Source organism: Bacillus massiliglaciei, assembly GCF_900098925.1.
Classification (GTDB): Bacteria; Bacillota; Bacilli; order Bacillales; family DSM-1321; genus Peribacillus; species Peribacillus massiliglaciei.
This window is the reverse complement of sequence record NZ_LT622359.1, coordinates 217,414-275,084: the sequence shown is the minus strand read 5'-3', so window position 1 is coordinate 275,084 and position 57,671 is coordinate 217,414. Positions and strand designations below refer to the sequence as shown.

General features: G+C 41.8%; 56 protein-coding genes and 3 pseudogenes (1 of these 59 running past the window's edge). 11 read left to right on the top strand and 48 right to left on the bottom strand.

The window, feature by feature from the left end; genetic code table 11:
• From BQ4305_RS13285 to BQ4305_RS13245, 10 genes are all read right to left on the bottom strand, one after another.
• Positions 1-779 carry the 5' portion of an STAS domain-containing protein gene (locus BQ4305_RS13285; protein WP_110928232.1) on the bottom strand. It extends 70 nt beyond the left edge of the window, so 779 of the gene's 849 nt are visible here — the first part of the coding sequence; the start codon lies at positions 777-779; its stop codon lies off the left edge, out of view.
• A gap of 30 nt (positions 780-809) precedes the next feature.
• On the bottom strand, positions 810-1,769 hold the full coding sequence (msrB, locus tag BQ4305_RS13280) for a peptide-methionine (R)-S-oxide reductase MsrB (RefSeq protein ID WP_110928231.1): 960 nt from the start codon (positions 1,767-1,769) through the stop codon (positions 810-812).
• A gap of 87 nt (positions 1,770-1,856) precedes the next feature.
• Positions 1,857-2,033, bottom strand: a complete 177-nt coding sequence (locus tag BQ4305_RS21530; RefSeq protein ID WP_199880685.1) for a hypothetical protein — start codon at positions 2,031-2,033, stop codon at positions 1,857-1,859.
• A 234-nt stretch (positions 2,034-2,267) separates the two neighbouring features.
• The gene (locus BQ4305_RS13275) at positions 2,268-3,452 is read right to left on the bottom strand and encodes a NupC/NupG family nucleoside CNT transporter (protein ID WP_110928230.1); all 1,185 of its coding nucleotides are present in this window, start codon (positions 3,450-3,452) and stop codon (positions 2,268-2,270) included.
• A 381-nt stretch (positions 3,453-3,833) separates the two neighbouring features.
• Positions 3,834-4,247, bottom strand: a complete 414-nt coding sequence (locus BQ4305_RS13270) for a hypothetical protein (protein ID WP_110928229.1) — start codon at positions 4,245-4,247, stop codon at positions 3,834-3,836.
• A gap of 122 nt (positions 4,248-4,369) precedes the next feature.
• Entirely contained in the window at positions 4,370-5,593 is a 1,224-nt protein-coding gene (locus BQ4305_RS13265) for a sensor histidine kinase (RefSeq protein WP_110928228.1), read from the bottom strand.
• Positions 5,594-5,603: 10 nt separating this feature from the next.
• The gene (locus BQ4305_RS13260; protein ID WP_110928227.1) at positions 5,604-6,275 is read right to left on the bottom strand and encodes a response regulator transcription factor; all 672 of its coding nucleotides are present in this window, start codon (positions 6,273-6,275) and stop codon (positions 5,604-5,606) included.
• Between the two features lie 125 nt (positions 6,276-6,400).
• Positions 6,401-7,570, bottom strand: coding sequence for an ABC transporter permease (locus tag BQ4305_RS13255; RefSeq protein ID WP_234396959.1), 1,170 nt, complete (start codon positions 7,568-7,570; stop codon positions 6,401-6,403).
• The gene (locus BQ4305_RS13250; protein ID WP_110928226.1) at positions 7,557-8,258 is read right to left on the bottom strand and encodes an ABC transporter ATP-binding protein; all 702 of its coding nucleotides are present in this window, start codon (positions 8,256-8,258) and stop codon (positions 7,557-7,559) included. Before BQ4305_RS13250 ends, BQ4305_RS13255 begins: the two co-directional genes overlap by 14 nt.
• 1 nt (position 8,259) lies before the next feature.
• Positions 8,260-9,231, bottom strand: a complete 972-nt coding sequence (locus BQ4305_RS13245) for an efflux RND transporter periplasmic adaptor subunit (protein WP_110928225.1) — start codon at positions 9,229-9,231, stop codon at positions 8,260-8,262.
• A 212-nt stretch (positions 9,232-9,443) separates the two neighbouring features.
• Here BQ4305_RS13245 and BQ4305_RS13240 point away from each other — a divergent pair.
• Positions 9,444-10,606, top strand: a protein-coding gene (locus tag BQ4305_RS13240; RefSeq protein ID WP_110926156.1) for an IS3 family transposase whose coding sequence is annotated in 2 segments (ribosomal slippage) — positions 9,444-9,720 and positions 9,720-10,606 — 1,164 coding nt in all. Because the reading frame shifts where the segments join, the coding sequence is not laid out codon by codon here.
• 127 nt (positions 10,607-10,733) lie between these two features.
• Here BQ4305_RS13240 and BQ4305_RS13235 read toward each other — a convergent pair.
• On the bottom strand, positions 10,734-11,477 hold the full coding sequence (locus tag BQ4305_RS13235; protein ID WP_110928224.1) for an SDR family oxidoreductase: 744 nt from the start codon (positions 11,475-11,477) through the stop codon (positions 10,734-10,736).
• A gap of 198 nt (positions 11,478-11,675) precedes the next feature.
• On the opposite strand from BQ4305_RS13235, the gene BQ4305_RS13230 reads away from it, so the two are divergent.
• The 3 genes from BQ4305_RS13230 (at position 11,676) to BQ4305_RS13220 (ending at position 14,146) form a co-directional block, all read left to right on the top strand.
• Complete coding sequence (locus BQ4305_RS13230) at positions 11,676-11,963, top strand: HesB/IscA family protein (protein ID WP_199880684.1); 288 nt, start codon at positions 11,676-11,678, stop codon at positions 11,961-11,963.
• Positions 11,964-12,258: 295 nt separating this feature from the next.
• On the top strand, positions 12,259-12,600 hold the full coding sequence (locus BQ4305_RS13225) for a DUF485 domain-containing protein (RefSeq protein WP_110928222.1): 342 nt from the start codon (positions 12,259-12,261) through the stop codon (positions 12,598-12,600).
• 10 nt (positions 12,601-12,610) lie between these two features.
• Positions 12,611-14,146, top strand: coding sequence for a solute symporter family protein (locus BQ4305_RS13220; RefSeq protein ID WP_110928221.1), 1,536 nt, complete (start codon positions 12,611-12,613; stop codon positions 14,144-14,146).
• 46 nt (positions 14,147-14,192) lie between these two features.
• Here the strand turns inward: BQ4305_RS13220 and BQ4305_RS13215 are convergent, their stop codons facing one another.
• The 5 genes from BQ4305_RS13215 to BQ4305_RS13195 all read right to left on the bottom strand — a co-directional run bounded on the left by BQ4305_RS13215 (position 14,193) and on the right by BQ4305_RS13195 (position 18,360).
• Entirely contained in the window at positions 14,193-14,654 is a 462-nt protein-coding gene (locus BQ4305_RS13215; RefSeq protein ID WP_199880683.1) for a threonine/serine exporter family protein, read from the bottom strand.
• Positions 14,655-14,668: 14 nt separating this feature from the next.
• Positions 14,669-15,424 (bottom strand): threonine/serine exporter family protein, encoded by a 756-nt coding sequence (locus BQ4305_RS13210; RefSeq protein ID WP_110928220.1) that lies wholly within the window; start codon positions 15,422-15,424, stop codon positions 14,669-14,671.
• Positions 15,425-15,565: 141 nt separating this feature from the next.
• A complete protein-coding gene (locus BQ4305_RS13205) occupies positions 15,566-16,762 on the bottom strand; it encodes a class I SAM-dependent rRNA methyltransferase (RefSeq protein ID WP_110928219.1) in 1,197 nt (398 codons plus the stop codon).
• A 138-nt stretch (positions 16,763-16,900) separates the two neighbouring features.
• A complete protein-coding gene (locus BQ4305_RS13200; RefSeq protein ID WP_110928218.1) occupies positions 16,901-17,923 on the bottom strand; it encodes a PTS sugar transporter subunit IIC in 1,023 nt (340 codons plus the stop codon).
• 230 nt (positions 17,924-18,153) lie between these two features.
• Positions 18,154-18,360, bottom strand: coding sequence for a hypothetical protein (locus BQ4305_RS13195; RefSeq protein ID WP_110928217.1), 207 nt, complete (start codon positions 18,358-18,360; stop codon positions 18,154-18,156).
• A gap of 980 nt (positions 18,361-19,340) precedes the next feature.
• On the opposite strand from BQ4305_RS13195, the gene BQ4305_RS13190 reads away from it, so the two are divergent.
• On the top strand, positions 19,341-20,804 hold the full coding sequence (locus BQ4305_RS13190; RefSeq protein ID WP_110928216.1) for an alpha-amylase: 1,464 nt from the start codon (positions 19,341-19,343) through the stop codon (positions 20,802-20,804).
• Positions 20,805-20,895: 91 nt separating this feature from the next.
• Here the strand turns inward: BQ4305_RS13190 and ltrA (BQ4305_RS13185) are convergent, their stop codons facing one another.
• The 4 genes from ltrA (BQ4305_RS13185) to BQ4305_RS13170 form a co-directional block, all read right to left on the bottom strand.
• Positions 20,896-22,155, bottom strand: coding sequence for a group II intron reverse transcriptase/maturase (ltrA, locus tag BQ4305_RS13185; protein WP_110926047.1), 1,260 nt, complete (start codon positions 22,153-22,155; stop codon positions 20,896-20,898).
• 158 nt (positions 22,156-22,313) lie between these two features.
• Positions 22,314-22,484, bottom strand: coding sequence for a hypothetical protein (locus BQ4305_RS21525; protein WP_199880500.1), 171 nt, complete (start codon positions 22,482-22,484; stop codon positions 22,314-22,316).
• 265 nt (positions 22,485-22,749) lie between these two features.
• A complete protein-coding gene (locus tag BQ4305_RS13175; RefSeq protein ID WP_110928215.1) occupies positions 22,750-24,969 on the bottom strand; it encodes a sensor histidine kinase in 2,220 nt (739 codons plus the stop codon).
• Positions 24,947-25,639 carry a response regulator transcription factor gene (locus tag BQ4305_RS13170; RefSeq protein WP_110928799.1) on the bottom strand — a complete coding sequence of 231 codons (693 nt, stop codon included), beginning with the start codon at positions 25,637-25,639 and terminating at the stop codon, positions 24,947-24,949. Before BQ4305_RS13170 ends, BQ4305_RS13175 begins: the two co-directional genes overlap by 23 nt.
• Positions 25,640-25,794: 155 nt before the next feature.
• Here BQ4305_RS13170 and pepT point away from each other — a divergent pair, with 155 nt between their 5' ends.
• Entirely contained in the window at positions 25,795-27,027 is a 1,233-nt protein-coding gene (pepT, locus tag BQ4305_RS13165; protein WP_110928214.1) for a peptidase T, read from the top strand.
• Between the two features lie 48 nt (positions 27,028-27,075).
• On the opposite strand, the pseudogene BQ4305_RS13160 reads toward pepT, so the two are convergent.
• The 14 genes and pseudogenes from BQ4305_RS13160 to BQ4305_RS13095 all read right to left on the bottom strand — a co-directional run.
• Positions 27,076-28,341: pseudogene (locus BQ4305_RS13160) on the bottom strand (catalase); the annotation flags it as partial.
• Positions 28,342-28,388: 47 nt separating this feature from the next.
• Positions 28,389-29,141: an IS21-like element helper ATPase IstB gene (gene istB, locus BQ4305_RS13155; protein ID WP_110928097.1), complete on the bottom strand. Its 753-nt coding sequence runs from the start codon at positions 29,139-29,141 to the stop codon at positions 28,389-28,391.
• Complete coding sequence (gene istA / locus BQ4305_RS13150; RefSeq protein ID WP_199880677.1) at positions 29,141-30,685, bottom strand: IS21 family transposase; 1,545 nt, start codon at positions 30,683-30,685, stop codon at positions 29,141-29,143. Before istA ends, istB begins: the two co-directional genes overlap by 1 nt.
• Positions 30,686-30,795: 110 nt before the next feature.
• A pseudogene (locus tag BQ4305_RS13145) lies at positions 30,796-31,587 on the bottom strand (catalase); the annotation flags it as partial.
• A 266-nt stretch (positions 31,588-31,853) separates the two neighbouring features.
• Complete coding sequence (gene tnpA, locus BQ4305_RS13140; protein WP_110926080.1) at positions 31,854-32,336, bottom strand: IS200/IS605 family transposase; 483 nt, start codon at positions 32,334-32,336, stop codon at positions 31,854-31,856.
• Positions 32,337-32,560: 224 nt separating this feature from the next.
• The gene (locus tag BQ4305_RS13130) at positions 32,561-32,788 is read right to left on the bottom strand and encodes a group-specific protein (RefSeq protein WP_110928211.1); all 228 of its coding nucleotides are present in this window, start codon (positions 32,786-32,788) and stop codon (positions 32,561-32,563) included.
• A 12-nt stretch (positions 32,789-32,800) separates the two neighbouring features.
• Positions 32,801-32,980 (bottom strand): annotated as a pseudogene (locus BQ4305_RS13125) (DUF6688 family protein); the annotation flags it as partial.
• A gap of 162 nt (positions 32,981-33,142) precedes the next feature.
• Positions 33,143-33,349, bottom strand: a complete 207-nt coding sequence (locus tag BQ4305_RS21520) for a hypothetical protein (protein ID WP_199880731.1) — start codon at positions 33,347-33,349, stop codon at positions 33,143-33,145.
• A gap of 118 nt (positions 33,350-33,467) precedes the next feature.
• The gene (locus tag BQ4305_RS13120) at positions 33,468-34,091 is read right to left on the bottom strand and encodes a hypothetical protein (RefSeq protein ID WP_110928209.1); all 624 of its coding nucleotides are present in this window, start codon (positions 34,089-34,091) and stop codon (positions 33,468-33,470) included.
• Positions 34,084-34,713 (bottom strand): ABC transporter ATP-binding protein, encoded by a 630-nt coding sequence (locus BQ4305_RS13115; RefSeq protein WP_110928208.1) that lies wholly within the window; start codon positions 34,711-34,713, stop codon positions 34,084-34,086. The genes BQ4305_RS13120 and BQ4305_RS13115 overlap by 8 nt, the downstream gene beginning before the upstream one ends.
• A gap of 12 nt (positions 34,714-34,725) precedes the next feature.
• Entirely contained in the window at positions 34,726-35,436 is a 711-nt protein-coding gene (locus BQ4305_RS13110; RefSeq protein ID WP_267888120.1) for a DUF2705 family protein, read from the bottom strand.
• A gap of 13 nt (positions 35,437-35,449) precedes the next feature.
• Positions 35,450-36,166, bottom strand: coding sequence for a WxPxxD family membrane protein (locus BQ4305_RS22285; protein ID WP_110928206.1), 717 nt, complete (start codon positions 36,164-36,166; stop codon positions 35,450-35,452).
• On the bottom strand, positions 36,156-36,923 hold the full coding sequence (locus tag BQ4305_RS13100) for a hypothetical protein (RefSeq protein ID WP_110928205.1): 768 nt from the start codon (positions 36,921-36,923) through the stop codon (positions 36,156-36,158). The genes BQ4305_RS22285 and BQ4305_RS13100 overlap by 11 nt, the downstream gene beginning before the upstream one ends.
• Positions 36,924-37,034: 111 nt before the next feature.
• Positions 37,035-37,484 carry a DUF2712 domain-containing protein gene (locus BQ4305_RS13095; RefSeq protein WP_110928798.1) on the bottom strand — a complete coding sequence of 150 codons (450 nt, stop codon included), beginning with the start codon at positions 37,482-37,484 and terminating at the stop codon, positions 37,035-37,037.
• A 521-nt stretch (positions 37,485-38,005) separates the two neighbouring features.
• Between BQ4305_RS13095 and BQ4305_RS21515 the strand changes: the two genes are divergently transcribed.
• A complete protein-coding gene (locus BQ4305_RS21515; RefSeq protein ID WP_199880681.1) occupies positions 38,006-38,164 on the top strand; it encodes a hypothetical protein in 159 nt (52 codons plus the stop codon).
• 46 nt (positions 38,165-38,210) lie between these two features.
• On the opposite strand, the gene BQ4305_RS22280 is transcribed toward BQ4305_RS21515, so the two are convergent.
• Positions 38,211-38,345 (bottom strand): DUF6688 domain-containing protein, encoded by a 135-nt coding sequence (locus tag BQ4305_RS22280; RefSeq protein ID WP_407640163.1) that lies wholly within the window; start codon positions 38,343-38,345, stop codon positions 38,211-38,213.
• A gap of 17 nt (positions 38,346-38,362) precedes the next feature.
• Positions 38,363-39,031, bottom strand: a complete 669-nt coding sequence (locus tag BQ4305_RS13090) for a DUF6688 domain-containing protein (protein ID WP_110928204.1) — start codon at positions 39,029-39,031, stop codon at positions 38,363-38,365.
• Between the two features lie 122 nt (positions 39,032-39,153).
• Between BQ4305_RS13090 and BQ4305_RS13085 the strand changes: the two genes are divergently transcribed.
• Complete coding sequence (locus tag BQ4305_RS13085; protein ID WP_110928203.1) at positions 39,154-39,486, top strand: heme oxygenase; 333 nt, start codon at positions 39,154-39,156, stop codon at positions 39,484-39,486.
• 39 nt (positions 39,487-39,525) lie between these two features.
• On the opposite strand, the gene BQ4305_RS13080 is transcribed toward BQ4305_RS13085, so the two are convergent.
• The 6 genes from BQ4305_RS13080 to BQ4305_RS13055 form a co-directional block, all read right to left on the bottom strand.
• Positions 39,526-40,332, bottom strand: a complete 807-nt coding sequence (locus BQ4305_RS13080; protein ID WP_407640162.1) for an alpha/beta hydrolase — start codon at positions 40,330-40,332, stop codon at positions 39,526-39,528.
• 32 nt (positions 40,333-40,364) lie between these two features.
• Positions 40,365-41,183: an ABC transporter ATP-binding protein gene (locus BQ4305_RS13075; protein WP_110928201.1), complete on the bottom strand. Its 819-nt coding sequence runs from the start codon at positions 41,181-41,183 to the stop codon at positions 40,365-40,367.
• 12 nt (positions 41,184-41,195) lie between these two features.
• The gene (locus tag BQ4305_RS13070) at positions 41,196-42,218 is read right to left on the bottom strand and encodes a FecCD family ABC transporter permease (protein WP_110928200.1); all 1,023 of its coding nucleotides are present in this window, start codon (positions 42,216-42,218) and stop codon (positions 41,196-41,198) included.
• Positions 42,211-43,191 (bottom strand): FecCD family ABC transporter permease, encoded by a 981-nt coding sequence (locus BQ4305_RS13065; RefSeq protein ID WP_407640161.1) that lies wholly within the window; start codon positions 43,189-43,191, stop codon positions 42,211-42,213. The genes BQ4305_RS13070 and BQ4305_RS13065 overlap by 8 nt, the downstream gene beginning before the upstream one ends.
• Before the next feature lie 45 nt (positions 43,192-43,236).
• A complete protein-coding gene (locus BQ4305_RS13060) occupies positions 43,237-44,208 on the bottom strand; it encodes an iron-hydroxamate ABC transporter substrate-binding protein (RefSeq protein WP_110928198.1) in 972 nt (323 codons plus the stop codon).
• 202 nt (positions 44,209-44,410) lie between these two features.
• Positions 44,411-44,782 carry a winged helix-turn-helix transcriptional regulator gene (locus BQ4305_RS13055; RefSeq protein ID WP_110928197.1) on the bottom strand — a complete coding sequence of 124 codons (372 nt, stop codon included), beginning with the start codon at positions 44,780-44,782 and terminating at the stop codon, positions 44,411-44,413.
• 164 nt (positions 44,783-44,946) lie between these two features.
• Between BQ4305_RS13055 and BQ4305_RS13050 the strand changes: the two genes are divergently transcribed.
• Together BQ4305_RS13050 and BQ4305_RS13045 are read left to right on the top strand one after the other, a co-directional pair.
• Complete coding sequence (locus BQ4305_RS13050; protein ID WP_110928196.1) at positions 44,947-46,149, top strand: MFS transporter; 1,203 nt, start codon at positions 44,947-44,949, stop codon at positions 46,147-46,149.
• A gap of 60 nt (positions 46,150-46,209) precedes the next feature.
• Complete coding sequence (locus BQ4305_RS13045; protein WP_110928195.1) at positions 46,210-47,052, top strand: aldo/keto reductase; 843 nt, start codon at positions 46,210-46,212, stop codon at positions 47,050-47,052.
• Between the two features lie 53 nt (positions 47,053-47,105).
• Here BQ4305_RS13045 and nirD read toward each other — a convergent pair whose 3' ends face one another.
• From nirD to nirB (BQ4305_RS13025), 4 genes are all read right to left on the bottom strand, one after another.
• Complete coding sequence (gene nirD / locus BQ4305_RS13040; RefSeq protein ID WP_110928797.1) at positions 47,106-47,423, bottom strand: nitrite reductase small subunit NirD; 318 nt, start codon at positions 47,421-47,423, stop codon at positions 47,106-47,108.
• 89 nt (positions 47,424-47,512) lie between these two features.
• Positions 47,513-49,918, bottom strand: a complete 2,406-nt coding sequence (gene nirB / locus BQ4305_RS13035; RefSeq protein ID WP_110928194.1) for a nitrite reductase large subunit NirB — start codon at positions 49,916-49,918, stop codon at positions 47,513-47,515.
• A gap of 167 nt (positions 49,919-50,085) precedes the next feature.
• A complete protein-coding gene (gene nasC / locus BQ4305_RS13030) occupies positions 50,086-52,191 on the bottom strand; it encodes an assimilatory nitrate reductase catalytic subunit NasC (protein WP_234396957.1) in 2,106 nt (701 codons plus the stop codon).
• A gap of 3 nt (positions 52,192-52,194) precedes the next feature.
• Positions 52,195-54,240 (bottom strand): nitrite reductase large subunit NirB, encoded by a 2,046-nt coding sequence (gene nirB, locus BQ4305_RS13025; RefSeq protein WP_110928193.1) that lies wholly within the window; start codon positions 54,238-54,240, stop codon positions 52,195-52,197.
• A gap of 322 nt (positions 54,241-54,562) precedes the next feature.
• On the opposite strand from nirB (BQ4305_RS13025), the gene BQ4305_RS13020 reads away from it, so the two are divergent.
• On the top strand, positions 54,563-55,765 hold the full coding sequence (locus BQ4305_RS13020; protein WP_110928192.1) for a nitrate/nitrite transporter: 1,203 nt from the start codon (positions 54,563-54,565) through the stop codon (positions 55,763-55,765).
• A gap of 91 nt (positions 55,766-55,856) precedes the next feature.
• Here BQ4305_RS13020 and ltrA (BQ4305_RS13015) read toward each other — a convergent pair whose 3' ends face one another.
• Both ltrA (BQ4305_RS13015) and BQ4305_RS21510 read right to left on the bottom strand, forming a co-directional pair.
• On the bottom strand, positions 55,857-57,116 hold the full coding sequence (gene ltrA, locus BQ4305_RS13015; RefSeq protein WP_110926047.1) for a group II intron reverse transcriptase/maturase: 1,260 nt from the start codon (positions 57,114-57,116) through the stop codon (positions 55,857-55,859).
• 158 nt (positions 57,117-57,274) lie between these two features.
• Positions 57,275-57,445 (bottom strand): hypothetical protein, encoded by a 171-nt coding sequence (locus BQ4305_RS21510; protein WP_199880500.1) that lies wholly within the window; start codon positions 57,443-57,445, stop codon positions 57,275-57,277.
• Positions 57,446-57,671: the final 226 nt, after the last annotated feature.

Genomic DNA, 57,671 nt, shown 5'->3' with positions numbered 1-57,671 from the left:
CTGAAGTCCAGCCCCAGCTGTACAGAAGTTTGGGCTACTTCGGGCCGTATTCCTGAGATGGTTGTTTTCACACCCAACAGACGAAGCGCACTGGTAAGATGGAAAATTTGATGGGCCACCATAGTATCCAAAAAAGAGACACCGGAAAGATCAATAAATAAATGAGTGATTTTTAATGAAACACATTTAGCCGGTGTATTTTCCAAAATATGATTTGCCCGATGTGTATCTATTTCCCCGATAATCGGTAAAACACCAATCCCCTCAATGATGGGAATGACAGGTATGCTCAGTTCGCTGATCAGCTCCTGCTGTGACATCAAGCATTGATTCGTCAAGACATAATACTGCTGAGCAAATTCACGGTTCAATTCGTCAAAGGCCTCATGAATCAGTCCGCTCCAGACAACCACGTCTTCCTTTCTGACTTTCTCTGTTTCTGCAAACTCAGCAACAAAAGCCCAGTACGCCTTCCGTGCTTTACTTAAGGCGTCCAGCACTTCATAAACCGGTGTATTCGATTCTACCCGGCTTTTAGCGACAATCTGGACCCATTCCTCTTTGTTCTTCCTAAAAGTCTCCCTATCTTCCAGTAATGCGCTGGAAACGGTCTTGTTGGTTAAAGTATTTTGTTCCTTCAAGAGTGCCTCCAGTTCTTTATCCGCATTTTTAGCATATAGGGTCCCATCTTTCTTCTCCCGGAACTCCAGCCATTTTTCCGTTACGTCTCCAGAATGGTCTAACATATACTGATTTAGCCGTTCATTCATATTAGTCATAGAAGCCTCACCTTTTTATTCAAAGAATTGTTAAAAGGAGAAAAGGAGCAGCAAATCTCCATATCCTTCCTTCTCCATCTCTTCCTTCGGGATAAATCTCAGAGCAGCTGAATTTATGCAATATCTGTTTCCGGAAGGGCCCGGTCCGTCAGGGAAGATATGTCCTAAATGCGAATCCGCATTCTTGCTGCGCACTTCGGTACGGGTCATACGGTGGCTTAGGTCGATTTTCTCCTTCACGTAAGCGGATAATATCGGCTTACTGAAGCTCGGCCATCCGCATCCGCTGCCATATTTATCTTTGGAACTGAACAAAGGCTCTCCTGATACAATATCCACATAAATCCCTTCACCATAGAAGTCCCAGTATTCATTGTCAAAAGGAGGTTCCGTCCCATTTTCCTGGGTAACACGAAACTGCAGATCAGAAAGACTGTCCCTCAAATGGCTGTTATCCGGAGGCCAATGTTCCTTTAAAAAGGCCGCTCTGCCCGACCCCTGATGATATAAAGCGTAGCGAAACGGATTCTTTTTGTAAAAATCCTGATGGTATTCTTCTGCCGGGTAAAAATTTTCCAGAGGACGGATCGGCGTCACTACAGGCTTACAGAAACGGCCGCTACTGTCCAGCTGATCTCTGGATTCCTCTGCCTCTCTCTTTTGCCGCTCATTCCCGTAAAAAACAGCTGAAGCATATTGCCCGCCCCGATCTGAAAACTGGCCATCCGGATCTGTCGGATCAATCAGCATCCAAAAAATGTCCAAGAGCTCCTTATAAGAAATGAAACTTAAGTCATAGACAATCTTTACAGCCTCCATATGACCCGTCAGCCCGGATTGAACCTCTTTATACCATGGATATTGACCTGAACCCCCTGTATAGCCTGAAATTACTTCTATGATGCCTTTCTTTTTATCAAAAGGTTCCACCAAACACCAAAAACATCCGCCTGCAAACACAGCTGATTCAACACTTGGCTCTTTCATCATTCATTCCCTTCTGTTATCTAAAAATCTTATTTTTATTATATCTCTAACTAAACAGAACTGGAAAGTCTCAGCCATCCGCCCGCAATCTTATGCATCAGATATTTCACAAAAAAAGGCTGCTGACAAAGTCAGCAGCCTTAGTGGATAGATGAAAGAAAAATCAATCGCTGATTCAAGCTTTCTGACCAGATGATCCCGTGATACAAGTTGCTCTATTGTAACCATTTCCATTTGATCACGTTCACTTATTTGTTTTTTCGACATCCTATCCATTCACCTCAGACATTTATTTAGAAAAGAGTTGATTGTAGTGCAGGCGGCGACTCCTGCGGGAAAAGCGTGAAGGCCGATACCCCGCAGGAGCAAGCGACGAGGAGGATTGGGCCACGGCCGCTGAAACGAAAATCAACTAACACTATTTTAAAAACTATTACTATTATTTAAATGAAAAAAGACTGTAGGCAACTCGAAATTTCGAGTTTGTCTACAGTCTGAAGCTTAAAGAATGACACTTACAATAATTGCTGACAGCACAGAGACTAAAGTTGCCCCATACAGCAGCTTCAAGCCGAAACGCGCTACCGTATTTCCCTGCTTTTCATTCAGGCCTTTTACCGCCCCGGCAATGATCCCGATAGAAGAGAAGTTAGCAAAAGATACAAGGAAGACGGAAACGATTCCTACAGTACGGTCACTGAGGGTTGATTTCATATCAACCAGACTGAGCATGGCAACGAACTCATTCGTCACCATTTTAACGGCCATGATGCCTCCTGCTGCCACTGTTTCTGAAAGCGGCACACCCATTAGGAAAGCAAATGGGGCAAACACATACCCCAGGATATCCTGGAAGCTGATTCCGAAAATCATATCAAACAAGCTGTTAATCATCGCCATTAAAGCTACAAAACCAAGGAGCATTGCAGCCACCGTAATGGCCACTTTAAACCCATCCATGATGTACTCGCCAAGCATTTCAAAGAAAGATTGTTTCTCTTCCTGCAATTCTGGCTCGATGAAATCTTCTCCTTCTTTGAGTTCATATGGATTGATGATGGAAGCAATGATAAATCCGCCAAAAAGGTTAATGACAATTGCCGTTACAACATATCTTGGTTCTATCATCGTCATATACGCGCCTACAATGGACATCGAAACCGTCGACATAGCAGAAGCGCATAATGTATACATTCTTTGAGACGAAATATTGCTAAGCTGCTTCTTAAGCGTGATAAATACTTCTGATTGACCGACAATCAGGGAAGCAACCGCATTATAGGATTCCAGTTTCCCCATCCCGTTAATTTTACTGATCGCATAGCCAATCCATTTCATGATGAACGGAAGAACACCAATGTACTGAAGAATACCAATTAATGCGGAAATAAAAACGATTGGAAGCAAAACGCCTAAGAAGAACGGCGATTCACCCTCATTTGCAATTCCTGCAAAGACAAACGAGATTCCCTCTCCTGACCACTCCAGAAGCTTGCCAAATCCATCCGCAATTGCATTGATAATGGTGAGTCCAAATTTAGTATTCAATAAGATATAAGCTAGAATAAGCTGAACAATCACCATGACAGCAATCGGTCTGTACTTAATATTTTTTTTGTTATTACTGAACAGGAATGCTAAGCCAAAAACGACCAAAAGTCCTAATATGGCGATTAGATATTTCATTTTAGTAAGCCTCCGAAGGGATGAATTGATAAAAACACAAGGCAGCTGACATTGAAAAGAACATTTGTGCAAACGTTTTCTTTGGGCTGCAAAAAAATTCGTTTACTGTTCGTACCTCTTTTTTTCTAAAATAGATATTATACTATTCTACTAATAATCGCAACAACTCATTTAATATTCTTCATTACAAAGCCTCATTCAATATAGAAACCCCTTGGGAATAAGGGTATTCCCAAAATGTCTCACACAATTTTCTTCTTTTCTAAATTATCAGAGAATAACTTTAAAAAAGCTGTGAGTTTGAAATAGCTGTTTTGTAAAAAAAAATCCTAAAAAAGGTTGTTACTACCTCTTTTAGGATTTTTCCCTTTTTCCCATCAGTTATTCTTGTATCAAGCTGGAATTTTCTTTTCTTTTCCAAATAAAGATTCCTCCGGCGATAGCCAGGATTGCCGATACGAGATGAACGATAAGCCCTGGAACAGTATGACTGAATTGAGAGAGTTTCATTCCGAAATTCCCTTTCTCATTATCTGCAAAATCCGCCTGAACTCCCTGAGGCCCTCTCGCAAAACCGGTTTGCCCCTGTTCATTCCCGCTGCCGTCATCTTGTCCTTCAGCGGCAGAAGAATCCATCGGGTTCTCATTCATTTGCGGTATTTCCCCCCTGTTCATTCTGCCCTGCCCCTGATTGCCGCCATCTGCGTATGCAGCAATCCCTGCAGCTGAATATACGAGCAGAAACAGCATGGCAAGTATTCCTGCCCACCTCAAGATTTTGTCTCCTTTTTTCACTTTGTCTCTCTCCTTTTTCTTAACATACCGTCATTATCACAAGTCAGCCTTAACTTTTCCTTAAGGGAATAAAAAACCAGCTGTACATGCAGCTGGTCTCTGGCTGTATACCACAGGATCTTTTATTTATTTTTCTGGTTTTTAGGAAAAAGGAGTTCAAAACGTGTGCGCTCATATGGGTTGCTTGTGACTTTAATCGTTCCTTGATGCTGTTCACAGATCCATTTGGCAATGGAAAGGCCCAGGCCGGTGCCTTCATGAGTTTCTCTTGACTTCTCTACTTGATAGAAACGATCAAAAATTTTCGGTATTTCTTCCTGGGGGATGCCGATTCCCGTATCTTCTACCGCCAAAAGAATGTTTGACGCACTTTTTGTACATTCAATGGCAATGGCTCCTCCTGGTTCTGTAAATTTAAGGGCATTATCAATGAGTATGACAAGCAGCTGATGAATCCTTTCTTTGTCACCTAAAAATACAACTTTCTGTTCAGAACGATTGATGATGTCTTTTTCCTGAAATGAAGCGATATCCTCGTATTGCTCAACGATATCCGCGACCAGCTCATCGAGAAAAAACGTTGATTTTTCTACCTCAATCTGATTGGAGTCCGAACGAGATAAGGTAAGCAAACTTCCGACAAGCCTATTCAGCCTCCGAACTTCCTTTGATATCACAGAAATATCGACTGCCTTTTCTTCAATCGTGGCATTTGGCGACTGAAAAAGAAGATCTGCTCTTGATTGGATGACCGCGAGCGGTGTCCGGATTTCATGAGAAGCATCTGAGACAAACTGCTGCTGCTGATCCCAAGACTTTTGAATCGGAACCAGGGCCCTTCCTGCCAGAAAGTATCCTGCCCAAATGGCCAGCAGGCTTCCGATGCCTCCTCCTATCAGCAGGATAAGAAGCAAGGTGTCAAGAATCGAAGCCTCTGCATCTACATTCCGAATGAACTGCACGGTAAACTGTCCATAGTCCGTAGCCACTTTCCTCGATAAGGTACGGTAGGAAGCCCCGTCCACCTTAATTTCTTCAATCTCTCCAAATACTTTTGGATAAAACTTTGCTTCGTTCTTTTTAAAGGTGCTTCCCTCAATTTCCCTTGGTTCTACAATAGTTTGATCCGGTCCCCATACCAGCACGCTCGGCCCGGGTCCCAGTCTGAATTCCCCCTGAGGGCGGATTGCCGGCTGGATGCGGTTTCCCTGTGTTAAAGATTCATTGACATCCTTATATATCTGAGTTTCAGTATACAAATAGATCGTCCTGCTCAAAGCGACAATGATGATAATAAATACAATCGAATTGAGTAAAGTAAGCCGAAGCCTTGTCTTTTGAAACATAGTAATCCCCTTATGGTTGTTTTAACATATAGCCGATTCCGCGGACCGTCTGAATATCCTTTTGATAATGAAAAGGCTCCAGCTTTTTCCTCAGATGATGAATGAATACTTCTACAATCGCAATGGTTGTATCAGAATCGAATCCCCAAATCCGGTCAAAGATCTGCTCACGGGTCAGGATTTTCCCTTTATTCTGGATTAAGTATTCCAAAAGCTCATATTGCTTAATCGTCATCTTAACAGGAGTGCCGTCAACCAGGATATCTTGTTCCTTGCCAAGAAGCTCAATGCCCCGATACTGAATTTTTTGTTCCATGGATAGGATCCCGCTTCTTCTAAGCAGGGCACGAATCCTCGCCTTTAATTCCGGAGCTTGAAACGGTTTAATGAGATAATCGTCACCGCCCATCTCAAGACCCTTCACACGATCTTCGAGGGCATCCTTTGCCGTCAGGAATAAAACGCCCGTCTCAATTTTTTCCTTCCTGAGATGCTTTACAATTTCAAAGCCATTCATGCCGGGCAGCATAACATCCAGTATAATGGCATCATGAATATGCTGAAGAGCCAAGAAGAGCCCATCATCACCATTATCCGCTGTGTCTACCTCATATTCATCAGATAAGATCTCCTCAATGGACTGGAGAAGAGAAACATTATCTTCTACTACTAAAATCCTCATAACCCCATCGCCTCCCGAACATGTTCACATACACGTAATCTACTTTATCTTTATCTTAAAACTTTTATATAGTAAAAGAAAGCAGGGCATATGCCTGCTTCCCGCTTATCTTCAGTTCCTGATTTTCATTCATAGCGCAAAGCCTGGATAGGATTCAGCTTGGACGCCTTGTTTGCCGGAAAGACACCGAAAATCACTCCAATGCACAATGAAAATGCAAAGGATAGAATGATGACCGCCCACGAAAAACTGACAGTCAGGTCTGAAACCATCGCGATAAACTCCGCCAAGCCAAGTCCGAGGCCTGCTCCAATAATGCCGCCTAAAGCACTTAAGATGACTGCTTCAATGAGAAATTGAAGCAGAATCGATTTCCGTTTGGCTCCGATTGCCTTTCTGATCCCTATTTCCTTCGTGCGTTCTGAAACAGAAACAAGCATGATATTCATGATTCCTATGCCCCCAACCAACAGAGAAATACTCGCTATTCCGCCAAGCAAGAGAGTCATCGTATCTGACACGGATCCCATCGTTTCCATCAAATCTTCTTGATTGGATACCGAATAATTATCACTCTGTCCAGGAAATAGAGTTGTCATGTATCCCTGAACCTGAAATTGAGCCCTGTCTACCATATCTTCGTTATCTGCTTTTATATAGACCGAGCTGATTGCTGTTGTGCCGGTCGCTCTCATAACCGTACTGATTGGGGCAATGATCACATCATCTCCACTTGTTCCCATGGACGTGCCGGCCGATTTAAGAACACCTACTACCCGATAAGAAATCCCATCGATGAACAGATTTTGGCCTATCGCATTTTGAGAACCAAACAGCGTTTCTGCTGTATCTGATCCGAGGACAGCCACTTTTGACCCCAGCTCAACTTCCATATCAGCTAAAAAGCGGCCCTGGCCCAGTTCCAAATCCCTTACATCCATATATGAAGAATTCGTTCCTATGATCGAAACCTGTGAGGAGTTTTCTCCATTTTTCGCAAATATTCTCCCTGATACCGCCGGCGATACAAGAGAAACACCATTTAGCTCCTTAATACCATCAGCATCTTCTTCCGATAAAGAAACCGTATCGGTATCCGATACATTGACAGTCAAAAGATTTGTACCCAGGCTGTTGATTTGTTCTTTGACAGAATTCGATGATCCCTGGCCGATTGAAACGAGGACAATCACACTTGCTACACCGATGATGATGCCAAGCATCGTTAAAAACGCCCGTACTTTATTTGTTTTGATACTGCGAAACGCCATTTTCACCGATTCAGCTATGTTCAATCTGCTCCCTCCCTTTTTCAAACAGCCGGCCGTCCTGAATTTGAACTACGCGTGCAGCCTCATTCGCCACTTCCAGATCATGAGTAATCAAAATAATCGTTTGCCCCTTTTGATTCAATTCCTTCAGCATGGAAAGAACATCCCGGCTGGTCTTGCTGTCAAGTGCTCCTGTTGGTTCATCTGCCAGTAAAACTTGCGGATTGCCTGTCAGCGCCCTGGCAATGGCGACCCTTTGCTGCTGCCCTCCGGAAAGCTGAGTCGGCAGATGGTCCATTCGTTCGCCAAGTCCTACCTGTTTCAAGCTTTGCTCTGCGGCTTCCCGTCTGTCTTTTGTACTCATTCCGCGATAAACAAGCGGCAATTCTGTATTTTCCCGAGCCGTAAGCTTGGATAACAGATTGAAATGCTGAAAGATGAAACCAATTTTTATATTCCGAATCTCAGCCAGTTCATGATCCTTCATCTCGCTGATTTCCCGTCCATCCAGTAAATACTCCCCGCTGTCCGGCTGATCAAGACATCCAATCATGTTCATAAATGTCGATTTTCCTGAACCAGACGGGCCTATAATAGAAATGAAGTCCCCTTTATAGATTTCCAGGGAAATATTCTGCAAAGCTTTGACAATTTCCCCGCCCATTTCATAGGATTTCGACATGTTTCGAATTGTAATAATTGGTTCAGCCATCTTAGTTGCCGCTCCTTCCAGCACCGTTCCCTGGCATTTGACCGCCTCCAGGCATTTCGCCTCTCTGCATCATTCCTCCTGGGAATCCTTCGCCATTTCCGCCCCGCATCTGTCCGCTCTCCCCATTTCCTGAGCTGTCTCCAGATACAGAAACTGGAAGTGATACAAGTTGGCCTTCTTCCAGCCCTGTCTTAATTTCAATGAATTGGTCATTATTCATGCCCACTTCTACCGTTTGTTTCGTTGTAGTACCTTCTTCGGAATTTGAAGCGGAATTCTGTATGTTTACATATTTTTCATCCCCATTGGTCTGCACGGCTTCAATCGGTACATACAGGACATCCTCTGCACTGGCTGTCAAAATGCTCGCTTCCGCAGACATTCCTATTTTCAAATCGCCCGGCTTATCAAGGTGAATCGTCACATCAAAAGAAGAAACTCCATTTTCATATGTCCCTTCCTTTGCTACACTGGTCACTTTCCCGGTAAAAGTCTTATCTTCAAAAGCACTGGCTGTCAATTCAACTGCCTGTCCCTTTTTAATACTGTTCACATCCAGTTCATCTACACTGATTGTTGTTTTTAAATTTTTATAATCTGTGATATGCGAAACTGCATCTCCCATTGCTACCCGGTCACCCGCTTCTGCCTCCAAAGTGGTTACCGTTCCATCAAAGGGAGCCGTAATCGGATCACTTCCATCAGTAAAAGTGATCAAGTCATCTCCTTTTTCTACCAATTCATTTTTATCGACAAGCACTTCATCTACTTCAGCATTAGAGGATGCCGTCTGATCTTCACTATGGACTGCTTCCACGGCTCCCGACCCAGTGACCTTCACCTCCAGGTCCCCTTTTTGAACAGCCGTAGACATCGCCTTTGCTACTGTCGGTGTATCTTTATCCTTTGAATACCAAAGAGCCCCTCCCCCTACAAGCACTGCTAAAATTCCTATTGCTATCCATTTTTTCATTGCCTTTCTCCTTTCAGGTTGCCTTCAATGTACCCAGTATCGCCCGGCAACCTTAACTTTTCCTTAAGCGTTTAAAAAGGAGAAAAAGACAGGTCAAATAAAAACCATCCAATTCTCAACAGAGAACTAGACTAACCTAAATTAATGAGACACTATAAAACACCTTCGAAATGGTACACTTAAACAAAGTACTAATTCGGAGGTGTTTTTGCATGGGCAAAAATGTATATTCAAATGAAGTTAAGTGGGCAGTTGTGAAAGATAAAATGAGTGGTCAGTTTTCGAACCGTGAAATCATGGAGAAGTATGAGATTAAAAATGTATCTCAAATCAAAACGTGGATGAAATGGTATCGAGATAATCAGGTTCATCGATTTAATCAACCAATAGGAAAACAATATTCCTATGGTCATGGACCAGACAGTTCGAGTCCTGAAGAGAAAAAAGAACGTCAATTGAATCATTTAAAACAGGAAAATGAAATCTTAAAAAAGTATTTGGAGATCGAAAAGGAGTTGAAAAAGAAATCGTTCTCCAATTAGTTCAGAATTTACGAAAGAAATATACAGTATCAGCTATTTTATCAGCTTTAAATGTTCCTAGATCCACCTATTATCGCTGGGCAAATGCGCAACCAGTTGAGTTGTCTAAGGAAGAAGAAGCGATTATTTACCTTTGCGAAAAAACTAAATACCGATATGGTCATCGAAAAATCAAGGAGCTTTTAAAACGTGACTATCATATCAAATTGAACCGTAATACTGTTCAACGAATCATGCAGAAATATCACCTTCAATGTAAAGTAAAACAAAAGAGAAGGTGGAAATCTCAAGGAGAATCTGTCGTTGTCGCGCCAAACTTATTACAGCGAGAGTTTCACGCAAGCAAACCTAACCATAAGTGGGTAACAGATATTACCTACATTCAATATGGGCCAGACACTTTATATTTATCAACGATCATGGACTTGTTTAATAATCAAATTGTTGCCTATAAACTTTATACTCATCAACAAATTCCTTTGGTGATTGATACCTTGAATGAAGCACTAGAAAAGCGAGGAAACCCTAAAGGAGTCATCATCCATTCAGATCAAGGAAGTGTCTATTCTTCTTATGCTTATCAGAATCGGATTAAAGAAAAGAATTTAGTTGGTAGTATGTCACGCAGGGGAAACTGTTGGGACAACGCAGTGATTGAGTCTTTCCACTCCAACCTTAAATCAGAAGAATTTCAGTTTGTTAAATTCCATTCTTTGTCGCTAGAAGAAGTAAAGGAACGTGTGGATCAATTTATGAGTTATTATAACGAAGAGCGTATCCAAGAAAAATTAGGCTACCACACACCAATAGAGTTTGGTGATATGGCAGCCTAAGAAGGTGTTTTATTACTGTCTCAAATGAATAGGTCAGTCTAAACTGGATGGTTTTTATGTAGCATGACTTTTCATTTCATGAGGTTTTCCGGAGGACCACCAGTCCTCCAGCAAGCAAATAAACGGTCTAAATAAATCCTCCATTAACTCTCAGTGTTTGTCCTGTTACCCACTGAGCCTCATCACTGACCAGGAAGGCAACTACCTTACTAATATCTTCGGGTTCTCCCAAACGGCCAAATGCATTCATCTTTTTCAGCGTTTCCATTTGCTGCTCTGTTTTTCCTACTGTAAATAATTCTGTATTCACCGGCCCCGGCGCAACGGTATTAATAGTAATCTGTTTAGGGCCAAATTCCTTTGCCAGCTGCCTGGTAAATTGCTCTACAGCTCCCTTTGTCCCCGCGTACATGCTGTAGGCAGGAAACATCTGCCCAAGAACAGAGGTCGAAATATTAATAATGCGGCCTTTACTCTCCATATGCTCCATGGCCTGCTGACAGGCAAAAAAGGTTCCTTTAACATTAATGGAAAAAATCTGGTCAAAATCTTCTTCAGTAGCCTGGGAAATCGGCTTATTGATCATGACACCGGCATTATTGACTAAAATATCGATTTTCCCAAATAACCGAATGGTTTCTTTAAATAAGATATAGATTTCGTGTACTTTGCTGATATCTGCCTGAATCGCAGCAGCCTCGCCGCCGGCTTTTTTTATTCTCTTTACTGTTTCATTTGCCTTTTCCGAACTGCTAGTATAGTTGATAACTACTTTTGCACCCAAATCTGAAAGCTGTTCTGCAATCTCTCGTCCTATTCCTCTCGACGATCCTGTTACCAAAGCTACTTTTCCATCCAAACGATTGGTCATTTTCATCCTTCTTTCCAACGAATTTTTCCAGTCACTTCTACCCACTATGCCCACACATACCATGCACCTAAACACCGTATTTTCCCTTGCCCTTTTCCCCTGAACCATTACATTTCACTTTCAACAAAGCTCTTTCTTTTCATTTACCGAAAAATCTGTACTATAATGATAAAAAATACTCATGTTAGGAAGATGTTTATGTTCAAAATATCTGATGAGGCCAAACAAGAAATCCTTACAATGCAGCAAGAGATGGGAAGTGAAACCTATTTGAAATATAAGCTTTCTAGTGAATGCTGTAATGAATTACGCTATGATCTGAAATTAGTTTCTGTCAAAGGAGATCAGGAAGAAGTGGCTGATTTTGATGGAGTCAAAATCATTTACCACCCTGCCGATCTCCGATATTTAAATGAAACAGAAATACATTTCCGGGACGGCGGTTTTACGATTAACAATCCAAATCCGTTAGTAAGCCCATTTTAAACAGAAAGTGGGACACTCATACACTATCAAATTTCTCACAGAGAAATTTGATAGTTTTTTGTTTATGCTGCATAGCGTTCAATTTTGAGGATGCTTTCCGGAGCACAATCTTTCCCCAGTGCTGTTCCATCGGAGTCCCCTCTCCCATTTTTTTCTGTCCCATCCTATTTTAACCGCCGGATTCGACTTTTACATGTCGAAAGAAATTTGCCCATTTATTATTTTTTTAATTTACTTTATTTTCTGATAAATATAAGATGAGGATGAAACTGTAAAATGAAATAAAGGGGGAACCATATTGGCTAATTCTGATTCACTTGCAAAGACAAACCATGCTGCCTCTTCCACGGACTATTCTCGAATTGTTCAGTCCCGTTCATTTCAAGAACTTCTTCGCCAAAAACGTGCATTCATCCTGCCTATGACGATTTTCTTCCTGGTATTTTATTTTGCCCTGCCTGTGATCACTGCGTATTCAGATGTTCTTAATAAAGAAGCGATCGGTTCCATATCCTGGGCCTGGGTTTTCGCCTTCGCTCAGTTCATTATGACTTGGACTCTGTGTATTTTATACACTAAAAAAGCATCGAAATTCGATAAGACAGTCGAATCCATTGTGCAAGAATTGAAGGAGTAGGGGGGATTTTATGAATACGCTTGCATTTATTCTATTTTTAGTCATTGTCGGATTAACCTTAATCATTACGTACTTTGCCTCTCGAAGGACAAAAACTACAGCAGATTTTTATACAGCGGACAGCAGTCTCACCGGTGCTCAAAATGGATGGGCGATAGCAGGAGACTATATGTCAGCTGCGTCTTTTTTAGGAATCGCCGGCATGGTTGCGCTTTCAGGATTTGATGGATTCTTTTATAGTATCGGTTTTCTCGTTGCTTATCTCGTCGTTCTGTATATTGTTGCGGAACCGCTCCGAAACTTGGGCAAATTCACACTGGCAGACATGATCGCAGCCCGTTTTAACGAAAAAAAGATTCGCGGTGTCGCTGCTTTGAATACCATTTCCATCTCAACCTTCTATATGATTGCCCAGCTTGTTGGAGCGGGAGCGCTTATTAAATTACTGCTGGGTATTGATTATATTTGGTCAGTTACCATTGTCGGAATTTTAATGACTGTCTATGTAGTATTTGGCGGGATGACCGCTACAAGCTGGGTTCAGATTATAAAGGCTGGACTCTTGATGGCCGGAACCTTTATCATTTCCCTGATCGTGCTGGCTAAATTCGATTGGAGCCTGCTGGAAATGTTCAGGCAGATGAAAACAGCGACTCCGCTCGGAGCAGAATTCTTGAATCCAGGCAATAAATTCAAAGATCCATTGGATAATTTATCCTTAAATCTTGCACTTGTACTCGGAACAGCCGGCCTGCCGCATATTCTGATCCGTTTCTTTACGGTTAAGGATGCGATAACAGCAAGAAAGTCCGTCATCCATGCCACCTGGATTATCGGAATCTTTTATATTATGACGATCTTTCTGGGATTTGGTGCCGCTGCTTTTGTGGGATATGACGAAATTGTCGCAGCAAACGCGGCTGGAAACATGGCTGCACCGCTGCTTGCCAAGGCACTCGGGGGAGACATCCTCTTTGCCTTCGTTTCAGCAGTAGCTTTTGCCACGATTTTGGCTGTAGTGGCCGGACTTGTGCTCTCTGCCGCCTCAGCGTTTGCCCATGATTTCTACGGCCATATCATTCGAAAAGGGAAGGCAACCGACAAAGAACAAATGAAAGCAGCTCGCTGGGCATCTATCGGTGTCTCGGTTCTGTCTATCCTGCTTGCTCTTTTCGCCCAAAACATGAATGTTGCTTTCCTCGTTTCCCTTGCTTTTGCAGTGGCAGCCAGCGCTAACCTTCCAATCATTGTCTTCACTGTATTTTGGAAGCGCTTTAATACAACTGGAGCAATCACCGGTATGCTTGTGGGACTATTTAGCTCGCTTATTCTGGTCGCGATTAGTCCAAACGTGTGGGCAACAGACGGTTCTGCTATTTTTAACGGCGAGGCGCTCTTTCCATTGACCAATCCAGGAATCATCTCCATTCCGTTAGGCTTCCTGGCATCTATTGTCGGAACACTTGTCTCCTCCAGAAAAGCCGATGCAAAAAAATATGATGAAATTGTTGTTAAAGCCCATACTGGATTGAAAGATCCTGTTTAAACAGAAGGCCTCTGATCCTTTTTCGGTCAGAGGCCTTTTCATTTACTCAGGGCTGTTTGCCCCCTGCTCTTTCGTTTCTCTTATGAACCTTCGCAATTACCTGCCGAAGGACCTCTGCCAGCATAAGTCCAAGAGCAATGGATCCCGCCAGCATGAATACTTTCGCTGCAAGCTCCACGGCTTTATAATAGTCGTTTTCCACGAAATGTTTCATTGCATCATAAGACAGCCCGCCTGGAACAAGAGGGATGATTCCGGCTACATTGAAAATAATGACAGGTGTTTTATACCTTTTCGCAAAAGATTGACTGATCACAGATACAACGAAAGCAGCTGCCAGCGTTGCCACAATGCTGTTCATACCCTGCTCAGCAATCCAAAAATAAAGCCCCCATCCAGCCATTCCTACCAATCCGCACTGAACAAGGGAGTTTTTAGGAGCATTAAAAATAACCCCAAAAGCGGCTGATGCAATAAAACTGGTAATCAATTGTTCAGCCAGTTCCATCCCTTTTCCTCCTTTTATACAACGATGAAGGCTACGGCAATTCCTGCCCCGATGGCAAGAGCGGTCAAGCCGGCATCCGCTCCTTTTGACAGCCCGGATACCAGATGCCCGTCAATTAAGTCACGTGCTGCATTTGTAATTAACAGGCCTGGAACAAGCGGCATCACAGCCCCAATAATAATCTTATCCACTTCGGTTCCTAATCCCGCGTGAACAAACCAAAAAGCGGACATCCCGATTACCACCGAGGCAATAAACTCAGCGAAAAATCTAGCCTCTAATAGCCTGTGAAGATACAATAAACAAGAGAAACCCAGTCCTCCGGCAATGCAGGACCAGATAAAATCGATCCATTGCCCGTCAAACATGATTAAGAAACAGCCGCTCGAGATAAAAGCGGCGAAAAGCTGAACCCATAATGGAAAGGAGACATTTGCTTTTTCCAGCTCTTTCAGCTTTGCGTAAGCTTCTTTCAAACTTATTTCCCGATTCGAAATGCTCCGTGAGACACTGTTCACAAGCGTTACCTTTGTTAAATCAGTCGAACGATGAGAAATTCTGATCAGCCTTGAAGCGGCATGCATTCCATCCAATGAGAAAATAATGCCGGTCGGAGTCGAAAAGCTGTGAGAGTCCTCACAGCCAAATGCAGCTGCAATACGCATCATCGTATCCTCGACCCGGTGTGTCTCCGCTCCATTTTCAAGCATGATTTTCCCCGCCAACAGGCAAACATCTATTACTTCATGCGCCTTAATCTGTTCTTCCAAAAAAGACACCTGCCATTCTGATCCGGTTATCAATCTCGTAAATCCATTTCATAATAGCTTATAATTCCCAAAAAGGATATAACAAAACGCACGCAAACAAACAAAAGGCCCGGTTGCCAACCGCGCCCGGGCCTTTCATGACTATCTCATTTTTTTAATAAAAAGGACTTTTAAATAATTTCCTTCACGGAATTCCTTTATGGTTTTAAAGTCCTCCGGCAGTGAAAACTGTTCAAGAACCTGGTAAGAACTGCCCTTTTCTTTAAAGGCTGTATCAATAAATGTCCTGAATTTTTTCATATCAAAAGAACTGGCATTCGTAGAGGCAACGATAATCCCATCATCTTCTGTAATATCAATAGCCTGCTTCAAGAGATCCGTATAGTCTTTTTCCGCACTGAATATAACCTTTTTTGATTTTGCAAAGCTTGGAGGATCCATGATTACCAAATCAAATGCTAAATTTTTGCGTTTTGCATATTTAAAATATTGGAAGACATCCATGACGACAATATTCTGTTCTTCCGGTTCTATTCCGTTGATTTCAAACTGTTCCCGGGTTTTCGGCATGCTTCGATTGGCCAGGTCCACACTTGTCGTTTTTAAAGCGCCGCCTTTCGCAGCAAATACCGAGAAAGCTCCCGTATAAGAAAACAGATTCAAAACCGTTTTCCTCTTAGCATATTTATCCCGAATGGTTCTGCGGACATCTCGCTGGTCAAGGAATACGCCGACCATGGCTCCGTCATTCAGATAGATGGCAAACTGCTCACCATTTTCCTTTACGATTAGAGGAAACTCAGGCTCCTGTCCCCAAACAAAATCATTATCTTCAACATATTGTCCTTTGGAATCAAATCTTCTTTTTTGATAAATGGACTTCACATCTGCCGCCTGTTTCAGGGCATTTAAAACGAGTTCTCGAAAGGCGTAAATCCCCTGGCTGTACCAATGAATGACATAATGTCCGTCAAAGCACTCGATTATTAGGCCGCCAATTCCGTCTCCTTCCCCATTGAAAATCCGAAAAGCAGTCGTATCCTCACTCTTATAAAAGGAAGCTCTGCGGCCCACTGCATGCTGAAGCTTTTTATTAAAAAAGTCTTGATCGATTTCTTCATGCTCCTCGTGAGTGAGAATCCATCCTAATCCTTTATTCTGCCTCCCATAATATCCCTTGGCAATGAATCTGCCATTTCCGTCCGTTAATCGGATTATTGTGCCTTCTTCCTTTAAGACAGCTGGGTTCTGAAGGACATGTTTGCTTATAAGGGGATATCCCTTAGCAATTTTCTTAATTGCACTTTCTTTCAGCTTTACATTGACCGCCTTTTCCATTTTCAAACACCTTTTTCTGTGATTTCTTAACCATCTTTCATTTTACCCTATTTTCGCTGTGCCACAAACAGCCCAGCTGAAAATGCGAAAAGCCCGGGAAGCATTTCCCAGGCTGACGTGAAAATCTGAAAGATTGTGTTATTGAACTTCCAAATGCAGTTCCCCTGCTTTTACTTTTCCCATTGCCTTTAATACCTTATGGAAGGCTAATGTAATAATAGTCGGCAAGACCATTCCAACGATTACATAAACTAAGAATGCATGCAGGCCTTGTCCAGTTGCAATAGTGATCGGTGCAATCATAGAAGATAAACCCATGCCTCCAAGTTCATAAGGAGCCTGGAAATCGAAGATGATCGTTGCAATCGGTGCACAGATGATCGCCGCCACAAAAGTTGGAATCAAATATAATGGATTCTTAATTAAGTTAGGAAACTGTACTTTTGGTGTTACGACAATTTGAGCCAGAATGCCGCCCAGGTCATTGTCTTTTCTTGACATAGCCGTAAATCCTACAAACTGTACCGTACATCCAATCAATGCTGCTGCACTGGAAACCGGGTCAAGCTGGAGTGCGATGGCAAGAGCCGCTGATGAGGCTGGTGTCATCAATAGGATGCTCCATACTAAAGCAATGACGATAGAGCCGATTAGCGGAGAGCCGGTAACAGCTTCTGTAATCTGAGCACTCACTTTAGTCAGCAGCGGTGTTGTGACAGCAGCAAGTCCCACGCCTGCAACCCCTCCGACCAGAATAGCTGAAATTGGAATAGCCATCATATCAAGCTTGGTTTTGCCTGTCAGTCGTTTTCCAATATATGTGGCAATAACAGCTGCCAAAACAGCGCTCAGCGGCTGCCCTGTCACTAAAGTAAAGGTTCCTTCTGCCGTTCGTTGAATGGCTGCCCCTCCGATGGAGCTGCAGACCATGGCACTGAAAAGCACCAATGAGTTTCCGCCCAGCTGATAGGCGACACCCGCCCCAAGTGCAGGTGCCAGCAGTACCTTTGCAGCTCCCCCTATCGCTAGCAGAATGGCGGAGTCCAAGTACCCGCCTATCGATTCGAGAAGCAGTCCCACACCAAGGGTAACCAATACAGCATTGGCGATTCCCGCAGACGCTTTATACATACGATCCATGATATATTTTTTTCTGTTCATCCTGTTCCCACCCTCTGATGTTTGAATATTTAGAATTTTTTGTTCGGTCTATTATTTCTAATACAATCGTCCTAAAAACTAGGTTCTTTCATTAATCTTTATACATAATAACAAAAATATTCTGAAAATGTAAATAAGATTTTTTCATTTAACATAGGTTAAGCGTTTCCAATTTTAAATTTCCTATTTAGGCATAAAAAGACACCCTAAAGCGGGTGTTTAAGACGTTACTATTCAATAATTGCCTCTACAGAAGAGACATGAACCGGATTGATGAAGACTTCTTTTTCCTGATCAATTTTTAGGAAGGTATTTTTCAAAATCTTAACCGAACTCATCGATAATTTATTTTCCCCAAATAGTGCTTCGAGTACATGATCTATACTTTCCTTGATAATATATTCTTTACCGCTATCCATAATGATTTTAGTAGACATATTGTTCTACCTCCTAGTGATGTATGAATAAAAGCTGCTCTTTAAAAGTGAACAGCGTGCTGTGTATACCTTTAAAGCGTACTGGACCCTTCCCTCTTGAAATTTCTAAACAAAGTTCTAATACGCCAAGCGTGTCTCTTTCTCTCTCCCTTGCTCCTTTCAACATGTATCCAATGATTAGTTAATAGCCGGATTTTCGAATAATATGCATATAGTTTTTGAATATTCTGTGACAAATGGAGGCAATGCTGCCCACTGTCTCTGAATGAACTGGCTGCATGTATCTGCTGCAAGGTTATCAGATAAAGAAAGAGACACAAAAAAGACTTCCGCTTTTTCTGGATAATATACGAGTATTCCCCTGCCTAAGCAGGGGAATTTCGTTGAAGCCTTTAAGCTACGTATGTGAGTAATATTATTTTAGGCTATATTTTTTTCAGTTTCAAGATAGTCAGACAAAGGTTCATGTAATAGCCACATTTAGACAGTTTTAAAAAAAAACATTACCCATCATTCTCTTTTTACTGTTTGATTTCACGTCAGGAATCCTAATCTTTCCGAAATATACCGTTCATTATCAACTAACCTATCCTTCCTGTTTTTTCAGCATGACAGCCGCACCTTTACATATAAATCTAACGTTTCATCGCTTTTGAATAGATACCTATTATACATGAGCGCTGAATCCGCTTGGCTTGTCCGCCATTTTTATAAACAGCCTTATCAAAAAAACAAAATGTTAAATGGCTGCTTACCATCTGTATATAAAGGGCAAACTAAGTCTTAGCAGGGACGATCCTTCTATCTAATCATTCGATCCTGTTGTAAAATAAAGGCAGGAAGTACGTATTCTATCTGCCTTCCTTCTAATTAGTCCTCTCTGTTTACTTCTTATTAAAAAAGGGTAAAGAATTTAACCAATTATTTTGTCTGAACGTTTCGATTGTTGTCAAACGTGTCGGTGACTAGGGGGGAAAGAGATGAAAAGAAACCATACCATGATGCAATTTTTTGAGTGGCACCTAGAGGCGGATGGATCACACTGGAAAAGATTAAAAAAATCCGCACCCCTTTTAAAGGAGGCAGGCATCGACTGCGTCTGGATTCCTCCTGTTACAAAGGGAATAACAGCCAACGATGTGGGTTATGGAATATATGACTTATATGACCTTGGGGAATTCGACCAAAAAGGTACGGTGCGTACCAAGTACGGTACGAAGCATGAATTGTTGGAGGCTATTGAGGCTTGCCATAATTACGGAATCGCCGTCTATGTAGACTTGGTCATGAATCATAAGGCCGGGGCAGATGAGACTGAAAGGTTTGAAGTAGTCGAAGTAAATCCCGATAACCGAAATGAAGAGATTTCCGAGTCCTTTGAGATTAATGGCTGGACGAAATTTAATTTTGAGGGCAGGAGCGATCAATACTCTGACTTTAAATGGAACCACCATCACTTCAATGGGACGGATTACGATGAAGAACATGAAAAAATGGGCATCTACCGCATTCTTGGAGAACATAAAGGATGGAGCCAAAAGGTTTCACAGGAATTCGGAAACTATGATTACTTAATGTTTGCCAATATTGATTACAGCAACCCTGATGTTCGGAAGGAAATGATTTCATGGGCGAAATGGCTGGTCGACGCTCTGCACTGCGAGGGGTTCCGTCTGGACGCCGTTAAACATATTGACTATGATTTCATGAATGAGTTTCTAACAGAAATAAATGCCCATACAGATGACAACTTCTTTATGGTGGGGGAATACTGGAAACCGGATGTAGCTTCCCTTGAGACGTACCTCAAAAACATAAATTACGGCATGGATTTATTCGATGTCGCCCTTCATTATAAATTTTACGAGGCTTCCAACTCAGGAGCTGCCTTTGATCTATCTAGTATATTCCAAGATACCCTCGTCCAATCAAATCCTACACAAGCAGTCACATTCGTTGATAATCATGATTCCCAGCCCCATGAGGCTTTGGAATCATGGGTCAAAGACTGGTTTAAACCGCATGCCTATTCACTCATTTTACTTAGACTAGAGGGTTATCCCTGCGTTTTCTACGGAGATTATTATGGAATTGGCGGCCCTGTTCCTATCGAATCCAAAAAGGAAATGCTGGATCATCTTCTATGTGCCCGTCATGAAAAATCCTACGGAGAACAAATAGACTATTTTGATGATCCTAACGTAATCGGCTGGGTGCGTCTCGGGACAGAGGAAATGGAGAATTCAGGCTGTGCGGTGGTCATGACCAATGCCGATGAAGGGGAGAAAAGAATGTTTGTCGGAGAGCATCGCGCCGGGGAAATCTGGACAGATATGACTCGCTCAAGGGACGACCAAATTCAAATTGAAGAGGACGGCTGGGCCACCTTCCCTGTCAATCCCGGCAGTGTAGCTGTCTGGGCTCTCGATACCCGTGAATTTTAAGTCCTTTGAGATTAGCGATCGAGTAGGAGGGGGTGATTAACCCCCGACCTCTCACACCACCGTACGTACCGTTCGGTATACGGCGGTTCCATTAAGTTTGACGCAGAAATTCATATCGATTATATAAACTTTTCAACCCTCGGTGACTCCAATACAAGTTATTGAGGGTTTTGTGTAAGATTGGACTACAGGCTATTCTCCAATATTTCTTTCTGGAGTTTCCCCATTCATATGCCTTTTGGTCAGGGACACCTAGACCTTTGAGTTTTCTTACTCTTGTCCTCGGTTTCTTCCATTGTTTCCATTCAAGCATACGGAGTCTCCGTCTAATCCACTCATCAAATTCTTTAAATTTACTTGGTGTATCAGCCAATGCAAAATATCCACACCATCCCGTTAGATATTGATTTAGTTTCTCGATTCTAACTTCCATAGGAATTTGTTTAGAACGGGAGGTTAACTCCCGTATTTTAGCCTTAAGCCTTTTAATACTTTCATTGGCTATTCGAACCTTCGGTTTCTTATTGACCGTAAAGCTAAAGCCAAGAAACTTTCGTTTCCACGGGCGATCAACTGCTGACTTTTCTCTATTTACTTTGAGCTTTAATTTCTGCTCAATAAAGCATGTAATTGAGTTCATCACTCGTTCTCCAGCTTTCTTCGATTTCATGTAAATATTACAATCATCGGCGTAGCGGACAAACTTGTGACCTCTCCTTTCTAACTCTTTATCAAGTTTATCCAAAAGGATATTCGAAAGAAGGGGGCTCAGTGGACCTCCTTGTGGTGTTCCTTCTTCTGCATCATAGACTACACCATTCATCATAATTCCTGCTTGGAGATATTTCCGTATAAGTTTCAAGACCTGCCGGTCTTGGATTCTACTTGCTAATATCCCCATTAACTTATCATGATTGACTCTATCAAAGAATTTCTCCAAGTCCATGTCAATCACCCATCTATAACCTTCACTTATATATTCCCTTGCTTTACGAACCGCATCATGACCTCTTCTATTTGGTCTAAACCCATAACTATGTTCTGAGAAGGTTGGGTCAAGAAGTGGGGTTAGAACTTGGGCGATAGCCTGTTGAATGAACCGGTCTGTCACGGTAGGTATTCCTAGTAATCTTACTCCACCGTTCGGTTTCGGGATTTCGACTCGACGGACTGGGTTAGGTTGATAGGTACCTTCCCTTAATGAATCACAAAGAGTTTCCCAGTTCTCATAGAGATGTCTTCGTAGGGATTTTACGGACATTCCATCTATGCCGTGACTCCCTTTGTTCTTCTCCACACGTTTAAGTGCTTCTATTAAGTTTTCCCGTGACAGAATCAGATCCATTAACATGTGATATTTCCTTTCGACGTGAACGTAGAAATCTAATTATGTTATTCCTGCTCCACCCTCATGAAGTCCCCTGTGGAATTCACCACTTCCTCCTTCAAGTAAGTCCTTTCGGATTGTCTGCTTCTATACAGGAATTATATGCCTAGTTCTCGTTCTTCCTAATAGTTCAGTCCTTCCCATTCCATCTCGAGTTGGAATGGTACTATGACCTCGGCTGACTTCTGATTGTTCAGCTGTCCATCGCTGGATAGGTTACCAAGGGAACTTGGCGTTCCAATCAGACCTCCCCGGGTAAGAGTACAGTCTTTCCCTCCATCTATCTGCTTCATTTACTCTGTACCACCTTCGGCAGTAAGGACTTCGTTTTGTTGTGCAAACTCATCCAATGGTACCTAGCCTTATATGAAGTTCGTGTTCCTCAGACCGGAGGTTTGCCGCTCGCTTCCTTCAGATTCTGCGTCACCACAGACACCCTTGCGTTAAGCTAACCATTACTACTGCCTTCATGGTTCGGGACTCTCACCCTATAGACTGCACCCATGCCGGGCGCACACAAAGAAAGCCTGGACACTGAAGTCCAGGCTTTCTTCTGCATTATTGCTCCGAAATTTTCGGCAGGCGGAGCGTCACCTTGAATAAATCCCCGTCAATTTGGATGTCCATGTCTCCTCCATGGAGGTCTACAATCGATTTAGCAATAGCCAACCCAAGACCGGACCCCTCGGTTTTTCTCGAAGTATCTCCTCTTTTGAATCGCTCAAAAAGCTCATCCACATTATCTCCCAATTCATATTTCGTTACATTCTTAAATGTAATGACCGCCTCATCAGTTTCTTCATGCAATGATAGATAAACCCTTGAATATTCCATCGAATACTTCAGGATATTCCCAATCAAATTATCAAACACCCTCCACATCTTCTGCCCATCCACTTCTGCGATAACCGGTTTTTCCAGATTGGTCAGTCGGAACTGCAGGCTGGAAGTCCGGATCGCTTCTTCACGTTCAGCAAGCGACTGCTGAAGCAATTGAGCAAGATCTGCTTTTTCCCTGTTCAGTTCTGCATTCCCGCTGGCCATCTTAGACACTTCAAACAAGTCATCAATGAGCACCTTGAGCCTCTTCGATTTGCGGTCAATGATCTGGATATAGGAATCCCGTTCCTCCTCTGCCAATCCAGGACTTTTCAGCAGCTCTGTATACGTAATAATGGATGTTAGCGGAGTCCTTAAATCATGGCTCACATTCGTGATCAGTTCTGTTTTCAGTCTTTCACTTTTCACCTGTGCCTTTTGAGAGGATTTCACTCCATATTTCAATGTATTGATATTCTGTGCCATCCTCGCAAGAACCGAACGGCCTTTTAAGCGTAAATCCGGTTCCAGGTTTCCCGCTGCGAGCTCATCCGTATTCTTTAAGATGGATTGAAAATCAACAATCCGCCTGAAGAGAAATAGAAATACCGGAATTCCAATAAAAATGAGCAAAGGCAGGTAGATGATGATCAAGCTATTTTCTAAAATAACGCCGCCTGCCCCGACACCGGCAAGAAAAACGATAGAAAAGAGCAGAATGACCTGAACACCAATACTTTTGCTGTAAAAATACATTTTTATAGCATTTACGGTCCTGATGATGAAGGAGCGCTGCCATTCAGGTCCGATATCTTCCTTTGCTGCGGCTGCAAATTCGCGCCACTGCAAAAATGTAAAAGCGATCAAGAAGGCAAGCAGAATAAAGGCAGCAACTGCGTCTGCAGCAGCACTTCCGTCGAACCGTCCATCATAAAAAGGCCAGGAAAAAGATCTATTAGGAAAAACATATAAATAAATCATTAAAATCAAGGAAGTTCCGACAGCCGATGCAGCCCTTAAGTCAATGGGAAGCTTACGGTACAGCCGCCCAAACCCTCCTTCCGGCTGCGGTTCCCCAAGCTTTGCTCTTCGAAAGATGAACAAGCTTAACGCCAGCATGACCAGGCTTAAAATACTATAGAAATAGAAGAATTTTTGGGCAATCTGAAAACCTCTATATTCCTTGATAAGCGGGTGTGAGGCGGGGGCGTTTTTCATAATGGTAATATCACCTTCATACTCCCCTGAAAGTGCCTCTTGGACCGGATCTGCGGGATATTCTTCAACACTATCGTTATAACTGTTCGTGATTAAATAATCCCCATCTTCGTATTTTTTTTGAAATAGAAAAGCAGGCTTGCCTGTCTTTTCTTCTGAATGGCTGACATTAGAATACTCTTCTCTCGTCTGAACATTGGTTAAGTTATAGGAAAATACCTTTTTATCATTCTCAAATTGATTCCGTTCATTTTTATCCAGCTGCTCAAAGTAATTTTCCAGCTGCTTTTCTTTTTCCGCGAGAATTTTCTTTTCCACATATTCATCGCTCTTAAAATTTTGAGTGATATCTTTAAGCTTCTTGTCCCGCTCCGCTGTATAAAAGTCGGCCGCTTCCTTATTCCCGGCCCCTTTCATTTCCTTTATCTTGTTATCATATTGAGCATGAATATTAGCCAGCTGCTCCTCCAGTTCCCCATATTCATATCGGTGCGCTTCTATCTCTTCCTTTGTTACCTTTAAATTCTTCTTCGCATCTTCAATATTTTGTCCAGAAAGTTCAAAACTGTTCAGCATAGAAACGAACTGGTCATATCTCCCCTGGAACTCTCCTGAATCAAAATAGCCGCGGCCCAAATACTCACTGCCTTTTGTTAAAATCAAGAGAACACCGCTCAAGCCTATCGTTAACACAGCCGTCCATATGGTCAATGCCCACTTACCTTTCAATTTTGTAGCCAATCCCCCATACCACCTTTACATATCTAGGATTTTTCGGATCGATTTCAATTTTTTCTCTAATTTTTCGTATATGTACGGCAACCGTATTTTCCGCATTAATCCCTGGTTCTTTCCAGACTTTTTCGTAAATATCCTGAATCGAAAAAACCCTTCCCGGATGCTTCATCAGCAGCTCCAATATCTTCAGCTCCAAAGGGGTCAGCCTTACAGACTCGCCATGGACCGTTACTTCCTTTGTTTCCAGGTTCATCTGCAGGCCGTTTAAATCTATCACTTTGTCATTCTGCTGAACGGTGCCAAGTGTCATATACCTCCTTAACTGTGACTTCACCCGGGCAATGAGCTCCAGCGGATTAAATGGCTTTGTCACATAATCGTCTGCCCCTACCTGCAGTCCAAGAATTTTATCCGTATCCTCACTTTTTGCACTCAGCATAATGATGGGGATATTTCTTTCTTTTCTGATACGAAAGGTTGTCATAATTCCATCCAAATTCGGCATCATGATATCCATGATAATCAGGTGAATCTCTTCCTCCTCCAGCACTTCGATGGCCTCAATGCCGTCTGCTGCCTGTATGACTCTCAGTCCTTCATTCGCTAAATATATTTCAATCGCTTCGCGGATTTCTTTTTCATCGTCAACTACCAGTACATTATAGCTATTCACCTTCATCACTCTCCTTTCCTCACTATAGCATGGACCATTTGCTGTATTTACATCATAAAAGCAAAATCTTAAGAGTCAGAAAGGAAAAATCTTAAATATTTCTTAAGATTATGGAATCTGATACTATGAGATCATCAGGAAAAGGAGTGAATAAGATGAAGAATGCAATCATTAACCGGTTCACTGCATACGTAAAAATGGATACACAGTCCAATGAAGAAAGTAAAACGACCCCTTCCACACCGGGACAGCTGGATTTAGCCAGATACCTCGTTAATGAGCTGAAGGAAATCGGCATGGAGGAAGTAAGCATGGATGAAAACGGTTATGTTATGGCCACTCTTCCTTCTACTACCGAAAAGGAAGTCCCTGTCATCGGCTTTCTGGCCCATGTCGATACAGCGACGGACTTTACCGGTAAAAACGTAAAGCCTCAGCTTATCGAAAATTATGACGGTAAAGATATTCCATTAAATGAACATGTCACAATGAAACTCAGCGACTTTCCAGCCCTTAGCGGCTATAAAGGGCATACATTAATCACCACCGACGGGACAACCTTGCTTGGCGCAGATAATAAAGCAGGCATTGCCGAAATTATGACTGCTATGACTTACTTGATTCAGCATCCGGAAATTAAGCACGGAAAAATCCGGGTTGCTTTTACCCCTGATGAAGAGATTGGCAGAGGTCCGCATAAGTTTGATGTCAAGGCGTTTCAGGCAAAATATGCCTATACAGTCGACGGCGGGCCGCTCGGTGAGCTGGAATACGAAAGTTTCAATGCTGCCGGTGCAAAGATTACAGTCAAAGGAACTAATATTCATCCCGGCTCAGCTAAGGGTAAAATGGTAAATTCGATGAAAATCGCCATGGAGCTTCACAGCAGGCTTCCCGTCGATGAAGCACCTGAATATACAGAAGGCTACGAAGGGTTCTATCATTTGCTGTCATTTGAGGGAGATGTGGAACAGACCAAGCTTTCTTACATTATCCGTGATTTTGATCGGGATCAATTTGAAGCGAAAAAAGCCTTTCTGAAGCAAAGCATGGAAGAACTGAAAGAGAAGTACGGACAGGAATCCATTCTTCTGGAATTGGAAGACCAGTATTACAATATGAAGGAAAAAATCGAGCCGGTCATGGAAATAGTGGACATTGCCCACGAGGCCATGACTGCTCTCGGGATCGAGCCAAAAATCTCTCCAATCCGAGGAGGAACGGACGGATCCCAGCTTTCCTACATGGGACTCCCTACTCCAAATATTTTCACCGGCGGAGAAAATTTTCACGGGAAATTTGAATTTATTTCTGTGGACAATATGGTGCTCGCGACAAAAGTCATTGTCGGTATTGCTCAGGCTTACGAAAAGAAAGCTGACTCATGAACAAAAAGAAGCCCGGAATTTTAGGATTCCGGGCTTCTTTTTCTGCTTTTACCGATTCCAATGGCGGTGTTTCGCAATGGCCTGGATAAAGGAAGCGGCATCGTCAGAATTAGAGATGGCAAGAACCCCTAATTCCGGGTCAGGTTTACCGACCCCTGCTGTTTCCAGCAGTTCCATCGTATCCTTTCCTCCAGCAACCGTTTTAAAATGATTGTATGCTTCATTTACAAAATGAGCCGGATCTTTTTCCTTCTTCAGCATCTCAGCATTTTTCTTGCCGCCGGCAACATACACAGCATCATATAAAACAGATGCAGCCGTTAAGAATGTTTGATTCGCTTCCAGCTGCTGCCCATCGGCACTTGTGATCATTCCTGAATTTTGGCTGATAATTTCAGCGGCAAGTCCCGCTTGCTTCAAAGCAGCAAGAACACTTGAAACTTCTTGATAATCGAATCCATCAGCAGCCAAGACCGCCACTTTTCTTGTGCTTGGATCTTGAACAGGGTTCGCAAGCTGGCTGAGGGCCGGAGAGGTTGGAATATCTGCCTCCATTGCAGGAGCTGACGGAACCTTTGCACCGATGCCTTTCGCAACCTGTTCGGCCAGATGCCCATCCACGTTTGAGAACATATCCACAACCTGCTGCTGCACATCCTTACTCTTCACTTTTCCAAGTTCAAAACGGAATGCCTGAATAATATGCTGTTTTTCCACATCCGTCATACTATTCCAGAATAACTTCGCCTGACTGAAATGATCCTTGAAGCTGTCACTGCGCTGGCGTACTTTGCGTCCCTCTACTTTTTCCTGGTAATGAACATATCCTCCTTCTTCAGCCGATGCCGGCGAAGGGGAATTTGCTGCCAGCGAATTTTTATGATAAGCCGTCTGACCGACGTTTATTGTCATTCTGTGCATCCCGTCCCGCTGATTATTATGGAACGGACAAACAGGGCGATTGATTGGAATCTCATGGAAGTTCGGTCCCCCAAGCCGGGATAGCTGCGTATCTGTATACGAGAATAAACGGCCCTGCAGAAGCGGATCGTTCGTGAAATCGATTCCCGGCACGACATGTCCTGGATGGAAGGCAATCTGTTCTGTCTCTGCAAAGAAGTTATCCGTATTATGAGTCAGCACCATCTTTCCGATCCGTTTCACAGGCACCTGCTCTTCCGGCCAGATTTTCGTCGGATCCAATATATCAAAGTCGAACATGAATTCATCTTCTTCTCTGATCATCTGAACTCCAAACTCAAACTCTGGATAGTTTCTGTCTTCAATTGCCTGCCATAAATCATTGCGGTTGTATTTCGCAAGTAAAATTTGAGCCATTTATTAATTAAAAACTGAGCCACTTAAACTGAACTATTTTCTAGCCATTCTTTTGTATCTAATATTCGATACGATGGTCCAACCATGTCTATCATATAAGCTCTATGTGTTAGTCGATCTGTTAGAGCTGCTGTTAAAACTGGATCATGAAAAACTTCTTCCCAGCGATCAAATGATAAATTACTTGTAACGATGGTAGATGCTCGTCCTGCACGTAGGGAAAGATGAGTAAATAATAATTCTGCACCTTCTTTATCAAAAGAAATATAACCTAGCTCATCGATAATCACTAAATCATACTTTTCAAACCTCAACTCAAATGAACGTAACGTTCTTTCAGAACGGCTCTCCTTTAATTGATTGACTAGTGATGAAACGGTTGTAAAATACACCTTATACCCAGCTAAACAAGCTTCAATTCCTAAACCAATCGCAATATGAGTTTTACCTGTTCCAGGTGATCCAATTAATAAGACATTCTGTTTTTCTTGAATAAAATCTAATTTCTTTAAATGTGAGAGGCGAGAGGCCGCATTCTGCGGTAATCTCTCTATCTCTAGTTCGGTTAATAGTTTCTTTTCAGGAAAATTTGCAGAACGAATCCGATTCGCTTTTGCTCGCACTTCTCGATCTTGCATCTCTTGTACCAATGCGTGATATAAAAAATCCTCTGCTGTCTGATGTTGTTTCCACGTTTCATCTTCTTGAATAAATGCCCGAATACTTGGTAGTCGAAGTTCTTTACACATTTCAATCATTTCTTGTCGCTTATCCATTAATGAAGCACCCCTGTCTTTTTAGTTTCGAATAATGCTGTAATGGCTGAAAGATTTTCAAGAGATTGGGTGGTGACCTCATTTTTGGAATGTACAGTTTTATGAATGTGTTCGCCTTGATTAGCTAAGAAGATAATCTTATCTGTTGATATTTGAACCATAGGGTTCTTCTCAAGTTGTTCAACCGCCGCTAAGACTTTTTCTAGATTGTTATGTTCTTTTAAATAGATAAGTAACTCTAGAAAATCTCGCTCATTTCCAATATAATAATCTTTGTATAATTTTTTTATTTTTGTTGGTGCTTGACTCAAACATTCACTTTGAGCCAATGCACCTTTTTTCTTTTCAAATGTCCGTAAATAATGATAGATATCCATTACCCACTGGTGGCTCTGCCAACTTCGTTTATGAGTCGCGATACACGCCTTTTCACTAAAAATAAGTATTTTTTCCGCACTTGCTTTTACTTTGACCCATTCTCCAACATGTCCTTCTGGAACAGAATAACGATTTTGTCTATAAGTAATTGTGCTGTATTTGTCTACTCTAAATTCAAACAACTCAGATGCATCAAATGGAATAATATCTGCACTTACTTGCCGAGCTGCACGTTCTTCTAGCTTTAATTCATGGTGTGTTTGGTTTTTCTTATAATGTTTACGAGAATTTAATTTCATGATGATTTCTGTTAGATAGGCCTGAGCTTCTTCTATACTTGTAAACGCATCTCGATGGGCAAATGCTTTCCGGCGGATGTATTCTACACTACGCTCCACATGCCCTTTCTGATTTCCCTTTCTCGGTTCACATAGTCGTATTTTAAAATGATAATGCATCGATAGATTTTTCATACCATCAGTAATCTCACGATCGGTTCCTATAAAGTTTTTTACAACAGTTCGCATATTATCGTATGTGAATACCTCTGGTACAAAGCCCAAATAGTTAATACACTTTACATGTGCATCTTGTACACAAACTATTGTTTCTGATTCATACAAATAAGCAAATCGATCATTACTATATGGTAGGGTAAAGACCGCCATTGAAAGAGAACGTAAGGTTTGATCAATGAATAATTTTACTTCTCCCCAGTCAAATTCAATCTCATGACCAGCAGTTGCCTTTTGACGAATAAAGACTTCTTTTTGACGTTTCTCCTCACTATTCACAAAATTTCTAACAGTGGTGTAACTAATTTCAAAGCCTTCATCTAATAACTTTTCATGAATATCAATCATTTTTAGTTGTTGCTTGTGCATTTGATGTTGTCGTTTGTACTCGTTGTCTTTTAACATTTTTCGAATACGTTTCATAACGGATGGTGTTAATGCACGTTTATTTCCTTTCCGTTTTTTATACGACGGAGGCGTTAGATAGTTATCTGTAATTGGTAACTCCCTTATATCTAGCTGTCTTTTTTCAAGATCTTCTTGAATATACTTTTTTACAGTATTGCGAGAGATCCCAAGCTCCTTTGCAATTTGACGTTGACTCTTATCTTCTTGATGAAAGGCAAGTAGCACTTTCTGTTTCTTCTCCAATGAAATCACCTCTATACGCTCCTAACTCTATGAAGTTAGGATTATTTTCATATAAAAGTGGCTCACTTTTCAATTGCTATGGTGGCTCAGTTTTAGCTTATCAAATACATGCGGTGGAAGTCCGGGTCTTTTCCAGCAATTTTCTGAGCCTCGTCCCAGACCAGAGAATGAATACCAAGCTTAGGTTTCCAATGGAATTTAACAAAATGGGCTTTTCCTTCCTCATTTACAAACCGGAAAGTATGGACTCCAAACCCTTCCATCATCCGGAAGCTTCTTGGAATGGCTCTGTCGGATAAGTGCCACATAATCATGTGAGCTGTTTCCTGATTATTGGCAACGAAATCCCAAAATGTATCGTGAGCAGAAGCCGCCTGAGGAATCTCATTATGCGGTTCTGGTTTTACGGCATGAATCAAATCAGGAAACTTGATTGCGTCCTGAATGAAAAAAACAGGGATATTATTTCCGACCAAATCATAATTCCCTTCTTCTGTATAAAATTTAGTGGCAAATCCTCTGACATCCCGGACTGTGTCCCCTGAACCACGTGAACCTGCTACCGTTGAACAGCGAACGAAAACAGGCGTTTTAACAGAGGGATCCTGGAGAAACTTTGCTTTCGTGTAAGGAGCCATGGATTCATACACTTGAAAGTATCCGTGTGCGCCGAACCCGCGTGCATGAACAATCCGTTCTGGAATGCGTTCATGGTCGAAATGGGTCATCTTTTCACGGAAATGAAAATCCTCCATCAATGTCGGACCCCTGTCGCCAGCTTTCAGTGAATGCTCATCTTCTGCCATGCGAAGCCCTTGATTTGTTGTCAGCTTCTTTCCTTTATCATCCACCTTAAAACCTTCCAGCTGTTCCTGCTTTTTATTTTCAGGTTCTTTGCTCAATTCTCCATCTTCCTTTCTCTCATTTATTTTTTCGTGCTGTTATGTACCTTAGATGATCACATCTTGGCCCAATTTCGTTTTACCTTGATTCACTAATAAACGTCGATTTGCAGCTTCCAATCAAGGGAAACAAATAACGACCACCCGTGGTAACGGGTGGTTTTCTCTGCGGCTGAAAGCCTTTGTTGCTGACCAGGCCCTCAAGGGCCTCTGAATGGTTCGCCAACTGTACTACTTCCACTGGCCAGACCTCAAAGGTCTTTCACTTACTTTCGTTTCTTTTTCTTTACCTCCTCACCTGTGAACGGATCAATATATTCCATCATACTTAATTGTTCTGCGACTATATCATCTTGTATCTGATTTCGTATGTATTCTTCGATTACCTTTTTGTTTCTTCCCACTGTATCTACATAATATCCCGTACACCAAAACTTGCGATTTCCATACTTGTATTTCAAATGGGCGTGACGATCAAATATCATCAAGCTACTTTTCCCTTTTAAATACCCTACAAATGAAGAGACACTTATTTTGGGTGGAATACTCACCAGCATATGTACGTGGTCTTTACACGCCGTGGCTTCAATGATTTCTACGCCTTTCCTTTCACATAGCGTTCTCAGTATTTGACCGATATCTTTTTTTATCTTTCCATAGATCACTTGTCTTCTATACTTGGGTGCAAATACGATATGATACTTACAATTCCAGGTGGTGTGTGCTAAACTATTAGTGTCTTTTGACATCAAAACTCCTCCGTGATGCTGATATTTTGGTTTGGCGAACCAAAAATATTTTAGCACCATGGAAGAGTTTTTTTAATACCACGCTGAAAGCTTTTCGGAACCCTAGGCCTAGCCTAGGGTTTTCTTTTCCACAAAAAAAAAGGACCATTGTTTTTGAAAACAATGTCCTCTTAATTATCAAGCTATTGAACTCCTTCTAAAAACGTTTGTCGGTTTCAAGAAGACTAATTCATCAAGGCTCTCATTTTCTCATTACGCACAAGACGCTCGTCCTCTGTCACTAAGTCATATTTCTTCAGCAAATGGAACAGCTCATTCAGTTCTTCCTGCGTCCTTTGCTTTTCTAAATAAAGACCGGCTGATTCCAACAGTTGTTCAGGCAGGAAATCTTTCTGGCTTTCCAGCTTTTTTCGAACATCTTCTAAGGAATGGTCAATCGAACATTGGCTCATATTTTTTCCTCCTTACTTCCTTAGTTCACTATATTGGATATGAATCCTGTTCTCTGGTTTCTTATCGATTGTATATAAAACGATCAGGAAAAACCACTCTAATGGTTTCATCAGCAAATAGACTGCATCGGCACTCCATTCCGTCCTTATATGGCGGCTGATTGGATAGCCGTACCTGTCATATGACTGCCGATAAAACGTTGCCATTAAGGCAACGGGATAATGCCCTCAAGGCATTACGGTTGGTAAGGGGCTGTTTTGTCTTCAGGAATGAACAGATTTTCGTCGTTAACCTTATAAACTATCTTGTTTGCTTTCTTGGATTTTTCAACATAAATATTTAATTATTCATCTTTATGTTTTTTCACTCTGCTGTAATCCGTAAGCCACTTTTTCAGCTTGATCTTCACCGATGATATTAAAATACTTCTCGAAAACTGCCCCTACTTGAATAAGCCAGCGTATTCGTTCTTTCCTTTCCTCTTGCTGTTTCTTTGCCTTAATCTGTTCCATCTTCTCTTCTAGTTCTCTTAATCCCTCTTCATCTAATTTCCGAGCCAAGTTAAGAACCCCCTGCAATAGGACGATTCATTTCCTGCATACTCGCTGGACTACTCACTATATATTCCTTGAGGAAGGGAATTTCTCTTCCAAAAATAAATTCTTGTTTATAAAGTTGTTATTGAGGAGTCAAAATAATCTCAACATAATTATGTTCTTGATTCATAGTGTTAGCAATAAACAAAATATTATCATTCTCAAGTTTTACCGTTTGATTTTTATTATTAATATTAAATGATGTTATTATCTCTTTTCCCATTTTTTTTGATACTTGTATAAAAGGTTGTTGTTTACTTATTTCTCCTTTTGGATCACTATAGCTTACTTTATACTGACCTGTTGGTATCTGTTTTCCAACTATATATTGCCCTGAATGATTGATTATGTATTGTTTGTTATTTTTTTTAAGTTTATCAAATGAAGCCTTAATAAATTTAACACTCCCCTTGCCATTTATAATAAGTTTCTCTTCATCAGATAGTTTGAAACCAAGTAATTGGTCCCCTTCATCTAATTTTTTGCCGAATACCTCTATTTCTTGAGTTAAAACTTCAATATCATAAATACCTGAGTTAATATCCTTTCCAACTATATAATTTCCACTATTAAAAGTAATAGATTCTGCATCATTAAATTTTAAAGCATCTTTACTCTTTATGAGATCATTTATGTAAGGTATACCAATAATAAAAACAAATAATAAGATAATTAATATAAAGATTACATATTTACCTTTATCCATTAAAAATCATCCCTTTATCAATACGAATTATTTCATCACAAATACTATTTATATCATCTTTGAGATGAGTTGCAATGATAATTGTACAACCCCTTTTCTTTTCTTCTAATAAAATTTCATTAATTAGCTCTACACCCTTTTCATCAATTGCATTTGTTGGTTCATCCAACAAGAGTAATTCAGGTTTCTCAAAAATTGCTTGTGCTATATTTAATCGTTGTTTCATTCCTAAAGAATATTTTTTTAATTTTAAGTCCTTTACATGAGATAAACCTACTCTTTCAATTGCGTCCTCAATATCTTGATCTGTTGCGACTTTTTTAATTTTTGATAACATTTTCAAATTTTTATAGGCATTAAATTGCGGTAATAATTCCATATTTTCTATAATAATTCCCAAATTGGGTGGGAATGATATATCATTATGCAATTCTTTTCCATCTACTATTATTTTACCACTTGTTGGAATTATAAGTCCGGCTATTGATCGAAGTAACATAGTTTTACCAGATCCGTTTCTTCCAAATACCCCATATATCTTTCCGTTTTCAAATTCTAAATTTATATCGCTTAATACAGAAGTTTTTTTGATCTTTTTACTCAAATTTTTAATTTCTATCATTATGTTTCTCCTTCATGGTAAAATATCTATCTTTTTCAGCCTTTTTAAAACAAATAATAAAATAAGTAAATTAACTGATATTAAAACTGGTAACGTAACATGTCTGTTTATTATTTCTGTGTAAAAGTGGATAATGTTATATCCGGTTTTAAACCCCATGCCATAGTTTGGTACTGTTAAGTATGCAACAAAGTACAGATTTGACCAATTATTGTCATAAATTTCTTGGGTTACAAGTAACGATCCTACAATATATATATTTATACAGAGAAGCGCTATTTTTGAAGAAAAAATTAATTCTAAGACCACTTGAATACCGATTAAAATAAGCAACATTAAATAGTAGTTTATCCATAGAACAAGATGTTCAAATGATATTAATTGATTGTTTGGAAAAAAAAGCAAAAATATTAATGCTTGAAATATTATAAAAAACAGTAAAACACTAGACATAAAAAAAAGCCTTTTTAAAATCCACTTTTTAAGATTTTGGTTTCGTATTATTTCCAGTACACCTTTTTTTTCAAGAGCATCATTAATAAAACCTGAAAAATAAAAGGTTAAGGCTACAATTGGTAAGTACCAATAAATCAAGAATTGATAATTTAATTGACTATTGGAGGTGAGTGGGACACCTAATAAAAAAGGGTATTGTAGTTGGAAATCCAAAAAACCCCTCATGAAAAAGACTTGTAACAAAATGGTGAAGAACACAAATACCATCAGTCTATAGTGCCTATTCATTATAGAAAATATCCTTCCTTGAAAAGCAATAAGAGCCGATTAATTGCATAGCAATTACAAGGGAAAATAACTTTAAAAAGGAATAAGTAATATCCCTTAAAGTCCAATGTTCATAATAGTAATAACTTATTACCCCTAGTTCTTTGAAAAACGACCAATAATTTCCTGGTATGTACAATTTATCTAGAAAAAAATAAGCTCCGATAATAATAAAGCTCAAAAAAATGGCTAGGCCATACTGCCTAACTATATCTTTGATGAATCGATTAAATAATCCTAGGAATGAATAGAATAAAAGAATAGAGAATATATTTATAAAACAAATAAGTAAAAAGTTTGTTTCATGTACAATGCTCCAGCCATAATGTAGAAATGTGAGTATAATATTTACCATGAAATGAATTAGTGAAAAAATTGCTGAAGCAGTTATTATTTGCAGTGTAATAATAAAAAAAGCTGTATCTCTTTTTTTATGTTTAGTAATCAGATTTATGTTATTCGGTAGAAAGAAATGATTTAAAAAAAACAAAAAAGGAAGTGGGTAGAATAACGCATATGCAATAATAGAATTATAGCCACTAGCACTAGAATTCATCAAAAGTAGTGATTTTATTGATGGAGACCAAATTAAAGGTATACCTTGTAGGTACCATACTACAATAAAAAAAATGATCAAAACCAAAAGTGATAATATACGCTTATTCTTCATTATATTTAACCTCATAAATAAATAGAATAAAAGGAACCGTAATAAAAATGAGAATTGCAAGACCTAAGATCGGCAATACTACGTCATAATCATATTCTGTAAAAGGTTGAAAGATAAACATTAACGAATTCTTTCTAAGAACTAAAAGAAACCATGTAAAAAAGGCAGCAGTATATGCATATTTTTTTTCTCTAAAGAAAAAACATACACTTGCACACAAAATTCCACATAAGCCAGATATAAAAGAAGCAATAAAAATGTAAATAAAGTCTGTTACAAATGGGTTAGACATACTTTGTGTATAAAGAAGATTTTGAGGTATATCTATTTCACTGAGGCCATTATTGTATGTGCCGCCATTAAACAATATATTTACAACTGCAAAATTAATACATAGAGATATAAATATAGTGATAAATGATACTATAAAACCTGTTGTCATTTTTTCAATTAAATATCTTTTTTTCCCTATTTTACTAATTAAGATTTTGCGATACCCTGTTTCTGAATCTTGAATACCATCATCGGCAAATAAGATTAGGAGGAAAATTGGTAAAAACCATAATAGAAGAATTTGTATTGCATGTCCTCTAGTCATACCGCCTAAAAAGAAAGCAAAAGCTGGATGATAATTTACACCATATTGTTTTTCGGTTATATAGATTTGTGCAGTATCAATAAGTGGAATCATTGTAATAATAAATAATATAAAAAAACTCTTTTTACTTTGTAGTATTCGGTATATGTGACTTTTCATTAATGTTCCTCATATTCTATTTGACTTATAAAATTTACTAAACATGACTGTAAGAGGTAGATTTTTATTTTTTTAGATTATATTAAAACACATACATAAGATATTATCTTATTACCAAGTTTCTTCATCCCAAACACCACTAACCCAGTAAGTATTTGATGAATAATTATTATTTTCTGCTCCTAAAGCAACATTAGATTGATTTGATCTAGAGTAGGCTTCTGTATATGTAGCATTTTTTGCACCGGCATATACATTTTTTGTTATAGAGCCTTGTGCATAATTGTAGAGAGCACTAGAATCTTTATCCCCAAGCCAAAATGTTGTTATGGTACCATTTCCCTCTCCAGAAGTATCTAATCTAACTTTCCATTCGTTTTCAACAGAAGATGTTTGACGATATCTCTCGCCTGAATAGTTATTATAATGAAACTGTTGGATTTCAAAGCTGTAACCATGATTTTCGTTAGCTGCAAAAACTTTATTAGCTGAAGTGTACCAGAAACTCGCAATTGACAAAACTAAACCAATCTTAACAAATTTTGTGGACTTTATTCCCATTTTCAAGTTAACTCCTCCAAATTTATCATAAAAAAATTCTATCTCCTCTTACAGTTCAGTGGAAATTATACCATAAATTTCCCTTTTTAACTATGTACCAGCATAAAAGACCTACTTGGACTATACTATTTATTCCTTTGACACACTTGCGAGTTTTTCTGAATACAAGGATTCTATGAAGGTTATAGCGTAAAGACTCATAAACTATCAAATTTACTTGTTTTTTGGTAGCAATTGTTGGATTATTAACCACAATAAAATACGGACGAAAAAAAGAACTCCAACGTGTCTAAGTGGTGGTGGTACACCCTTAAACCGTTCCCCCTAATAGCCCTAGGGAAAACACTTGTCAAAGTTCTTTGTTACTAATAAATTTATATCACTTATTTTAGTGTATATTGCTTTCAGTTTCAAGGAAAAAATATTGTTTCTTTCTATTTAGACACAATAAAAAAGGCGCTGTTTCCCTTAATCTTTTTGGGATCAGTGTCTTTTTTATTGTCCTCTAAGGAGGAAAGGCCATGTTAGTCGCAGGCAGAATAGAAAATTTTAAAGAGTACAGCAAGTTTAGCAGCATAAAGGAATTTAACAACACGATTGAAATGTTCCTAGCCGAACATAAAAAAGATTTCAGGTGTAGCCAATGCCAAGATTGGAACACTCCTAAAAGTCATCAATGAAAAATTAATGGGGTTTGGGGTAAGCCGATCCACCTTTGATCGGATGCTAAGAAAAGCGAGTTAGGGATCCTATCCATCGTAAATACGAAGAAATCCAAAGGTGGCAAGGGACATGAGAATAATTGTAACTGTTCGTATCAAGAAAAACCCAGATAAAGCTATCTGGTCTTTGCCCAAACAGAACGAGGACCAGCTGAATCAGTATGAGAACTGGGAAAAAGACCCCCCCAACAGCCTCGGCATTTTTTGATAGCCAAGAGAGAGACGGTAAAAAAAGGCCAGAATCCCGCGGCCGGATGGTTCTCCCAGCTCCTGCTGACGCTTGCTGAATTTGTCCATGGATTCCTTTAATAACGTCATATATAAGAATAGCAGGGAAATAAATCCGATCTGAAAAAAGATCACGGTGAATCCGGTAAACAATCCATCCCCATAATGATTAATCCCTGTATGAGTCAGGAAAAGAACTGCCTGAACCCCGTTCATTACCAATATAAGACTGAGAATGACATATAAAACCGGTGACAGTTTATCACTATAAGAAAAAAGAATTATATAAGAAATAATGCCTGCTATTAACAGAAAGATCACGGAGAAGAGCCCCTCCGCAGCGAATGGGGAATACCCATCTGCGAATGCACCCGTCGCTTCATAGATATGCAGCGGTTCACCGCCTTTTACACCTAACGTGTCGCTATAAAATCCCATGCCGAAAATGAGGCAGATCCCTATCAGGCAAAGGATGTCGAACGTCTCTCCTGCTCTCATTCGTTTTTTCCAAAAGAAAGCCCGAACCATGCTGATGCCTGTATACACAGGAACCATCAATAATAAAACAGCACCAAATAGAAAAAGCAGACCTCCCATGTCCCTTCCCCGCTTTCATTTACTAGTATATGTCCCTTCCTTGACTATATCATTTTTAGGGAACTGTTCCTGGAATCAACAAAAGGTTTTCCTTTATAATACAAAATAAAAGGAGTGATACCATGGTCATTGTAACGAATAAGATCAAAGTAAGAAAAGGGATGGCAGCGAAAATGGCCCCTCGATTCACTTCGCCCGGCCCGCTGGACACAACACCCGGGATCAAAAAAGTCGAAGTGTGGCTGACCCAGAACCTGGAGGACCATGATGAGCTGAATGTTAATATGTATTGGGACAATATGGACAGCTTTGAATCGTGGAAAAACAGCGATGCCTTTAAGCAAGCCCATAAACGCCCTGCAGCCGGATCAGACGACGCAAAAAAAGAATCGCCGATTATTGGCAGCGAACTTGTCACGTATGAAATGGCCTCCATCAAAGAAATTTCCCAATAACCACGCCAAAACAGCGGGACAGGAACAGGCTGCCGAAACCTATTCAGCAGCCTGCTTCCTCTTGGATATAGCATTGTCCTCTTTCTCATAGAACCCATTTATAAATCGAAGCGCCCGGCTGATCACTGCAGGGACAACCGACATATGATTCTCTCCCAGCGCTTCTATAAAATCTGTCCTGCAGCCATACCCTGTCAAACGTGCTGCCAATTCCCGCGCATCTTTGACCATATGGTCCTTTTCCAGCGAACCCACTGTCAGAAAAAGGGGAGCGCAGGCCTTCATACGGGCTTTGGCTTTAGAAGAAGCAAACACTTTTTCAGCCTTGATTATATCCTGATTATTCCACCAAATGGACGGACTGCAGGCCATGTAGGAACGAAACATCTGATGATTTGTAAAGAAAGCATATAAAACAAAAAGACCGCCCAAAGAGTGTCCAAAGAGAGTTTGCTTCTCTGGATCAACAGCATATTTCTCTTCTATTGCGGGTTTTATCCTGTGTTCCAAGAAAGCCATGAATTCTTTTGCCCCTCCAGCTTCCGGCCATGGCCGGCCATTGGGCCGCAGCGGCAGTTCAAGTTTTTGCCCCGGAGGAGTAAAGTCAAATACGCGACGCGGATGAAAATCCATTGTCTCCGGGTAGCCAATCCCCACAATAACCGCAGGATTCACCCCTGTTTTTTCCGCTCTTCTGGACTGGAGCCGGACTGCTTCATATAAAGTATGGGACCACGCATTCCCATCCAGCACATAAATAACAGGATATCCGGTACTCGGTGCCGGAACATCCGGATAGTGCACCTGTATCTCGTACCTTCGCTTTTGTTCTGATTCAAAAATCATCGTTTCGCTTCCCTGCACTGCATTTCCTCCCTTTAGCGGGCCTCCGCAAATTCTGCTTCACAGGCTGTATCAGACAAAACACTTTCATATCCTATACAGACCGGAACTCCCTGATCGTCTATCAATCTTGCCTCAATCTGAAAAACAGATCGTAATACGTTCTTTGTCATGATTTCTTTAGGTGTACCCCTGGCTATGATTTTTCCCTCTTTCATTGCGACCATCTCATGGGAAAACCGCGCTGCATGATTCAAATCGTGGAGTACCATAACAATCGTGCATTTCTTCCGGATATTCAGCTCCTCCACAATTTTCAGGACATCCAGCTGATGGGCCATATCCAGATACGTAGTCGGTTCATCCAGCAATAAGATATCCGTCTCTTGAGCAAGAGCCATGGCAAGCCAAACTTTTTGACGCTGTCCGCCTGATAAATTCCCCAAAGGGCGGTCCCTGAACGAAAGAGTCTGTGTCATCTCCATGGCAGCTTCTATCGCTTCCCGGTCTTCCGAAGTCAGTCTGCCCCCATTTTTACGATGCGGGTATCTTCCATAGGAAATGAGATCTTCCACCGTCAATTCAGCAGGAGCAGAAGGGTTTTGAGTGAGCAGAGCCATTTTCTTTGCAACCTCTCTGGTTGGAATCTTCGATAAATCTTCTCCTTGCAAGAATACCTTTCCTTGCCTTTGTTTAATGATGCGGCTAATCGTTTTCAGCAGAGTTGATTTGCCGCATCCATTCGGGCCAATGACGGTCGTGACAAGTCCTGGTTTTATTTCGAGATTCAGCCCTTCGAATACCTTATGCCGCTCATAGCTTGTTTCCAGCTCTTCCATTCTCAAAATAGACAAATCTCTTCCCTCCTACGCTCTCGTTTTGATCAATAGATAAAGGAAATACGGGACCCCAATCAATGAAATCACAATCCCGGCCGGCAATTCTGCTGGAGCAAAAACCGTTTTTGCAATGAAGTCGGATAAGACGACCAACAGCACACCAATCAGTCCGCAAATCGGAATCATGTACCTATGCTTGATGCCGACGAGCCTTCTGGCGATGTGGGGCGCCATCAGCCCGACAAACCCAATGCTGCCGGATACAGACACACAGGCACTTACCAGACCGATGCTGCTTAATAGAAGGATCGATTTTTCTTTTCCAACCTTCACACCGATACTTTTCATGCTTGCTTCTTCCAGCTGGAACAAATCAAGCATATACGCTTTCCGATAAATAATCGGAACTAAGACTAAAATCCAGGGAAGCATGGCTATAATGTACTTCCAGTTGGCATTATAAATACTTCCAGAAATCCAGACCGTTGCCATTTCAAAGTCGGCCGCCTTCATTTTCAAAGAAAGATACAGGGCCAGAGCACCGAATCCTGAGCCAAGCGCAATACCTGTCAGCAAAAGCCTCTCCGTATCCAATGAACCATTTTTCCACGAAAAAACGAAGATGAGGAGTGCTGCAAGCAGCCCGCCTGCTAAACCGAACAGAGGCATCATCATAATCGACAGCCAGCCTGTTCCAGTGATTTGCCCTTGAAAGAAAAACATAAAGAGCACAATCGCGGCACCCGCGCCTGCATTAATGCCAAGAATTCCGGGATCGGCCAGGCCATTTCTCGTTACGCCCTGAATCACCGCTCCGGCAATGCCGAGACCCAGACCTACCAGACAGGCAATCACCAATCGCGGAAGCCTGAAATCAAAGATAACTAAATCATAGTCCGCCATAGGATTTACACGAAAAAGAGTGCGGAGGACCTCTGAAACCGTCATATCGAAAATCCCATTCGTCAAACTGATATAGGTCATCGTCAGAATTCCGGCAACTAAGATCACCGCAGCCTGGATAAAACGTTTTGCATCTCCTTTAGGCATGATTCCTTCCCCCTCTCGTCCGAATCAGGTAAAGAAAGAAAGGAACCCCTACAATCGCCGTGATAACTCCAACCGGTGTCTCAAACGGCGCATTCACCATACGGCTCAGCAAATCACATAAAGCAAGGAAAACCCCGCCGATTAAACCTGAATACGGGATGATCCGCTTATAATCCACGCCCGTTAAAAAACGGGCAATATGAGGAATCACCAATCCGACGAATCCTATTTTCCCCACAAGTGCCACTGCCGTTCCTGTCAGACAGACTACGGAGAGAATGCCCAGCGCTTTGACCAGTCTGGTACGCTGCCCCAAACTGACAGACACTTCCTCCCCTAAAGAAAGAAGGGTAATAGACTTTGAAATACTTAAGGCTATTAAGATTCCAATGATCCCAAAAGGAATCGCCCATTTTAACATCTCTGGATCAGTCTGATGAAGCTTCGCATTGTACCAGAAACTCACATCTTGTGAAACTTGAAAGTAAGAAGCAACGGCCGCCGACAGACTGCTCAAAAAGGTCCCGATCACCGTACCGATAATCGCCAGACGAACGGGCGACAAGCCATTTCTCATTATTGAACCAAAACCGAAAACAATCCCAGCCCCCAACAAAGATCCCGCCATAGAGAAAACAATCATTTGCAAAGAGGACAGCTGAGGCAGAAACACCAGGCACACCGTAATGATGAAAACCGATCCGTCTGTCACTCCCATGATGGAAGGGGACGCAAGATAATTTCTTGTCATCCCCTGCATGACTGCTCCTGATATGGCCAAGAAAGCACCGACTGCCAGTGCGGCGATTACCCTCGGCAGGCGGGAAGTCATGATAATAGCATGTTTCACATTCGTCTCATCATAGTAAAAAATTGCTTCAAACAGTATTTTTATGTCCAGCCCATCACCGTTATAAAGAACGGAAGCGATGATAAGCAGGACGATCACAGCAGGAGATAAGATAGATAAGATGGCCGGAACAGAATATAACTTTTTCACCGCAAAGGTCTGTCCAATTTATTTGGCCAGGTTTTCCTGGACAGCCTTCAAGAACGCCTGTTTACTCCAAGCTGTTCCGCCTTGGGCAAGTGGATCGACGCTATTAACAAATACATGACCATCTTTTACAGCTTGAGTGCTTTTCCAAATTGCATTTCCTTCAAGCTCTTCCAGTGCTTTTGGCTGCTGACTGTTTTCGCTTTTATCAAACTGTAAAAAGACATAATCGGGATTCATGGCTGCAAACTTTTCTAAAGAAATCGTTTCCTGTGCTTTTGCCGCTTTTATTTCTTCCGGAACTGCCATCCCTAAATCTTGATAAAGAACAGGATTGAAATAGACATCAACCGGATAGATGAAGAGGTTTCCTGCTCTCACTCTGACCACAACAGCTTTTTTGTCCTTGACTGAATCCCCGATTGCTTCTTTAGCCTTCTCCGTATCTTCCTTGTATTGCGTTAAAATACTTTCCGCCTTTTCTTTTGTTCCAGTAATTTCTCCCATCAAAAGAAGGTTATCTTCCCAGTTCGTAGCGATATGGGAAACAGGAATCATCGTTGCTACCTTATTCAGCTTTTCCGCTACCTCCGGCTGAAACTTGGATGAACCTAAAATCACATCCGGCTTCATAGAAAGCAGAGTTTCATAATTAGGCTGAGTCTTTTCTCCAATTGATTGCGCCCCTTCTAAATCCTTTGCCAAATACTCAGGAAGCTTCCCTGCAATCGTAATAGCTCCTTCAGGCTTGACACCAAGAAGCGCTGCGTCTTCCATCGACTCAAGGCTTGCTGCAGCCAATGTATCCACTTGCTTCGGAATTTTATATTCTTGATTTAAATACGTAATCGTCTGCGTTTCCTTTTCTGCTGATGTATCCTTTTGTTCTGTCTGTGTTTCTTTCTGAGCGCTGGATTCTTCCGAACTGTTGCAGGCAGCAAGTCCTAAACTCATTACTGCCGCCATCCCTAATAGCCATACTTGTTTCTTCATACTCATTTCCTCCCTTATCTATTTACAAACCAATAAGAATGATAATCATTATCATTTATAAATTATAAGCGTCTTGGGCAAAATTACAAGGGGAATTTTCAGAAATCTAAAAAAAGATCTGCTTGTTCTATATAAAAAACCTCTAAACATCAGAGGTTCAGAGGTCTTTAGATTCTATTCACTTCAGGAAGAAGCCTGTCCGTTATCTGAGGTGTTCGTTTAAAATTCCTTCTTCTAAAACATCAAACGTGTTCTCAAACTTTCTGCTGATATGTTTCTCTCCCCAAAGACATAAGGCATTTAAAATGTCTTCCAGGCTGCGTCCATATTCACTAAGCTCATATTCCACTTTAGGAGGAACCTGATTATGCACGATTCTGTTAATTACCCCATCTGTCTCCAGCTCTCTTAATTGCTGGGTCAGCATTTTCTGGGTAATGTGGGGCATAAGCCGTTTTAATTCGCTCGTCCTTTTTTTACCATGGGTCAAATGACAGAGAATAACACACTTCCATTTTCCTCCGATGACCTCCAATGTCGCTTCTACTGATATATTGTATTTCTTTTGTTTCATTTTTTCTGTCTCCTCTCGCTACAGGAACTAAAAAGTACCTATAGTACTTTAAAGTACGTACTTTTCTTTATCTCTAGTATACCTGATAATAACATTTGCTTGCAGAATTTTTTGCTGCTGCTTGTTTTGAGACAAGTTCAATTAAATAATTTGGAGGGAAAACCATGGCTCTTGATAAAAAGAGAAGCACACTTGCACTGCTGGCTCTGGCTATGAGTGCATTTGCCATCGGCACAACAGAATTTATCAGTGTAGGATTATTGCCCTTAATTTCCGATGATCTGCAAATCCCCGTCACCACAGCCGGTTTGACGGTTTCATTATATGCTTTAGGAGTAACAGTCGGAGCTCCAATTCTGACATCGATTACTTCAAATATACCGCGGAAAACGCTATTAATTTTTATCATGCTTGTTTTCATAGTCGGCAACAGTATTGCCGCAAGCGCAACAAGCATCGGGGTATTGCTTACAGCGCGAGTCATTTCGGCTTTCTCACACGGTATTTTTATGTCCATCGGCTCAACAATTGCTGTAGACTTAGTGCCGAAAAACCGCAGCGCCAGTGCTATTTCGATTATGTTCACAGGACTGACAGTTGCAACTGTTACAGGTGTTCCATTCGGTACGTTCATCGGTCAGCAATTCGGATGGAGAATGGCATTTGTTATTATTGTCTTCGCCGGAGTTATTGCTTTGATTGCAACCAGCACCCTGATTCCGTCTGACTTACGGAAAGGAACCAAAACATCCTTCAGCGATCAAATGAAATTGATCACCAATGGACGCCTGCTGCTGGTCTTAATTATTACAGCATTAGGCTATGGCGGAACATTTGTAGTCTTTACTTATTTGTCTCCGATTTTGCAGGAGATCACTGGCTTTGCAAAAGAAACAGTAGCAATCATCTTGCTTGTTTATGGAATTGCCATTGCAGTCGGGAACATGATTGGCGGAAAGCTGTCCAATCATAATCCAATCAAAGCGCTTTTTTATATGTTCATTTTACAGGCAATCATTTTGTTCATCTTAATGTTCACAGCACCATTCAAAATCGCCGGTTTAATTACGATCACCTTGATGGGCTTAATGGCTTTCATGAACGTACCCGGTCTGCAGGTATATGTGGTCATGCTGGCCCAGCGTTTCGTTCCATCCGCCGTTGATGTGGCATCTGCCCTTAACATCGCAGCCTTTAATGCCGGGATTGCGCTTGGCTCCTACTTAGGAGGCGTCGTCACAGATACAATCGGTCTTGTCCACACCCCTTGGGTTGGCGGAATCATGGTAGTACTTGCTGTAGCCTTAACCGCTTGGAGCCGGGCTCTTGAAAAAAAGGATCATTTAAAGGAGGTGGGAAACGAATAAAAGGAACCAGAGATTCACTTTTTACTTTCAAGCAATCATCATAAAATGGGGGTTTTATAAATGAACAATCACTTACAGGATACAACAGCCTTGCACAACGGAGTAAACATGCCCCGTCTGGGTTTAGGAGTTTTCAAAGTCGAGGAAGGACCAGAATTAGTCAACGCTGTGAAGTTTGCAATTAAACATGGATACCGCAGCATTGATACAGCGGCCATTTACGGAAATGAAGAGGGCGTTGGACAAGCCATTCGGGAAGGCATAAAGGAAGCCGCGATTACTCGGGAGGACCTATTCGTCACATCCAAGGTTTGGAACTCAGATTTAGGTTATGAATCCACTCTCGCTGCCTATGAAACAAGCTTGCAGAAGCTTGGTCTGGATTATCTGGACTTGTACCTTATTCACTGGCCAGTGGAAGGAAAGTATAAAGACGCTTGGTGTGCATTGGAAACTCTTTATAAAGAAGGCAAAGTACGGGCTATTGGCGTCAGCAACTTCCAGGTGCACCATCTGGAAGACTTAATGAAAGAGGCAGAAATCAAACCGATGATTAACCAAGTGGAATATCATCCGCGTCTGACTCAGAAGGAAGTGCAAGCATACTGCAAAGAGCAAGGAATTCAAATGGAGGCTTGGTCTCCATTAATGCAAGGTGAATTACTGGATCATCCTGAACTGCAGGAAATTGCCAAGGCTTATCAGAAATCCGTTGCTCAGGTCATCATCCGCTGGGACCTTCAGAATGGTGTCGTAACGATTCCTAAATCAACAAAAGAACACCGAATTGTTGAAAATGCTGATGTCTTTGATTTCGAACTTTCTGCTGAAGAAATGCAGAAAATTGAAGCACTGAACCAAAATCATCGTGTCGGTCCAGATCCAGATAACTTTGATTTTTAAACGAAAGAAAGAAAAAGGAGGACCGGGGTACATTACCCGATCCTCCTTTCTGTTTATAGGAGAATATAAATATCGTTTCCTTCTACTTCGACAGGAAAGGTCTTTACACAGCCGTTATCAGGCTTTTGTACCTGCCCGTCCATCACACTGATTTTCCAATCATGCATCGGACAAAACACATATTCTCCGCTGACAATGCCTTCAACAAGCACACCGCCTTTATGAGGACAGCGATTTTCAATGGCTCTGAATTCCCCATTCACTAAATGAAAAAGTGCAATTTCAAGGGAACCTATTTTAACGGTCTTCCCTAAATTCCTTGGCATGTCTCTTGCGTCCCCGACCTTCACCTTTTGAAGAGTGCTGTCCATTTGGATTCCTCCATTCTGTTGTTTTCCAATCTTCATTGATTTGCTATTATCCTAACCATTGTATTTCTGCTCACTTCACCCGCCGCGTGTTATACGAGCACTTTTACCTTTTTATAAAGTTCTTCTTGTGTCGATTTATTCTCGATGACTTCTTTCCAAGGCTCCTGGGCTACAGACAGCGCATCATTTAGGCGCCGGTTGAGTGCATCCCTATTTTCCTTATTGCCGATCACTTCTTTGATCGCATCAAGCCCCAATCTCTCTACCCAGAAAGAAGTTCTTTCTAAGTAATTTGCCGTTTCTCGATAATACTGGAAGTAAGCCCCTGTCATTTCAATGACTTCCTCACTTGTTTTCACTTTGCACAATAATTCAGCAGCCCTCAAGTGGGTACCGCCATTCCCGCCGACATAGATTTCCCAAGCTCCGTCTACACCGACAACACCGAGATCCTTGATTCCGGATTCAGCACAATTCCGCGGACAGGCTGACACGGCCATCTTAAACTTATGCGGGGTCCCGATGCGTTCAAATTTTTTCTCCAAGGCAATTCCAAGGCCGATGGAATCCTGTGTGCCGAAACGGCAGAAGTTCTCGCCTACACAAGTCTTTACCGTTCTCAGCGTTTTTCCGTACGCATAACCGGACGGCATATCAAGATCTGCCCATACTTTAGGAAGATCCTCTTTTTCAACACCAAACATATCAATCCGCTGGCCTCCTGTTACCTTTAGAAGTTTTACATTATATTTATCTGCCACATCGGCTATTTTCCTTAATTGTTCTGAATTGGTAACTCCGCCATACATCCTCGGTACGACAGAAAACGTGCCGTCTTTTTGAATATTGGCATGAAGCCGTTCATTGACAAACTTCGATTCTTTTTCATCCACATAATCAAGAGGATTCACCATTCCGAGATAATAATTGAGGGCAGGCCTGCACTTCGAACATCCATTTTCTGAATTCCAGCCAAGGACATTCATGACTTCTCTCGTATGTGTCAGGTTCTTCTCACGGATGGCTGCCACCACTTCATCCCTGGACAGCGGTGTACAGCCGCAAATAGCTTCCTTCTGATTGGCTTTATTGAATTCATCTCCCAGAGTCAGTTCAAGGAGATCTCCTACTAAGGCTTTACAGCCGCCGCAGGACCTTGATGCATTTGTGCAGCCCTTCACTTCTTCTAAACTGCAGAGCTGCTGACTTTCTATTGCCTGCACGATATCCCCCTTCGTCACACCGTTACAGCCGCAGATAATTTCTTCAGCCGGCATCTCTGCAACAAGACTTAAGCCGCTTTCAGCCGACTGGTCCGTACGGAAATATTCTTCTGCTTTTGTCCCTTTATGGATCATGCTTACCAGCTTTGTACTTTCTTTTGTATCACCGAACAGAACCGCTCCTGAAATCACTCCGTCTCGAATTAGAATTTTCTTGTACGTCCCCGTCCACTCGTTATATTCCTTAATAGACTTAGCCTGTGCATCTTCAAAAATTTCACCAGCAGAAAAGACATCTACACCGGAAACCTTTAATTTGGTTGAAAGCACGGAGCCCTCATAGCCTTTTCCCTCAACTCCGCAAATTCTACCTGCCAGCACTTTCCCCTGCTCATACAAAGGAGCCACCAAACCATACATTGTTTCCCGATGTTCTGCACATTCGCCCACCGCATAGATGTCCGGCACTTTTGTCTCCATATAATCATTCACCAGGATCCCGCGGTTAACAGGGATGCCGCTTGAAATAGCCAGTTCTACATTAGGCTTAATCCCGGCTGCCATAACAACTAAATCCGCTTTAATTTCTGTGCCATCCGTAAAACGGACTCCCTCCACATCCTCCTCGCCAAAGATTTCCTCTGTTTGTTTTTCTAAAAGGAAATTCATGCCTTGTGCTTCCAGTTCCTTTTGCAGCATTTTTCCGGCGGTCGGATCCATTTGGCGATTCATCAAATAATCAGAAAGGTGGATAACATCTACCTCCATGCCCAGATTCAGCAGGCCTCTTGCCGCTTCCAGACCAAGCAGACCTCCTCCAATCACGGCAGCTTTCTTATATTTATTTGAATATTCAATCATTTTTTGACAGTCTTCTATATTTCTGAAACCGGTGACACCCTTTTTATCTGCTCCCGGTACAGGAAGAATAAACGGCAATGAACCGGTTGCCACTATCACTTGATCGTAAGGCACTTCTCGATTTTTATCTGAATAAATGACCTTTTTTAGTGAATCTATTTTCACAGCCGTTTCATTTGAATACAAAGTAATACGATGATCACTGTACCATTTCCAATCATTTATTGTAATATCATCGATTGATGTATCCCCCTGCAATACGTTAGATAACTGTATTCGATTGTAATTAGGGTGCGGTTCGCTTCCGAAAATAGTCACTTCGAAATGGTCCGGGCGAATTTTCAAGATTTCCTCGATACATCGGACTCCTGCCATACCGTTGCCAATGAGCACTAATTTTTGCTTTGCCATGTGATGTCCCCCATTCATATTTTCTGGAAAGGATTATACAGCCATTATAAAATCCTAGCCCAATTACTTCCACACCCTTGTCATATAATCTAACATAATTTAATTCCCATCATGCTGAAAAGACCCCCGATAACTGGATCAGGGGTCCGACAAAGATTCAGAGGCTCTCACAAAATGACAGGCTTGACCGATACCGCACATACTTTAAATCCGGGCATTTTACAGGTTGGATCGAGCTGCTTGCCAATTAATCTATTCACATTTTGAACCCCGCTCCAGTGCATCGGAACAAATACGGTATCTTCCCTGATTTTTTCGCTCCATTTGGTGCGCACAATAATTCTGCCCCTTTTCGACTTTATTTCAACCAGCTGATCGTCCTTTATATTCAGCCTTTTTGCCGTATTTGGATGGATCTCCATAAAAGATTCGATTTGACGGGCAGCGAGTGAATAGCTTCTTCTTGTTTGAACGCCCGTTAAATAATGGCCGAGCACTCTTCCTGTTGTCAGGACTAAAGGGAACTCGGCATTCACCTGTTCCTTAGGCAGTTTATTCTCAACCGCCATCAGCCGGGCTTTGCCGTCAGGATGAGCAAATCTGGATTCGAAAAGCCTCTCTTCACCAGCTTTTTCGGGAAAAGGACACGGCCAATAGATCCCCTCTTCTTTCCTCAGCCTATCATACGTAATACCATAGTAATCCGCTTTCCCTCCGCGGCTCGCCAGCCGGAGCTCTTCGAAAATCTGTTCCGCGTTCTTATAAGAGAAATAGCTTTCTTTGCCAAGCTCTGACGCCAGTTCCGCCATAACTTCCCAGTCTTTTTTGACATTTCCAGGCGCCGGGAGAGCCGCTTCTCTGAGCAAAACCCGCCCTTCCAGATTAGTTAATGTCCCATCATTTTCGAGGTAAGATGCGATCGGAAGCACAACATCGGCGAGCTCAGCGGTTTCTGACATCAGCATATCGGCAACCACTAAGAAATCAAGCTTCTGTATTCCTACTTCTACAAAATCAGCATTGGGATTAGAAACGATTGGATTGGATCCCATCAAAAAAAGCGCCCTGATGTCCCGTGTATGGACCAACTCCATCATCTCATATGCCGAAACCCCTTTTCCCGGTATTTCGTCCGGGTGAACTCCCCATACCTCTGCCACATAATTGCGGTCTGACGGATTTTCAATCGAACGGTATCCAGGAAGCTGATCTGCTTTCTGTCCATGCTCCCTGCCCCCTTGTCCATTCGCCTGTCCCGTAATTGCTCCGTATCCGCTTCCCGGCTTTCCGATTTTCCCTGTCACTAATAAGAGATTAATAAAATTGCGGACTGCCTTATAGCCATCCGTTTGCTGCTCGACTCCTCTGGCTGTCATCACCATCCCTGAAGCGGCTTTTCCAAATGCCCGTGCTGCCTTTTGAATATCAGCGGCAGTAACTCCTGTCAGTTTCGAAAGATCAGCCAGATCCTGGGCCAGTACATAATCCCTGACTTTCTCAAAACCTACTGTCCGTTTCTCTAAAAACAGTTCGTTTGTATATCCTTCTTCAATCAGCACTTTCAGCAGCGCATTAGCCAAAGCTGCATCCTTTCCCGGCTTTATCTTCAAGTGAAGATCAGCCATCTCTGCCGTTGCTGTCCGGCGGGGATCGATTACGATAATAAATGCGCCGTTTTTCTTAGCATCCATAAAATATGGCATCAATGTCGGCTGACACTCAGCAATATTGGTGCCGGCAAGGATCAGACATTCTGACTTTCTGATTTCTGACATTGGATTCGTTAATCCGCGGTCGATGCCGAATGCCCCATTCCCTGCAGCAGCTGCAGCTGACATACAAAAACGGCCGTTATAGTCCACATATTTTGTCCCAAGTCCTATACGCGCAAACTTCCCTAATAGATAAGAGGTTTCATTTGTCAGAGAACCTCCCCCATATACACCGACTGTATCCTTGCCAAATTGCTTTTGCAGCAGACTGAACTTTTCTGCGATATATGCAAAAGCTTCTTTCCATGAAACCGGATGAAATATGCCATCCTTTTTGATAAGCGGCTCTGTCAGCCTTTCTCCATTCAAGGCATGCTGATAGGCATTCATTCCTTTTATACACAAACGTCCTTCAGATGCCTGATTCTTCCTCGGCATCACAGAGAATTCCCTCTCTCCTGCACGGACCTGTTCAATGATTTGCATCTTACACTGGACACTGCAAAATGGACACTGCGTCTCCATCACCTTGCTTCGGGTTCCGTCCATCACCTTTCCCATTCTTTACACCTGCCCCATAATCGCTTCTAACCGTGGTTCTTTTTTATTTATTGAATCATGGAATTTACATTTAAATATTTCCTCACGAACTTGAATGATCCCCATTCTATTCATCCAAATGGCCAGTTCCTCAGCATAATAAGCCGTTTTTCTATAATACTTCAATAACCCGGCCATCATGGACACTGCCTCATCTTCCAAAAGACCTGAAAACAGGCGTGTATCCTTGATAACCAGCTCCCAGCCGGACGGTGCCCCCATCAGTCCCGCATCCTCCCTGCCGACAAAGTCCTGTTCCCCAGGATTGGATGCAATTGCAAGGGTTACATTTGCCGGCAGGACCGTTGCTTCCAAGGTTTGTTTAAGATGGATTCCCAATTTGGCCAAGTTTAGCATCGTGTGATTCCGATTATCGGCTGTGAAGCTGATTTTGATCGCTCCCAGTTTCGCCGCCGGAAAATTGGAAAGTGAATGACCATGAATGCCTAGATAATATTGAAGAGCGGGACGGCAAATATCACAGCCCTTCTCGTCTTTCCAGTTAAGATGCCGCATCAGCTTCTCTGCAGTATGTTCCCCATCCCCCCGGATCGCTCTAATTACATCTTCATGACCCGCAGCAGTGCAGTCACATATCGATGCAGCTGCCAATTCTTCCGCCTCTCCGTTTTGCCGGACATATTCCAACAGGCCGGAGACAAGAGGACCGCAGCCGCCGCATGAACTTGATGCTCTTGTACAAATCCTTATATCCTCAGCCGTTTCCAGTTTGTTTTCTTTAATTGCTTTTACAATCATCTCTTTGGATACACCATTACATTCACAGATGATAGTATGACCGGGCATAACAGCCATAAAATGATCATCGTCTGATTCTGTTTCCTGCACCTTATAGGCCTGTCCGTTTTTGATCATATTCATCAGTTCAGGGCCCTCCTGAATATCACCAAACAGGACGGCACCTGCAACTTTCCCATCCCGGACTACAATTTTTTTATATGTATTTTCCACTCCGTCATATTTCAGGATAGACTGTGTATCCTTCCGGTCCTTCCATTCACCTGCCGAGAAGACATCTACCCCGGAGACCTTTAACCTTGTCGACAAAACACTCCCATGGTAACCCTCAGGATTCATGCCGCACAGGGAAGCTGCCAAGATCTTCCCTTGCTCATAGAGCGGCGCAACCAGTCCATACACCGTGCCCTCATGTTCCGCACACTCGCCGACAGCATGTACATGCGGAATATTGGTTCTCATAAAATCATCAACCAGAATCCCCCGGTTTGTGTTAATCGGTGTTCGCTGTGCAAGGCTGATATTCGGCCGGACTCCAGCTGCCATAATGATTAGATCTGCTTCCGTAAAATCCCCATCGGAAAAGAGGAGACCGCTTACCCGTGCATCTCCAGTGATTTCAGCAGAAGATTTCCCCAAAAGGAAGTTCATCCCTTGTGTTTCCAGTTCCTTCTGGAGCATTTCTGACGCTGTCTGATCCAGTTGACGTTCCATAATATTTCCCCTCAAATGAACAACCTCCACCTCCATTCCCAGATCCAGAAGGCCTCTTGCTGCTTCAAGGCCAAGCACCCCTCCTCCGATGACAACAGCCTTTTTAAATTTTTTGGAGCAATCTATCATCTCTTGGCAGTCACGGATATCCCGAAAAGCCATGACCCCTTCTTTATTTGCGCCTGGTATAGGCAGCATGAAAGGAATAGAACCTGTCGCAAAAATTAATTCATCATAAGATACTGTCCTTTCTTCTGTCCGAACCCACTTTTCCTCCGTATTGACCTCCTGTACAGCTTCTCCTGTATACAGTGTAATCTGTTTTTTTTCATACCATGCCCAGTTATTCAGGATGATGCCGTCCAAAGCCGCCTGCCCCTGCAATACTTTAGATAGCAAAATGCGATTATAGTTTGGATATGGTTCCTTTCCAAAGATTGTAATTTGAAAAGCATCCGGCGCCAGTTTGAGAATTTCTTCTACACAGCGAACCCCGGCCATCCCATTTCCGATCACAACTAATTTTCTTTCCCCCATTGATGCCGCCTCCTTCATTTTCAATCACAATTTACGTTCAAAAAGAAGGCTTATGTTTTCATCCATCCTTTTACTCCCAAAATCATTTTAGTTCCAATGGCGCTATTCAACCGCTGCATGATCCACCGGTTCACCGCACACACCCCTTTGGCGTTAATTTAGTTAACACGATAAAGAAATCAGAAAAGAAAGTCAAACTAATTTTTGAATATTCCGATAAAAATATGTTAGATAACCTTACGTGTTTGTAGATGAAAAAATAGTTTGAATACTATACTTGCTTTAATGCAAAAAAGTCTAATAGGAAAAGGAGTCATGGTTTATGAAATTATTCTCCAGTTTAAGAAAGGAAGGGCATGCTCCTTCCCTTATTGCCTCATTCTTGTATTTTGATGTCAGTTTTATGATTTGGGTCATGCTTGGCGCGCTCGGTGTATACATTACAGCTGACTTTGACTTATCCCCTGCGCAAAAAGGACTGATTGTCGCCATTCCCACTTTAGCTGGTTCTCTGTTCCGTTTAATTATGGGAGTGCTGACAGACAGAATTGGGCCTTACAAAACAGCGATCGGAGGAATGACAGTTACCATGATCCCGCTCCTCTGGGGCTGGTTATTTGGTCATTCAATGACAGAACTCTATTTTATTGGCATTCTATTAGGGGTAGCAGGAGCAAGCTTCTCCGTAGCACTGCCCTTAGCAAGCCGCTGGTATCCTCCGCATTTGCAGGGCGTAGCGATGGGGATTGCCGGCGCAGGAAACAGCGGTACAGTTTTGGCTACCCTATTTGGACCGCGTTTGGCTGAACATTTCGGCTGGAACGGTGTCATGGGATTTGCACTGATTCCATTGGTTCTTGTGTTCTTCACTTATCTTCTGATTGCCAAAAACCCGCCATCACAGCCTGAACCGCAGCCTCTCAAGAATTATTTGACGATCTTTAAATTGAAAGATACATGGTATTTCTGTTTTCTCTATAGTGTGACATTTGGCGGTTTTGTAGGTTTAACCAGTTTTCTAAGCATATTTTTTGTCGATCAATACGGCTTAACCAGTGTGCGGGCTGGAGATTTTGTGACACTGTGTGTCATTGCAGGCAGCTTTGTCCGTCCAATTGGCGGGCTCATATCTGATAAAATCGGAGGAGCAAAATTGCTGACTTTTCTCTATATCAGTCTGGCAATCTGTATGTTCGGAGTCAGCACTCTTCCTTCCCTCCCTCTTGTTATCGCCTTACTGTTCATTGGAATGATGAGCCTCGGCATGGGTAACGGAGCTGTCTTCCAGCTGGTTCCAAAGCGTTTCCAAAAAGAAATTGGCGTTGTGACCGGGATCGTTGGAGCAGCAGGCGGGGTCGGGGGTTTCTTCCTGCCAAACCTGCTCGGAACTCTTAAGCAGCTCACTGGCACTTATGCAGCTGGGTTTGCCATTTTCGCCTTTATTGGGATTTCAGCACTTATTCTGCTCACAATTGCCCGTAATTCTTGGAAAAAATCTATTTCTGTCAAAGAAGGGGTTGCTTAACCTAATCTTTATAAAAAATCGAGTAGGAGGGGGTGATTAACCCCCGACCTCTCACACCACCGTACGTACCGTTCGGTATACGGCGGTTCCATTAAGTTTGACGCAGAAATTCATATCGATTATATAAACTTTTCAACCCTCGGTGACTCCAATACAAGTTATTGAGGGTTTTGTGTAAGATTGGACTACAGGCTATTCTCCAATATTTCTTTCTGGAGTTTCCCCATTCATATGCCTTTTGGTCAGGGACACCTAGACCTTTGAGTTTTCTTACTCTTGTCCTCGGTTTCTTCCATTGTTTCCATTCAAGCATACGGAGTCTCCGTCTAATCCACTCATCAAATTCTTTAAATTTACTTGGTGTATCAGCCAATGCAAAATATCCACACCATCCCGTTAGATATTGATTTAGTTTCTCGATTCTAACTTCCATAGGAATTTGTTTAGAACGGGAGGTTAACTCCCGTATTTTAGCCTTAAGCCTTTTAATACTTTCATTGGCTATTCGAACCTTCGGTTTCTTATTGACCGTAAAGCTAAAGCCAAGAAACTTTCGTTTCCACGGGCGATCAACTGCTGACTTTTCTCTATTTACTTTGAGCTTTAATTTCTGCTCAATAAAGCATGTAATTGAGTTCATCACTCGTTCTCCAGCTTTCTTCGATTTCATGTAAATATTACAATCATCGGCGTAGCGGACAAACTTGTGACCTCTCCTTTCTAACTCTTTATCAAGTTTATCCAAAAGGATATTCGAAAGAAGGGGGCTCAGTGGACCTCCTTGTGGTGTTCCTTCTTCTGCATCATAGACTACACCATTCATCATAATTCCTGCTTGGAGATATTTCCGTATAAGTTTCAAGACCTGCCGGTCTTGGATTCTACTTGCTAATATCCCCATTAACTTATCATGATTGACTCTATCAAAGAATTTCTCCAAGTCCATGTCAATCACCCATCTATAACCTTCACTTATATATTCCCTTGCTTTACGAACCGCATCATGACCTCTTCTATTTGGTCTAAACCCATAACTATGTTCTGAGAAGGTTGGGTCAAGAAGTGGGGTTAGAACTTGGGCGATAGCCTGTTGAATGAACCGGTCTGTCACGGTAGGTATTCCTAGTAATCTTACTCCACCGTTCGGTTTCGGGATTTCGACTCGACGGACTGGGTTAGGTTGATAGGTACCTTCCCTTAATGAATCACAAAGAGTTTCCCAGTTCTCATAGAGATGTCTTCGTAGGGATTTTACGGACATTCCATCTATGCCGTGACTCCCTTTGTTCTTCTCCACACGTTTAAGTGCTTCTATTAAGTTTTCCCGTGACAGAATCAGATCCATTAACATGTGATATTTCCTTTCGACGTGAACGTAGAAAACTAATTATGTTATTCCTGCTCCACCCTCATGAAGTCCCCTGTGGAATTCACCACTTCCTCCTTCAAGTAAGTCCTTTCGGATTGTCTGCTTCTATACAGGAATTATATGCCTAGTTCTCGTTCTTCCTAATAGTTCAGTCCTTCCCATTCCATCTCGAGTTGGAATGGTACTATGACCTCGGCTGACTTCTGATTGTTCAGCTGTCCATCGCTGGATAGGTTACCAAGGGAACTTGGCGTTCCAATCAGACCTCCCCGGGTAAGAGTACAGTCTTTCCCTCCATCTATCTGCTTCATTTACTCTGTACCACCTTCGGCAGTAAGGACTTCGTTTTGTTGTGCAAACTCATCCAATGGTACCTAGCCTTATATGAAGTTCGTGTTCCTCAGACCGGAGGTTTGCCGCTCGCTTCCTTCAGATTCTGCGTCACCACAGACACCCTTGCGTTAAGCTAACCATTACTACTGCCTTCATGGTTCGGGACTCTCACCCTATAGACTGCACCCATGCCGGGCGCACACA

Excerpts from the sequence above, each read along its gene's own strand:
- msrB (WP_110928231.1), bottom strand. The coding sequence starts at position 1,769 with ATGATGAAAGAGCCAAGTGTTGAATCAGCTGTGTTTGCAGGCGGATGT.
- BQ4305_RS21530 (WP_199880685.1), bottom strand. The coding sequence starts at position 2,033 with ATGTCGAAAAAACAAATAAGTGAACGTGATCAAATGGAAATGGTTACA.
- BQ4305_RS13275 (WP_110928230.1), bottom strand. The coding sequence starts at position 3,452 with ATGAAATATCTAATCGCCATATTAGGACTTTTGGTCGTTTTTGGCTTA.
- BQ4305_RS13265 (WP_110928228.1), bottom strand. The coding sequence starts at position 5,593 with ATGTTTCAAAAGACAAGGCTTCGGCTTACTTTACTCAATTCGATTGTA.
- BQ4305_RS13260 (WP_110928227.1), bottom strand. The coding sequence starts at position 6,275 with ATGAGGATTTTAGTAGTAGAAGATAATGTTTCTCTTCTCCAGTCCATT.
- BQ4305_RS13250 (WP_110928226.1), bottom strand. The coding sequence starts at position 8,258 with ATGGCTGAACCAATTATTACAATTCGAAACATGTCGAAATCCTATGAA.
- BQ4305_RS13245 (WP_110928225.1), bottom strand. The coding sequence starts at position 9,231 with ATGAAAAAATGGATAGCAATAGGAATTTTAGCAGTGCTTGTAGGGGGA.
- BQ4305_RS13235 (WP_110928224.1), bottom strand. The coding sequence starts at position 11,477 with ATGACCAATCGTTTGGATGGAAAAGTAGCTTTGGTAACAGGATCGTCG.
- BQ4305_RS13230 (WP_199880684.1), top strand. The coding sequence starts at position 11,676 with ATGTTCAAAATATCTGATGAGGCCAAACAAGAAATCCTTACAATGCAG.
- BQ4305_RS13220 (WP_110928221.1), top strand. The coding sequence starts at position 12,611 with ATGAATACGCTTGCATTTATTCTATTTTTAGTCATTGTCGGATTAACC.
- BQ4305_RS13215 (WP_199880683.1), bottom strand. The coding sequence starts at position 14,654 with ATGGAACTGGCTGAACAATTGATTACCAGTTTTATTGCATCAGCCGCT.
- BQ4305_RS13205 (WP_110928219.1), bottom strand. The coding sequence starts at position 16,762 with ATGGAAAAGGCGGTCAATGTAAAGCTGAAAGAAAGTGCAATTAAGAAA.
- BQ4305_RS13200 (WP_110928218.1), bottom strand. The coding sequence starts at position 17,923 with ATGAACAGAAAAAAATATATCATGGATCGTATGTATAAAGCGTCTGCG.
- BQ4305_RS13195 (WP_110928217.1), bottom strand. The coding sequence starts at position 18,360 with ATGTCTACTAAAATCATTATGGATAGCGGTAAAGAATATATTATCAAG.
- BQ4305_RS13190 (WP_110928216.1), top strand. The coding sequence starts at position 19,341 with ATGAAAAGAAACCATACCATGATGCAATTTTTTGAGTGGCACCTAGAG.
- ltrA (WP_110926047.1), bottom strand. The coding sequence starts at position 22,155 with ATGTTAATGGATCTGATTCTGTCACGGGAAAACTTAATAGAAGCACTT.
- BQ4305_RS21525 (WP_199880500.1), bottom strand. The coding sequence starts at position 22,484 with ATGAAGCAGATAGATGGAGGGAAAGACTGTACTCTTACCCGGGGAGGT.
- pepT (WP_110928214.1), top strand. The coding sequence starts at position 25,795 with ATGAAGAATGCAATCATTAACCGGTTCACTGCATACGTAAAAATGGAT.
- istB (WP_110928097.1), bottom strand. The coding sequence starts at position 29,141 with ATGGATAAGCGACAAGAAATGATTGAAATGTGTAAAGAACTTCGACTA.
- tnpA (WP_110926080.1), bottom strand. The coding sequence starts at position 32,336 with ATGTCAAAAGACACTAATAGTTTAGCACACACCACCTGGAATTGTAAG.
- BQ4305_RS13130 (WP_110928211.1), bottom strand. The coding sequence starts at position 32,788 with ATGAGCCAATGTTCGATTGACCATTCCTTAGAAGATGTTCGAAAAAAG.
- BQ4305_RS13120 (WP_110928209.1), bottom strand. The coding sequence starts at position 34,091 with ATGGATAAAGGTAAATATGTAATCTTTATATTAATTATCTTATTATTT.
- BQ4305_RS13115 (WP_110928208.1), bottom strand. The coding sequence starts at position 34,713 with ATGATAGAAATTAAAAATTTGAGTAAAAAGATCAAAAAAACTTCTGTA.
- BQ4305_RS13110 (WP_267888120.1), bottom strand. The coding sequence starts at position 35,436 with ATGGTATTTGTGTTCTTCACCATTTTGTTACAAGTCTTTTTCATGAGG.
- BQ4305_RS22285 (WP_110928206.1), bottom strand. The coding sequence starts at position 36,166 with ATGAAGAATAAGCGTATATTATCACTTTTGGTTTTGATCATTTTTTTT.
- BQ4305_RS13100 (WP_110928205.1), bottom strand. The coding sequence starts at position 36,923 with ATGAAAAGTCACATATACCGAATACTACAAAGTAAAAAGAGTTTTTTT.
- BQ4305_RS13095 (WP_110928798.1), bottom strand. The coding sequence starts at position 37,484 with ATGGGAATAAAGTCCACAAAATTTGTTAAGATTGGTTTAGTTTTGTCA.
- BQ4305_RS21515 (WP_199880681.1), top strand. The coding sequence starts at position 38,006 with ATGTTAGTCGCAGGCAGAATAGAAAATTTTAAAGAGTACAGCAAGTTT.
- BQ4305_RS13090 (WP_110928204.1), bottom strand. The coding sequence starts at position 39,031 with ATGGGAGGTCTGCTTTTTCTATTTGGTGCTGTTTTATTATTGATGGTT.
- BQ4305_RS13085 (WP_110928203.1), top strand. The coding sequence starts at position 39,154 with ATGGTCATTGTAACGAATAAGATCAAAGTAAGAAAAGGGATGGCAGCG.
- BQ4305_RS13080 (WP_407640162.1), bottom strand. The coding sequence starts at position 40,332 with ATGATTTTTGAATCAGAACAAAAGCGAAGGTACGAGATACAGGTGCAC.
- BQ4305_RS13070 (WP_110928200.1), bottom strand. The coding sequence starts at position 42,218 with ATGCCTAAAGGAGATGCAAAACGTTTTATCCAGGCTGCGGTGATCTTA.
- BQ4305_RS13060 (WP_110928198.1), bottom strand. The coding sequence starts at position 44,208 with ATGAAGAAACAAGTATGGCTATTAGGGATGGCGGCAGTAATGAGTTTA.
- BQ4305_RS13055 (WP_110928197.1), bottom strand. The coding sequence starts at position 44,782 with ATGAAACAAAAGAAATACAATATATCAGTAGAAGCGACATTGGAGGTC.
- BQ4305_RS13050 (WP_110928196.1), top strand. The coding sequence starts at position 44,947 with ATGGCTCTTGATAAAAAGAGAAGCACACTTGCACTGCTGGCTCTGGCT.
- BQ4305_RS13045 (WP_110928195.1), top strand. The coding sequence starts at position 46,210 with ATGAACAATCACTTACAGGATACAACAGCCTTGCACAACGGAGTAAAC.
- nirD (WP_110928797.1), bottom strand. The coding sequence starts at position 47,423 with ATGGACAGCACTCTTCAAAAGGTGAAGGTCGGGGACGCAAGAGACATG.
- nirB (WP_110928194.1), bottom strand. The coding sequence starts at position 49,918 with ATGGCAAAGCAAAAATTAGTGCTCATTGGCAACGGTATGGCAGGAGTC.
- nasC (WP_234396957.1), bottom strand. The coding sequence starts at position 52,191 with ATGGGAAAGGTGATGGACGGAACCCGAAGCAAGGTGATGGAGACGCAG.
- nirB (WP_110928193.1), bottom strand. The coding sequence starts at position 54,240 with ATGGGGGAAAGAAAATTAGTTGTGATCGGAAATGGGATGGCCGGGGTT.
- BQ4305_RS13020 (WP_110928192.1), top strand. The coding sequence starts at position 54,563 with ATGAAATTATTCTCCAGTTTAAGAAAGGAAGGGCATGCTCCTTCCCTT.
- ltrA (WP_110926047.1), bottom strand. The coding sequence starts at position 57,116 with ATGTTAATGGATCTGATTCTGTCACGGGAAAACTTAATAGAAGCACTT.
- BQ4305_RS21510 (WP_199880500.1), bottom strand. The coding sequence starts at position 57,445 with ATGAAGCAGATAGATGGAGGGAAAGACTGTACTCTTACCCGGGGAGGT.